The organism is Pedococcus sp. P1_H8, from assembly GCF_056405175.1.
In genome coordinates this window covers 1-55,457 of record NZ_JBFUCP010000010.1, presented here as the reverse complement: position 1 = coordinate 55,457, position 55,457 = coordinate 1, and the positions used below count along the sequence as shown (strand labels likewise).

Annotated in this window: 55 protein-coding genes (1 of these 55 running past the window's edge); 14 read left to right on the top strand and 41 right to left on the bottom strand. The window is 70.5% G+C overall.

The genetic code is table 11. The features are described 5' to 3' along the window. Window positions 1–572, bottom strand: the 5' portion of a protein-coding gene (pheA, locus tag AC1DYG_RS15355; RefSeq protein WP_477640738.1) for a prephenate dehydratase. 358 nt of this gene lie to the left of the window's left edge; only the first 572 of its 930 coding nucleotides appear in the window; it begins with the start codon at window positions 570–572; the stop codon falls past the left edge of the window. Between the two features lie 61 nt (window positions 573–633). Beyond that, on the bottom strand, window positions 634–1,050 hold the full coding sequence (locus tag AC1DYG_RS15350) for a DUF4446 family protein (protein WP_477640737.1): 417 nt from the start codon (window positions 1,048–1,050) through the stop codon (window positions 634–636). Window positions 1,051–1,092: 42 nt separating this feature from the next. Here AC1DYG_RS15350 and AC1DYG_RS15345 point away from each other — a divergent pair, with 42 nt between their 5' ends. Then, window positions 1,093–1,713: a TMEM165/GDT1 family protein gene (locus AC1DYG_RS15345; RefSeq protein ID WP_477640736.1), complete on the top strand. Its 621-nt coding sequence runs from the start codon at window positions 1,093–1,095 to the stop codon at window positions 1,711–1,713. 12 nt (window positions 1,714–1,725) lie between these two features. Here the strand turns inward: AC1DYG_RS15345 and AC1DYG_RS15340 are convergent, their stop codons facing one another. From AC1DYG_RS15340 to AC1DYG_RS15325, 4 genes are all read right to left on the bottom strand, one after another. Then, a complete protein-coding gene (locus tag AC1DYG_RS15340) occupies window positions 1,726–3,117 on the bottom strand; it encodes an ATP-binding protein (protein ID WP_477640735.1) in 1,392 nt (463 codons plus the stop codon). Between the two features lie 40 nt (window positions 3,118–3,157). Then, the gene (locus AC1DYG_RS15335; RefSeq protein ID WP_477640734.1) at window positions 3,158–4,825 is read right to left on the bottom strand and encodes an FAD-dependent oxidoreductase; all 1,668 of its coding nucleotides are present in this window, start codon (window positions 4,823–4,825) and stop codon (window positions 3,158–3,160) included. Window positions 4,826–4,958: 133 nt separating this feature from the next. Beyond that, on the bottom strand, window positions 4,959–5,909 hold the full coding sequence (locus AC1DYG_RS15330; RefSeq protein WP_477640732.1) for a D-2-hydroxyacid dehydrogenase family protein: 951 nt from the start codon (window positions 5,907–5,909) through the stop codon (window positions 4,959–4,961). Beyond that, window positions 5,906–7,231 carry a glycosyltransferase 87 family protein gene (locus tag AC1DYG_RS15325; RefSeq protein WP_477640731.1) on the bottom strand — a complete coding sequence of 442 codons (1,326 nt, stop codon included), beginning with the start codon at window positions 7,229–7,231 and terminating at the stop codon, window positions 5,906–5,908. The genes AC1DYG_RS15330 and AC1DYG_RS15325 overlap by 4 nt, the downstream gene beginning before the upstream one ends. 41 nt (window positions 7,232–7,272) lie before the next feature. On the opposite strand from AC1DYG_RS15325, the gene AC1DYG_RS15320 reads away from it, so the two are divergent. Then, window positions 7,273–9,465, top strand: coding sequence for a hypothetical protein (locus tag AC1DYG_RS15320; RefSeq protein ID WP_477640730.1), 2,193 nt, complete (start codon window positions 7,273–7,275; stop codon window positions 9,463–9,465). On the opposite strand, the gene AC1DYG_RS15315 is transcribed toward AC1DYG_RS15320, so the two are convergent. From AC1DYG_RS15315 to AC1DYG_RS15295, 5 genes are all read right to left on the bottom strand, one after another. Further along, entirely contained in the window at window positions 9,404–10,954 is a 1,551-nt protein-coding gene (locus tag AC1DYG_RS15315) for an MptA/MptB family glycosyltransferase (protein ID WP_477640729.1), read from the bottom strand. The genes AC1DYG_RS15320 and AC1DYG_RS15315 overlap by 62 nt on opposite strands. An 11-nt stretch (window positions 10,955–10,965) precedes the next feature. After that, the gene (locus AC1DYG_RS15310; RefSeq protein ID WP_477640728.1) at window positions 10,966–11,706 is read right to left on the bottom strand and encodes a glycosyltransferase; all 741 of its coding nucleotides are present in this window, start codon (window positions 11,704–11,706) and stop codon (window positions 10,966–10,968) included. Window positions 11,707–11,734: 28 nt separating this feature from the next. Next, window positions 11,735–12,625, bottom strand: coding sequence for a DUF5926 family protein (locus tag AC1DYG_RS15305; RefSeq protein ID WP_477640727.1), 891 nt, complete (start codon window positions 12,623–12,625; stop codon window positions 11,735–11,737). A 165-nt stretch (window positions 12,626–12,790) separates the two neighbouring features. Then, window positions 12,791–13,264 carry an ATP-binding protein gene (locus tag AC1DYG_RS15300; protein WP_477640726.1) on the bottom strand — a complete coding sequence of 158 codons (474 nt, stop codon included), beginning with the start codon at window positions 13,262–13,264 and terminating at the stop codon, window positions 12,791–12,793. Window positions 13,265–13,305: 41 nt separating this feature from the next. Beyond that, on the bottom strand, window positions 13,306–14,142 hold the full coding sequence (locus tag AC1DYG_RS15295; RefSeq protein ID WP_477640725.1) for a glycerophosphodiester phosphodiesterase: 837 nt from the start codon (window positions 14,140–14,142) through the stop codon (window positions 13,306–13,308). A gap of 180 nt (window positions 14,143–14,322) precedes the next feature. On the opposite strand from AC1DYG_RS15295, the gene AC1DYG_RS15290 reads away from it, so the two are divergent. From AC1DYG_RS15290 to AC1DYG_RS15280, 3 genes are read left to right on the top strand one after another with little or no spacing between them, the layout of a single operon-like run. Further along, window positions 14,323–14,817, top strand: coding sequence for an RNA polymerase sigma factor (locus tag AC1DYG_RS15290; RefSeq protein ID WP_477640724.1), 495 nt, complete (start codon window positions 14,323–14,325; stop codon window positions 14,815–14,817). Further along, entirely contained in the window at window positions 14,814–15,404 is a 591-nt protein-coding gene (locus AC1DYG_RS15285) for a methylated-DNA--[protein]-cysteine S-methyltransferase (RefSeq protein ID WP_477640723.1), read from the top strand. Before AC1DYG_RS15290 ends, AC1DYG_RS15285 begins: the two co-directional genes overlap by 4 nt. Window positions 15,405–15,430: 26 nt before the next feature. Further along, window positions 15,431–15,922: a nucleoside deaminase gene (locus AC1DYG_RS15280; protein WP_477640722.1), complete on the top strand. Its 492-nt coding sequence runs from the start codon at window positions 15,431–15,433 to the stop codon at window positions 15,920–15,922. Here AC1DYG_RS15280 and AC1DYG_RS15275 read toward each other — a convergent pair whose 3' ends face one another. From AC1DYG_RS15275 to AC1DYG_RS15210, 14 genes are all read right to left on the bottom strand, one after another. Next, entirely contained in the window at window positions 15,923–16,528 is a 606-nt protein-coding gene (locus AC1DYG_RS15275; protein WP_477640721.1) for a DUF421 domain-containing protein, read from the bottom strand. A 71-nt stretch (window positions 16,529–16,599) separates the two neighbouring features. Then, complete coding sequence (locus tag AC1DYG_RS15270; protein WP_477640720.1) at window positions 16,600–17,664, bottom strand: aldo/keto reductase; 1,065 nt, start codon at window positions 17,662–17,664, stop codon at window positions 16,600–16,602. 81 nt (window positions 17,665–17,745) lie between these two features. Continuing rightward, window positions 17,746–18,615, bottom strand: coding sequence for a fumarylacetoacetate hydrolase family protein (locus AC1DYG_RS15265; protein WP_477640719.1), 870 nt, complete (start codon window positions 18,613–18,615; stop codon window positions 17,746–17,748). A 41-nt stretch (window positions 18,616–18,656) separates the two neighbouring features. Next, a complete protein-coding gene (locus AC1DYG_RS15260; protein WP_477640718.1) occupies window positions 18,657–19,316 on the bottom strand; it encodes an SDR family NAD(P)-dependent oxidoreductase in 660 nt (219 codons plus the stop codon). A gap of 11 nt (window positions 19,317–19,327) precedes the next feature. Continuing rightward, on the bottom strand, window positions 19,328–20,104 hold the full coding sequence (locus AC1DYG_RS15255) for an SDR family NAD(P)-dependent oxidoreductase (protein WP_477640717.1): 777 nt from the start codon (window positions 20,102–20,104) through the stop codon (window positions 19,328–19,330). Next, window positions 20,101–21,015 (bottom strand): dihydrodipicolinate synthase family protein, encoded by a 915-nt coding sequence (locus AC1DYG_RS15250; RefSeq protein WP_477640716.1) that lies wholly within the window; start codon window positions 21,013–21,015, stop codon window positions 20,101–20,103. The genes AC1DYG_RS15255 and AC1DYG_RS15250 overlap by 4 nt, the downstream gene beginning before the upstream one ends. Continuing rightward, window positions 21,012–21,758, bottom strand: coding sequence for a TSUP family transporter (locus AC1DYG_RS15245; protein ID WP_477640715.1), 747 nt, complete (start codon window positions 21,756–21,758; stop codon window positions 21,012–21,014). The genes AC1DYG_RS15250 and AC1DYG_RS15245 overlap by 4 nt, the downstream gene beginning before the upstream one ends. Before the next feature lie 2 nt (window positions 21,759–21,760). Further along, window positions 21,761–22,651, bottom strand: a complete 891-nt coding sequence (locus tag AC1DYG_RS15240) for a carbohydrate ABC transporter permease (protein WP_477640714.1) — start codon at window positions 22,649–22,651, stop codon at window positions 21,761–21,763. Further along, the gene (locus AC1DYG_RS15235) at window positions 22,648–23,544 is read right to left on the bottom strand and encodes a carbohydrate ABC transporter permease (protein WP_477640713.1); all 897 of its coding nucleotides are present in this window, start codon (window positions 23,542–23,544) and stop codon (window positions 22,648–22,650) included. The genes AC1DYG_RS15240 and AC1DYG_RS15235 overlap by 4 nt, the downstream gene beginning before the upstream one ends. Before the next feature lie 61 nt (window positions 23,545–23,605). Beyond that, window positions 23,606–24,964 (bottom strand): ABC transporter substrate-binding protein, encoded by a 1,359-nt coding sequence (locus AC1DYG_RS15230; protein ID WP_477640712.1) that lies wholly within the window; start codon window positions 24,962–24,964, stop codon window positions 23,606–23,608. Between the two features lie 61 nt (window positions 24,965–25,025). Then, entirely contained in the window at window positions 25,026–25,493 is a 468-nt protein-coding gene (locus tag AC1DYG_RS15225) for a nuclear transport factor 2 family protein (RefSeq protein ID WP_477640711.1), read from the bottom strand. 63 nt (window positions 25,494–25,556) lie between these two features. Further along, window positions 25,557–26,450 (bottom strand): SMP-30/gluconolactonase/LRE family protein, encoded by an 894-nt coding sequence (locus AC1DYG_RS15220; RefSeq protein ID WP_477640710.1) that lies wholly within the window; start codon window positions 26,448–26,450, stop codon window positions 25,557–25,559. Beyond that, window positions 26,447–27,625, bottom strand: coding sequence for a mandelate racemase/muconate lactonizing enzyme family protein (locus AC1DYG_RS15215; RefSeq protein ID WP_477640709.1), 1,179 nt, complete (start codon window positions 27,623–27,625; stop codon window positions 26,447–26,449). Before AC1DYG_RS15215 ends, AC1DYG_RS15220 begins: the two co-directional genes overlap by 4 nt. 106 nt (window positions 27,626–27,731) lie before the next feature. Then, window positions 27,732–28,487, bottom strand: a complete 756-nt coding sequence (locus tag AC1DYG_RS15210; RefSeq protein WP_477640708.1) for a GntR family transcriptional regulator — start codon at window positions 28,485–28,487, stop codon at window positions 27,732–27,734. 179 nt (window positions 28,488–28,666) lie between these two features. Between AC1DYG_RS15210 and AC1DYG_RS15205 the strand changes: the two genes are divergently transcribed. Beyond that, window positions 28,667–30,775: a hypothetical protein gene (locus tag AC1DYG_RS15205; protein ID WP_477640707.1), complete on the top strand. Its 2,109-nt coding sequence runs from the start codon at window positions 28,667–28,669 to the stop codon at window positions 30,773–30,775. Window positions 30,776–30,930: 155 nt separating this feature from the next. Here AC1DYG_RS15205 and AC1DYG_RS15200 read toward each other — a convergent pair whose 3' ends face one another. After that, complete coding sequence (locus AC1DYG_RS15200; protein WP_477640706.1) at window positions 30,931–32,259, bottom strand: PP2C family protein-serine/threonine phosphatase; 1,329 nt, start codon at window positions 32,257–32,259, stop codon at window positions 30,931–30,933. Between the two features lie 84 nt (window positions 32,260–32,343). Beyond that, complete coding sequence (locus AC1DYG_RS15195; RefSeq protein ID WP_477640705.1) at window positions 32,344–33,105, bottom strand: MBL fold metallo-hydrolase; 762 nt, start codon at window positions 33,103–33,105, stop codon at window positions 32,344–32,346. A 104-nt stretch (window positions 33,106–33,209) separates the two neighbouring features. Here AC1DYG_RS15195 and AC1DYG_RS15190 point away from each other — a divergent pair, with 104 nt between their 5' ends. After that, window positions 33,210–33,650 (top strand): VOC family protein, encoded by a 441-nt coding sequence (locus AC1DYG_RS15190; protein ID WP_477640704.1) that lies wholly within the window; start codon window positions 33,210–33,212, stop codon window positions 33,648–33,650. 85 nt (window positions 33,651–33,735) lie between these two features. Here AC1DYG_RS15190 and AC1DYG_RS15185 read toward each other — a convergent pair whose 3' ends face one another. Both AC1DYG_RS15185 and AC1DYG_RS15180 read right to left on the bottom strand, forming a co-directional pair. Next, the gene (locus tag AC1DYG_RS15185) at window positions 33,736–36,372 is read right to left on the bottom strand and encodes a glucosidase family protein (RefSeq protein ID WP_477640703.1); all 2,637 of its coding nucleotides are present in this window, start codon (window positions 36,370–36,372) and stop codon (window positions 33,736–33,738) included. A 146-nt stretch (window positions 36,373–36,518) separates the two neighbouring features. Then, window positions 36,519–37,178, bottom strand: a complete 660-nt coding sequence (locus AC1DYG_RS15180; RefSeq protein ID WP_477640702.1) for a TetR/AcrR family transcriptional regulator — start codon at window positions 37,176–37,178, stop codon at window positions 36,519–36,521. 63 nt (window positions 37,179–37,241) lie between these two features. Between AC1DYG_RS15180 and AC1DYG_RS15175 the strand changes: the two genes are divergently transcribed. Further along, a complete protein-coding gene (locus AC1DYG_RS15175) occupies window positions 37,242–37,766 on the top strand; it encodes a cupin domain-containing protein (RefSeq protein WP_477640701.1) in 525 nt (174 codons plus the stop codon). Window positions 37,767–37,771: 5 nt separating this feature from the next. Here AC1DYG_RS15175 and AC1DYG_RS15170 read toward each other — a convergent pair whose 3' ends face one another. From AC1DYG_RS15170 to AC1DYG_RS15150, 5 genes are all read right to left on the bottom strand, one after another. Continuing rightward, a complete protein-coding gene (locus tag AC1DYG_RS15170; RefSeq protein ID WP_477640700.1) occupies window positions 37,772–38,740 on the bottom strand; it encodes a carbon-nitrogen hydrolase family protein in 969 nt (322 codons plus the stop codon). A 115-nt stretch (window positions 38,741–38,855) separates the two neighbouring features. Further along, window positions 38,856–40,067 carry an ATP-binding protein gene (locus AC1DYG_RS15165; protein ID WP_477640699.1) on the bottom strand — a complete coding sequence of 404 codons (1,212 nt, stop codon included), beginning with the start codon at window positions 40,065–40,067 and terminating at the stop codon, window positions 38,856–38,858. Window positions 40,068–40,088: 21 nt separating this feature from the next. Continuing rightward, complete coding sequence (locus tag AC1DYG_RS15160; RefSeq protein ID WP_477640698.1) at window positions 40,089–40,700, bottom strand: hypothetical protein; 612 nt, start codon at window positions 40,698–40,700, stop codon at window positions 40,089–40,091. 79 nt (window positions 40,701–40,779) lie between these two features. After that, window positions 40,780–41,295, bottom strand: a complete 516-nt coding sequence (locus tag AC1DYG_RS15155; protein ID WP_477640697.1) for a DUF3806 domain-containing protein — start codon at window positions 41,293–41,295, stop codon at window positions 40,780–40,782. Between the two features lie 9 nt (window positions 41,296–41,304). After that, window positions 41,305–41,631: a rhodanese-like domain-containing protein gene (locus AC1DYG_RS15150; protein WP_477640696.1), complete on the bottom strand. Its 327-nt coding sequence runs from the start codon at window positions 41,629–41,631 to the stop codon at window positions 41,305–41,307. A 79-nt stretch (window positions 41,632–41,710) separates the two neighbouring features. On the opposite strand from AC1DYG_RS15150, the gene AC1DYG_RS15145 reads away from it, so the two are divergent. The 4 genes from AC1DYG_RS15145 to AC1DYG_RS15130 all read left to right on the top strand — a co-directional run bounded on the left by AC1DYG_RS15145 (window position 41,711) and on the right by AC1DYG_RS15130 (window position 46,329). Then, complete coding sequence (locus tag AC1DYG_RS15145; RefSeq protein ID WP_477640695.1) at window positions 41,711–42,655, top strand: aminoglycoside phosphotransferase family protein; 945 nt, start codon at window positions 41,711–41,713, stop codon at window positions 42,653–42,655. 56 nt (window positions 42,656–42,711) lie between these two features. Then, a complete protein-coding gene (locus AC1DYG_RS15140; protein ID WP_477640694.1) occupies window positions 42,712–42,945 on the top strand; it encodes a YlcI/YnfO family protein in 234 nt (77 codons plus the stop codon). 4 nt (window positions 42,946–42,949) lie between these two features. Next, window positions 42,950–43,264, top strand: coding sequence for a type II toxin-antitoxin system PemK/MazF family toxin (locus AC1DYG_RS15135; protein WP_477640693.1), 315 nt, complete (start codon window positions 42,950–42,952; stop codon window positions 43,262–43,264). An 83-nt stretch (window positions 43,265–43,347) separates the two neighbouring features. Then, window positions 43,348–46,329, top strand: a complete 2,982-nt coding sequence (locus tag AC1DYG_RS15130; RefSeq protein WP_477640692.1) for a helix-turn-helix transcriptional regulator — start codon at window positions 43,348–43,350, stop codon at window positions 46,327–46,329. Window positions 46,330–46,555: 226 nt separating this feature from the next. Here AC1DYG_RS15130 and AC1DYG_RS15125 read toward each other — a convergent pair whose 3' ends face one another. Next, on the bottom strand, window positions 46,556–47,416 hold the full coding sequence (locus AC1DYG_RS15125) for an Fpg/Nei family DNA glycosylase (protein WP_477640834.1): 861 nt from the start codon (window positions 47,414–47,416) through the stop codon (window positions 46,556–46,558). A gap of 87 nt (window positions 47,417–47,503) precedes the next feature. Between AC1DYG_RS15125 and AC1DYG_RS15120 the strand changes: the two genes are divergently transcribed. Continuing rightward, entirely contained in the window at window positions 47,504–48,946 is a 1,443-nt protein-coding gene (locus AC1DYG_RS15120) for an MFS transporter (RefSeq protein ID WP_477640691.1), read from the top strand. A 27-nt stretch (window positions 48,947–48,973) separates the two neighbouring features. Here AC1DYG_RS15120 and AC1DYG_RS15115 read toward each other — a convergent pair whose 3' ends face one another. The 4 genes from AC1DYG_RS15115 to AC1DYG_RS15100 all read right to left on the bottom strand — a co-directional run bounded on the left by AC1DYG_RS15115 (window position 48,974) and on the right by AC1DYG_RS15100 (window position 52,983). Continuing rightward, a complete protein-coding gene (locus tag AC1DYG_RS15115; RefSeq protein WP_477640690.1) occupies window positions 48,974–50,035 on the bottom strand; it encodes an App1 family protein in 1,062 nt (353 codons plus the stop codon). A 9-nt stretch (window positions 50,036–50,044) separates the two neighbouring features. After that, entirely contained in the window at window positions 50,045–50,731 is a 687-nt protein-coding gene (locus AC1DYG_RS15110; RefSeq protein WP_477640689.1) for a DsbA family protein, read from the bottom strand. A gap of 117 nt (window positions 50,732–50,848) precedes the next feature. Next, window positions 50,849–51,739 carry a GAF and ANTAR domain-containing protein gene (locus AC1DYG_RS15105; RefSeq protein WP_477640688.1) on the bottom strand — a complete coding sequence of 297 codons (891 nt, stop codon included), beginning with the start codon at window positions 51,737–51,739 and terminating at the stop codon, window positions 50,849–50,851. 68 nt (window positions 51,740–51,807) lie between these two features. Continuing rightward, window positions 51,808–52,983 carry an endonuclease gene (locus tag AC1DYG_RS15100; protein WP_477640687.1) on the bottom strand — a complete coding sequence of 392 codons (1,176 nt, stop codon included), beginning with the start codon at window positions 52,981–52,983 and terminating at the stop codon, window positions 51,808–51,810. Between the two features lie 179 nt (window positions 52,984–53,162). Here AC1DYG_RS15100 and AC1DYG_RS15095 point away from each other — a divergent pair, with 179 nt between their 5' ends. Further along, a complete protein-coding gene (locus AC1DYG_RS15095; protein ID WP_477640686.1) occupies window positions 53,163–53,945 on the top strand; it encodes a fructosamine kinase family protein in 783 nt (260 codons plus the stop codon). Between the two features lie 26 nt (window positions 53,946–53,971). On the opposite strand, the gene AC1DYG_RS15090 is transcribed toward AC1DYG_RS15095, so the two are convergent. Further along, window positions 53,972–54,478: a mycothiol transferase gene (locus AC1DYG_RS15090; RefSeq protein ID WP_477640685.1), complete on the bottom strand. Its 507-nt coding sequence runs from the start codon at window positions 54,476–54,478 to the stop codon at window positions 53,972–53,974. A gap of 129 nt (window positions 54,479–54,607) precedes the next feature. Further along, window positions 54,608–55,393 (bottom strand): DUF7507 domain-containing protein, encoded by a 786-nt coding sequence (locus AC1DYG_RS15085; protein ID WP_477640684.1) that lies wholly within the window; start codon window positions 55,391–55,393, stop codon window positions 54,608–54,610. Window positions 55,394–55,457 lie beyond the last annotated feature (64 nt).

Sequence of the window (55,457 nt, the reverse complement as noted above, 5' to 3'; positions counted from 1 at the left end):
GGCAGCTGCCCGGGGCGGGCGACCGAGACGAACCGCGTCACCGCCGCGGCGTTGTCACCAATGTCCTCGGCCAGCACCTCGAGGCCGTGGTTGGCCGCGGCGATCGGGGCACACACCGCCGCCTGGTATGCCGCGCGCTCGCCGTCGCTGCCCGCCAGGCCGGCGGCGGCGGCTGCCGTCGACAACGTGGGGACGTAGACCGCGTCGGGAAGGGTGGATCCCATCCAGCCGCGTACCTGGGCCCAGGCGTGGCTGTGGGTGCCGACGGCGCGGACCTGGCCGAGCGGCATACCCGCGGGGGCGGCGAGCACGAAGGTGATGGGGACGAGGACCTCGCCCACCACCACCAGCGGGTCACCGCTGGCCAGGGCGTCGAGGGTGGCGCTCACGCCTCCCTCGACGGAGTTCTCGATCGGCACCATGGCGGCGTCGATGTCGCCGGCGCGCAGGGCACCCAGGGCGGCCTCGACCGATGGGAGGGCGACGTGTTCCTGGCCCGCCGCCGGAGCCCACGCGTTCAACGCCATCTGGGTGAAGGTGCCCGCGGGGCCGAAGTAGCCGTGTCTGGTCACTGGTGGGGTCCTGGTCTGGTCACTGGTGGGGTCCTGGTCTGGTCACGGAGGGTCACGGAGGTCAGGCTCCTGGGGATCCGGTGCGGGCGGCCGCGAGGGCCTGCTGCTCCTCGGGCGTCAGGGTCGCGTCGGAGCCGCCGCCGACGATGCCCTTGGCATAGGTGCGGGACTCGCCGCGGGCGTGGATCGAGGAGAAGACCAGCCCGTCACCCTGGTCGTCGATGACCGCGGCACTGAAGGACAGCCGACCACCCATGTCGCCGAACGCGTCGTAGCGGACCACGGCGACGTGTCGCAGCGCCTGGGCGATGTCGGCGCGCAGGGCGGCGAGGTCGCCGCTGCCGACGGGGCGCTGGCCCTCGATCACGCGCAGCCGGGCCCGCACCCTGCCCAGGCGGACCACGGCGACCAGTGCGACGACCACCGCGACGACGGCAGCCACGAGGGCTGCCGTGGCGAGGATCTGGGGGTCGGACACCCCGTCAGCGTATTGGGGGGGCGCGGATACAGTCGACGCGATATGGATTTCGACCTCGCCACCATGGCCATCGTGTTCGGCTCGATCTTTCTGGTCGAGCTGCCCGACAAGACCTTCATCGCGACGCTCGTGCTGGCCACCCGGTTCCGGCCGCTGTACGTCTGGATCGGGGTGTCCCTGGCGTTCCTCGTCCAGACCGCCGTGGCCGTCACCGTCGGGGGGCTGCTGGCCCAGCTGCCCAAGCGACCGGTCGAGATCTTCGCGGCAGTCATGTTCCTCGTCGGCGGCATCATCCTGATCCGGGGCGCGGCCAAGGCCGACGAGGAGGAGGCCGAGACCGAGGAGGAGTTCGCCCACAAGGGTGCGGCGACCGCGGTCGGCCTCAAGGCGATCGGGGTGTCCTTCGGGGTGCTGTTCCTCGCCGAGTGGGGCGACCTGTCACAGCTGCTGACGGCTTCGATGGTGTTGCAGTTCAAGGAACCCCTGTCGGTCTTCATCGGTGCGTTCCTCGCGCTGGCCGCGGTGTCCGGACTCGCAGCCGTCCTCGGACGAGCCCTGCTCGCCAGGGTCAGGCTCGCCACGATCCGGCGCATCGGTGGCGGGGTCTGCCTCCTGCTGGCGGCACTGACGGTGCTCCAGATCCTCGAGGTCATCACCGTCTGACCGCAGCAACCCTCAGCCCTCTGCCGGACGCAACGGCAGCCGCACCACGACGACCGCGCCACCGTCTCGCGACTCCAGGGAGATGTCGCCGCCGTGGCGCTCCACGACGATCCGACGGGAGATGTCGAGGCCGAGCCCGGTGCCCTTGCCGACTTCCTTGGTGGTGAAGAAGGGTTCGAACGCATGGTCGGCCACCTCATCGGGGATGCCGGGTCCGTCGTCGGCGATCTCCACGACGACCCCGTCCTCGATGCCCCGGACCGCGATCCGCAGGGTGCCACTGCCCTCCATGGCATCCACCGCGTTGTCGATCACGTTGGTCCAGACTTGGTTGAGCTCGCCGGGGATCGCCTCGACGACGGGGAGGTCGGCTGCGTAGTCGCGGACCACGGTGACCCCACCCCGCAGCTTGTGCCCGAGCATGACGAGGGTGCTCTCCAGGCCCTCGGTGACGTCGGTCGGCTGCACGAGCGCCCGGTCGAGCTGGGAGTAGGAGCGGACCGCCGCGACCAGCTCCGAGACGCGGTGGGTCGCCTCGCGGATCTCGCCCAGCAGCCCCACCACGGTGAGCGAGCTCGCGATCCACTCCAGGCCGGGTTCGAGCTGGCCGGGGTGCAGTCCCGCTGCGGCCAGCTCGAAGAGGTCGACGCCGGTTCCGGCCGCCGCGAACGGCGGGGCGATCACCCAGTCGCGCTCGACATCGTGGGCGACGAGCCATTCGGCCAGCTCCTCCTCGCGGTCGGCGACACCGAGGGCGTCGAGCTCCTGCGCTGCCGGGGCGATGCCTCGGCGCAGGGTGTCGAGCGCGACGAACTGCTCTGCGGTCATGGAGTTCTCACCCAGCCGTCGCAGCGAGGCCAGCAGCGCCTCGGTGGCCTGGTCGAGGGCGTCGACGGCACGGGTCGCGGCCGAAGCCGGGTTGTTGATCTCGTGGGCGAGCCCGGCAGCGAGCGTGCCCAGGGCGACCAACGACTCGCGCTGGCGAGCCTTGGCCTCGATGCTGCGCACCGTGTTGACCAGTCCCGAGATGAGGTGGACGCCGAACGGAAACCACTCCCGCGCGACGTCCCCGAGTGCCTCCGCCGGAACGCGCAGCAGCCGCCCGGGCACGACGCCGCGGGCGGTGGCCATGTAGACGCCGTGGGCGTCCCAGGCCTGGAAGCCACCAGCCCACTGGCCCGGCGAGCTCATCACCCCCAGCTCGGTCTCCTGCTGCCCGACCCGACGCACGAGGCTGAGCGACCCTTCGAGGAGCACCCACCAGAAGTCGGCCGGCGTCCCTTCGCGGAAGGGCACGTCACCGGTCTCGAAGGTCCACTCCCTGCCCGCGGTCCAGAGCCGCTCGAGCTGCTCGTCGTCGAGTCCGTCGAACAGCGCGAGGCCCCTCAGCTCACCGGCGCCCATCAGCCTCCGCTCCCCACGTCGTCCCCCCCATGTCGCCCACTCACGTCGTCGCCAGGAAGCGGTGGACGAGATAGACCGCCATGCCGCCCTCACCCACCGCGGAAGCCACCCGCTTCATCGAGTCGAGGCGCACGTCCCCCGCCGCGAACACGCCGGGGATGCTGGTCTCCAGGGCGTAGGGCGGACGGTCCGCCGACCAGGACGGACGGCCCGGACGGCCCTGACCCACCAGCAGGTCCTGGCCGGTCACGATGAACCCGTGGTCGTCGCGAACCACCTCGTCCCCCAACCAGTCGGTGCGTGGCATCGCTCCGATGAAGATGAACAGCGACGAGGTCTCGACCTCCTCGGTCGCCCCGGTCGCCCGGTCGCGCAGCGTCAGGGACTCCAGGTGCCCGTCGCCGGCCGCAGCCACCACCTCGCACCCCACCCGCACCTCGATGCTGGTGCAGGCCCGGATCCGCGCGACGAGGTACTGCGACATGGTGAGCTCGAGGCCGGCGCCGCGGACCAGCATCACCACCTTCTTGGCGTACCTCGCGAGGTTCAGTGCTGCCTGGCCCGCAGAGTTCGCGGCCCCGACGAGATAGACCTCCTCGCCCTCGCACTGGGCCGCCTCGCTGGCCGACGCCCCGTAGTGGACCCCGCGAGCACCCAGCCCCTCCAGGCCCGCCGCCTCGAGTCGGCGGTAGGACACGCCGGTCGCGATGACCACGGCCCGCGCCTCCAGCTCGTCGGCGCCGTCGATGACGACTGCGTGCACCGGACCCTTTGTCCGCAGTCCCACCGCCTCGCGTGCGACCACCATCTCGGCGCCGAACCTGGCCACCTGCGCCACGGCCCGGTGGGTCAGGTCCGCCCCCGACAGACCCTTGGGAAAGCCGAGGTAGTTCTCGATCGAGGCGCTCTGTCCCGCCTGCCCGCCAGGTGCGTCGCGCTCGACCACCACCGTGCGCAGTCCCTCGGACGACGCGTAGACGGCTGCAGCCAGTCCAGCCGGGCCGCCACCCACGATGCAGAGGTCGTAGAGGGGGGCATCGGCCAGCGTGTGCAGGCCCAGGGCGTCTGCGAGCTCCCGGTTGCTCGGGCTGCGCAGCGGCTCGCCGTCCGGGACGAGCACGAGGGGCAGGTCGGAGGCCTGGGCGCCGGCAAGCTCGGCCAGCTCACGGGCGCCGTCGTCTCTCTCGACGTCGAGCCAGCGGTACGGCACGTGGTTGTGCGCGAGGAAGGTCTTGACCTCTTGGCTGCGGTCGGACCAGCGGTGGCCCACCACCCGGACCTGGGCGGCGTCGTCACGGTGGGTGTCCCGCCAGTCCCCGAGCAGGTCCTCGACCACGGGGAAGAACTTGTCCTGCGGCGGGTCCCACGGCTTGAGCATGTAGTAGTCGAGCCCGATGTCGTTGATCGCCCGGATGGCGACGTCCGTGTCCGCATAGGCAGTCAGCAGCAGCAGCTTGGTGTCCGCACTCAGGCCGCGCACCTGCTCGAGGAGCTCGATCCCGGTCATCCGCGGCATTCGCTGGTCCGACACCACGAGCGCGATCGAACGCCCTCTCAACGTGAACTCGGTCAGCAGCTCCAGCGCGCCCGCCCCCGACGTGGCACCGACCACCCGGTAGTCGGCGCCGAAGCGGTCCCGCAGGTCGCGCGTGATGGCCTTGGACACGACGGGGTCGTCGTCGACGGCCAGGATCGTCGGTTTGGCCACGGGTCACTCCGTCCCGGGTCGCCCGGCCCGGCGCTGCACCCGGGGCGGCGGTCCGCTGCTCGGAGGCTACCTGTACCCGACGGAGCCGCGCCATGGTCCAGCACCCCTGCCGACCGCCCCGGCCGGAACGGAGTCAGACCACGACGTTGACGGGCGCGCCCGCCGCGAAGGCCAGCACCTGGTCGACCGCCGCGTCGTAGAGCCGCGAGAGCGCGTCCCACTCGACGTACCCGAGGTGCGGGGTCGCGGTCACGTTCGCGAGGGCCAGCAACGGATCGGCGGCGCCGAGCACCGGTTCGACCTCGAACACGTCGACGGCGGCCCGCCCGGGACGCCCAGCCTCCAACGCCGACACCAGCGCTCCGGGGGCGACGATCGAGGCCCGCGAGGTGTTCACGAACAGCGCGTCGGGCCTCATCAGGGCAAGATCCGCAGCCGTCACGATCCCGGTCGTCTCGGCGGTGAGCGGCAGGTGCACGCTCAGCACGTCGCACTCGGTGAAGAAGGCGGCGCGACTGGTCGCCGCGGCATACCCGGCGTGGCTCGCCCGGGAGAGCGAACCCTGACGTCCCCACACGAGCACGCGCATCCCGAAGGCGCGCCCGACCTCGGCCACGAGGCTGCCGATGCGCCCGAAGCCATAGACACCAAGGGTTTTCGCGTGCAGGCCCGTGCCCACCGAAGCCTGCCACTGCCCGGCGCGCAGCCGCTGCACCTCGTCGGGCAGGTGCCGCAGGGCAGCCAGGATGAGCGCCCAGGTCAGCTCTGCGGTCGCCTGGGGCCCTCCGGCCCCTCCCGCCGAGACCGTGATCCCACGCTCGGCGCAGGCAGCGACATCGAGGTGGCCGGTGTTGCGTCCCGTCTGGCTGAGCAGCCGCACCGTGGTGAGCCGCTCGACCACGGCGCGAGGAACGGCGGTCCGCTGCTGCAGCAGGATGACCGCGTCGAAACCGTCGAGCCGTTCGGCCAGCGCCTCCCCGGTCACCGAGTCGGGGAACGCCACCACCTCGTGGCCCTCGAGCCGCCGCGCCGCCTGCAGCCGCGCGAACGCCCCCGCGTAGTCGTCGAGGACCGCGACCCTCACGGCGCCGCCTCGGCGCGCTCCACGACCTCCGAGCCCTGGGTATGCCGCGTGGCCGGCTTGGTGTGGAGCGCCCACCACAGCAGGGCGAGGGCGAGCAGTGAGCCGACCGTGTCGGCGTTCTGCAGGACCCGGCCGAACCAGCGCGGCTGGTCCGGGTGGCTCAGCCAGGTGATGCCCCACCACGGCAACCGGCACAGGAAGAAGCCCGTCACCACCGCGGCGGCGAGGAGGCGGCGGCGGTCGCGCAGCGGGTCGGCACCCAGGACGGCGAAGATGACGACGACCATCCAGTGCAGGTGGTGGATCCACGCCACCGGCGACAGGAGCACGGCCATCAGCCCGATCGCGGCGACCTCGCTGATCGAGTCGCCCGCCAGGTAGGCGCGCCGCGCGAGCTGGAAGCCGATGAAGCCCACCACGCCGACCAGTAGCAGCCACAGGGCGTCGCCGGGCAGTCCGTGGGGCCCCAGCCGCAGCAGGAAGCCGCGGATGCTCTGGTTGGAGGTGCCGGCGTTGGGACCGAGGCGAGCGGGGTCCTGGAGCGCGCCGCCCCAGAACGCGAACGACGCCTCCGGCAGGAGCACCCACGACCCCAGCGTCACGACGACCGCGGTCACGACGGCCGTGATGGCTTCCTTCCACCGCCGGTTGACCAGGTAGTGCACGACGAAGACACCGGGCGTCAGCTTGATCGACATCGCCAGGCCGACGAGGACCCCGGCCGGGACGCGGCGCAGCAGCCCGGGACGCGGCGTGCGCAGGTCCATCAGGCAGGCCAGCACCATGAAGGCGTTCACCTGTCCGAACCGGATCCCGTCCGACACCGGGTGCAGCCACAGCATCGGGACGGTGAGCAGGGCGAGGGTCAGCGGCGCGAGGGCGCCGGTGCGGTGGATGAGGCGCCACCCGGCATACCAGACGATGGCAGCGGTAGCCGCGATCTGGGCCAGGGTCCACAGCCAGCCGATGGCACCGAAGGGCAACAACGCCAAGGGGACCGCGAGCACCGCCGCAAAGGGTGGGTAGGTGAAGGGCAGCAGCTGGGGGGCTTCGGTCATGGCCGAGTAGATGGGTCGCCCTGTGAGGATCGAGACACCCGCCTCGCGATAGACCTCGACGTCGACCTGCCACTGGTCCAGCGGCCAGAACACGAGGTAGCGGAGCACCGGTATGGACGCGCCGGCGAGGACGATCACGACCGCGAGCGTCCACCGGACGGCTGGCGACCACCCCGCCACTCGGGAGCCGACGGAGCGACCCAGGGCGCGGATCCGGTGTCCACGACGTCGGGCCACGGCGGCGGTGGGGGTCGCGGTGGTCACGCCCCCATTCTGTCCTGCACCGCGACCCGTAGCCTGTACGGGTGACCCGCCGCGCCCGACTCTCCCTCGCCGGCCTGTTTTCGATCCTCCTCGTGACCCTGCTCTCCGTGCTGTTGCCGGGCGCGACCGCCGCAGCTCAGCAGCCGTCGGCCGCCCCCGCAACCAACCCGATCATCCTGATCGGCACGGGCGGCCTCACCTGGAGCGACGTGAGTGCGAAGGGCACCCCGGCGCTCTGGTCGTTCCTGCGCGACGGGTCGACGGCGGCGCTGTCCGTGCGTTCGGTCTTCCCCAACACCTGTCCGATCGACGGCTGGCTGAGCCTGTCGGCCGGCAACCGCGCAGCCGCCCCGGGCACCGGCAAGAGCGGCGCCCGCAAGACCACCGACCCGTGCCCGCCCGTGCCCGAGGTGAGCAGCGGCGTCGTGCCCGACTGGAACAGCTACGTCAAGGCTGCCGACGCCCTCAAGTTCGACTCCACCCTCGGCACCCTCGGCGAGCAGCTCGCCTCCAACAAGCAGTGCGTGCAGGCCGTGGGGCCGGGTGCCGGGGTGGGCGCGGCCTACCTCTCCGGCGCCGTGCCGAGGTATGCCGCGTTGGAGCCCACGCAGCTGACCGGCCTGCTCTCGCGGTGCCGGGTCACACTCGTCGACGTGGGTTCGCTGCGTGACCCCACCGACCTGCCCGAGAACGAGATCGCCACCGAGGCGGGGACCCGGCAGGTGCAGGCCACCGCCATCGACAGGCGGATCGCCGAGGTGCTGGCAGCCGCACCCAGCGGGTCCGACCTGGTCGTCGCGAGCCTGTCCGACGCGGGCGCGAGCGAGCGACTGCGCCTCGTGGCGGCCAAGGGTCCGCGCTACGGCTCCGGCACCCTGTACTCCCCCTCCACCCGTCAGGACGGCCTGGTGCAGTCGGCCGACCTGACCGTGACCGCCCTGAGCGCGGCCGGGGTGCCGATCCCCGACCCCCTCGGTGGGTTCGCGCTGCGCAGGGGCCAGGAGGGCTCCAACTCCGAGGCCGCGGCGCGCGACCGGCTGCGGCACCTGCTGGACTTCGACCAGGCCAGCCACGAGGTCCACCCGCTCGTGCCTCCGTTCTTCAACGCGGTCGTGATTGCCCAGATCGCGATCTACCTGCTGACCGCGATCGTCTGGCGCCGGGACTTCGGCTCGACCGCGCTGCGGCTGCGACTGCTGCGCATCACCCGCCGGGTGGCGGTGGTCGCCGCCACCATCCCGGCCGCGACGTTCCTCGCCAACCTCCTCCCGTGGTGGCGGTTCCCAGTCCCGATGGTGGCGGCCGTCCTCAGCGTCGGCCTGTTCGTGGCCCTCATCTCGGCGGTCGCGCTGCTCGGACCGTGGGCCCGTCGCATCACCGGACCCCTGGTCGTGGTCGCCCTGGCCACCCTGCTCGTCCTCGGTGGCGACGTGATGTTCGGGTCACACCTGCAGATCTCCTCGCTGATGGGACTGCAACCCGTTGTCGGCGGCCGCTTCTACGGCATGGGCAACGTGACCTTCGCACTGTTCGGCACGGCCGCCCTGTTGCTCTGCATCGCGGTGTCCAGCCACTTCGTCCGCCGGGGGATGCCGCGGGCGGCGGCTGCCGCCGCGCTGGCCATCGGGCTGGCGGCCGTGGTCGTGGACGGCTACCCCGGGTGGGGTGCCGACGGCGGAGGTCCCCCAGCCCTCCTGCCCGGAGTGGTCTACCTCGTGCTCGCGATCCTCGGCATCAGGATGACCTGGCGCCGCGGCGCCATGCTCGCCGGCGGGACCATCGCGCTCTTCCTGCTCGTGGGCTTCCTCGACTCCCTGCGGGGCACCGAGAACCAGTCCCACCTGGGGCGGTTCTTCCAGTCGATCTTCAAGGGCACGGCAGGCGACATCATCGTGCGCAAGCTCCAGCAGAACATCGACATCCTGTTCGGCAACTACCCCCTCGCGCTGCTCGTCCCTATCGCGCTGGTGTTCGTCATCGTGATTCTGGCCCGACCGACCTCCTGGGGATCGCGGTCCCTGCAGCGCTCCTACGAGGCGGTCCCGACGCTGCGTCCTGGCCTGATCGCCCTGCTCATCACCCTGACCATCGGCTTCGCGATCAACGACTCGGGCGTGGCGATCCCGGCCAACGGCGCGATCATCGCGGTCCCGCTCATCATCGCCGTCAGCGTCAGGGTGCTGGAGGACGAGGCTCGGGGGTCGGCGACGACACGCGCCTCGCGGCGAGGGTGAGCCACCCCCACACGAGCAGCGCGGCATACGGCACCGGGGTGCGGCGCACCCACAAGGAGACGCGTTCGACGGTGGGCGTCATGCCGACCACGCGACCCGGCACGTAGGCGACCGCCATCGCGACCAGTCGCAGCAGCAGGATCACGTCCAGCACGCTGGCCGCGAGCACCGGCAGGGTCGCCCAGGTGAGCAGGTCGTACCACGGCAGCGAGTAGGGGGCCGCGACGGTGTACGCGGTGCTGAGCACGAGCGCCCAGCGCACCGCCGCACCCGTCGACGTCGCCGGCGCGAGGTGTCTGGTGAGCCGGGCGAAGACGACGACGAAGGCGAGGACTGCCAGGGTGGCCAGCCAGGTGACCACGGTGCGGGCGTGGCCGGAGGTGAGCGGGCCGCTCAGGGCTTCGTAGAGCAACCGCCACGGCGTCGCGAACGAGATCGACCGGCGAGCCCGGTCCAGCTGGTCGAACACGTGCGGGCCCGCCCACAGGTGCAGGGGGACGACGAGGACGAGGGCGGCGAGCGCGAACTGGACGGCCCGCCGGAGGAACCCGGCTCGCTCGTGGGCCCACCAGGCGAGCAGCACCGCGAGCGCCACCACGCCGTAGGTGACCTTGCAGGACACCGCGAGACCGGCGAAGGCGCCGGCGGCCCAAGGGCGACGCGCGGCCAGCACGAGGGCGGCCACGGCCAGCGCGGCGGCGACGAGGTCGACGTGGGCACCGAGCACGCCGATGCCGAAGACCAGGGGGTTGAGCGTCCACAGCGTGTCCACGCGGCGCGGGGTCGCGCCCGCGCGCAGGAGGAGGAACCGCACCGCCAGCCAGGCCAGCACGACGAGGACCTGCCAGCACCAGACCGTCTCGCGGACGTTCGCCCCGGCGACGTGGGAGGTCAGCGACTGGAGCAGGGTGGCGAACGGTCCGTAGACGCTGACCGTGTCGGTCCACGGGGGTTCGACCGCAGAGGTCACCGGGTCCAGGGCGGACCACCCGCTCGGCGGGGTGAGGTAGGGGTCTCCGCCGAGGGCGGCGATCCGGCCGTAGGCCGCGTAGTTGGTGTGGTCGGCGGAACCGAACGGACCCGTGAGCAGGGCCAGCACGGCCAGTCCGACAGGAAGCGCCCAGCCACCCTCGACGAGCCTGCGCCACCCCCCGGCGCTATCCCATGCAAAAGGCGAGTTAGCGCCGCGTCCCCCGGCGCTATCCCATGCAAAAGGCGAGTTAGCGTCGCCGCGCAGCCGCGCAGCGACTCCCAGGGCGCCGACGACGTAGGCGACCCACAGCAGGGCGGTCACCAGCGCCGGGCCGGGTGACCAGGGCAGGTCTCCGGGGGCCCAGCCGCGTGGACCCAAGGGGGGTTTCGCGGCGCTGGGCCCAGCCAGTCCCACCAGCAGGAGGAGTGCGAACGACAGGGTCAGGGCGGGCGTGGCCAGGGCGCGCATCGCCAACCGGCCCCGCAGGGACGTCGAGGCCCCACCCGCCGTCGTCATCGTCGCGCCGGTCAGCGCAGCCCGCGCCGCGCCCGGCGGCGCGCCAGGGCGAGGGCGACGTCGCGGTACTGCTTGGCCCGGTGCACCTGCCCGCGCCAGTCGGAGCCGCTGACGCGGTGGTGCAGCTCGCAGGGCACCTCCTCGACGCGAAGGCCCGCCATCAGCACGTCGACGGTCAGCCCGACCTCCACGCCCCAGCCTCGCGCGAGCGGGCTGGCCGCGTCGAACGCCTGCCGGGAGATGCACCGCATCCCCGAAAGAGGCTGGTGGGCAACGAAACCGGTCAGGTCCTCGATCCCCTTGCGGGCCAACCGGACCACGAAACCGTGCCCGCCGCCCGCCGTCTTCTGCGGAGGCAGGGTGGCGATCGTCATGTCGACGCGGCCCGCGAGGACCGGCGGCACGAGCACCGCGACGTTGGCCGCGGTGTCTTCCAGGTCACCGTCGACGAAGAGCAGCGGGCGCCGGCCGGCGGAACCACCCACGCGGCCCTCCACCCCTTCGTGACGGGTGACGTAGCCGGCACCCGTGGTCATCGCGGCAGCCTTGCCCCGGTTGCGGGCGTGCCGCACCACCTCGGCGCCGGCTTCGCGCGCGATCCGCGCCGTGTCGTCTGAGCTGCCGTCGTCGACGACGACGACCAGGTCCACCCCCGGTATGCCGCGGACGGCGCCAACCGTCGCAGCGATCCGGTCCGCTTCGTCCTTGGCCGGGATCACCGCGGCCACGGTCGGGGTGGTGGGCTCGGTCATGTCAGCACGGTCATGTCAGCGGGTCATCTCAGCGCAGGGTCACCTGGCGGCTGAGCAGTCCGGACCGGGCCCGACGCTCCTCCGCGGTGAGGGGCGAGTCGGCGGCCGAGGCCGCGGCATACCGGGTCATGAACTCCGCCAGGGGGGCCTCGTAGTCGGCGGACGTCTTGTCCGAGTCGAGGTCCCAGACGGGGACGAGCAGGCCGCCGGCGCGGAACGCGCCGAGCAGGCGGGTCGGGTCACCGAGCCCGCTGTCGCCGCTGGCGTGCAGTCGGGACAGGGCGTCGGTGGCGACGTCCTCGTCCTCGGGGAGCACGAGGCGGATGTGGGTGCGATCGCCGATGCGGCACCAGTAGGCCGACGGCGCGGCGGTCATCTTGACGGTGGGGATGACCGACTCGTTGGCGCGGTCGAGCGAGGCCTTGGCCTCGTCGTCGAGTTCGCTGTCACCGACCCAGAAGTCGAAGCCCTCGTGCACCGTCACCTCGAACGGCGCGGAGGTGTCGAGGAGGTCCTGCAGCCGGGGAGTGTCCGCCGTCGCGGCGGGGGTGCTGGTGATGGGCATGCCCTGCTCGGCCGAGGCAGCCGCCAGCAGCGAGGTCGCGAGGTCGCGCGACGCGTCACCGGAGATGGACCCCGACTGGGTGCCGACGAAGACCGCACCGTCGGCGCGGTGCAGGCCGGGCCACGCGAGCGGCAGCACCGTGGCAACGGTCACCTGGGTGGGCGCGCCCTCGGGGGCCTGGCCCTTCGCGAAGCTGACGGTCGCCGTGGCGGCCGGGAGGATCTCGCGCATCGCGACCCAGTCGGTCTCCCCGGGCAGACCCTCGAAGGGCCGTGCGACGAACGGTGCAGGATCGACGCGCGTCGTGGCGGTGCCGTGGTCTGCGCCCTTGCGGCGCCGTGATGCCTTGCCCATGCAGTAGACCCTATTGGACAGTTCGCCGACGACCTCCCGCACTGCGCCGCGACGAAGGAGTGGCGAAGGGGAGGAGGCGAATCAAAAGGATCAGTCAGTTCGCCGACGACCTCCCGCACTGCGCCCGACGAAGGAGTGGCGCAGGGGAGGAGGCGAACACAAAAACTATTGGCTGCGGCGGCGGGAGGGGCCGCCGAGGGAGGCCCACACCGTCGAACCGTTGCGGTCCTCGGTGACTCCCCACTCGTGGGCGAGGCTGCGGACGATGCGCAGGCCTCGACCGGACGGCGCCCAGATCGTCCGCGGCGCGGGGCGGGGAGTGCTCTCGCTGCCACCGTCGGTCACTTCGACCTCGACGACGCCGCCCTTGACCTTCCAGTGCACCCGCAGGTTGCCGTCGGCGAGGGGGCGGGCGTGCCGGACCGCGTTGGAGACGAGTTCGGACACCACGATCTCGGCCTCGTCGATGACGGCGGCGGGCACCTCACGTCCCTCGAGGTCGTCGACGAGCGCCTTGCGGATCTGGGCGACCGACGTCGCGCGCCACGGGACCCGGAGTGTCCGGGACGCGTCTCGGCTGCGCCCGCCCGACGACGGTTGCGAGCGGTGGGGGCGTTCCCCCAGTGGTGCTGCTGCCATGCCCAGTGCCCATGTCCGATCGTTGCGAGTTCGCTCGGAGACTACCGACTGACCTCCACAGCGTCGAGGACCGCGCGCGGACGGTTGCTGATGATGGCGTCGACGCCGAGGTCCAGACAGAGCTCGATGTCGGCCGGTTCGTCGACCGTCCAGGCATAGACCTCGTGGCCGTGGCGGTGCTGCCGAGCCACGGTCTGGGGGTAGCGGCGCAGGATCTTGATGTCGATCCCGACCGTGTGGATGCCCTTGGGCAGCGATCCGTCACGGAACCGCAGCGGCACCGAGTCCTCGATGAGGTAGACCGCAGGGACGCCCGGACAGAGCTGGCGCATCCGCTGGACCGCGAGCTGGGAGAACGACATCACGCGCACCCAGTGCTGGTCGGGACGCCGGGGATGGTCGAGGTCGAACTCGGCGAGCACCCGGGCCAGCTGACGCTCGACCAGCCCGGCATAGCGGGTGGGGTGCTTGGTCTCGATGGCCAGACCGATGGGGCGGTCGGACTCCAGGACTGTGGTGAGCAGGTTGCGCAGCGTGAGCAGCCGGTTGCGGTCGCGGTCGGGCAGCTCGAGGTCACCGGCGTGGTCCTGCTTCCACGAACCCCAGTCGAGGCCCTCCAGCTCCGCGAGCTCGAGGGTCGACACGATGCCGCGTCCGTTGGAGGTGCGGTTGACGCGGCGGTCATGGACGCAGACGAGGTGCGAGTCGGCAGTCAGCCGCACGTCGCACTCGAGGGCGTCCGCACCCTCTTCGATGGCTCGCATGTAGGCCCTCAGCGTGTGCTCCGGCTCGGCGAGGCTGGAACCTCGGTGGGCGATCACGAGCGGGGTGTGTCGCGCAGGGCCTCGGAAGGGCGCAGGGACGACGTCGTCGAGCACCAGACCATGCTTCCACACAGCGGCAGATCCCACCCGGCGCCTTGCCGGATCGCCGCAACGATGCGGCACGATGGCAGCCGGGCACGCGGCATACCGCAGCGGTTGGCTCAGCTGGCCCGCTCGGGCCCACACGGCTCACACAGCTCACACGGCTCACAGGACGGGGAGGTGCGGCGTTCCATGGGTGTGACACTGCCCGCCTTCCAGACCCTCGTCGACGCCCACTGGCGCGACGTCGCGCGCCTCGCCCACGCCCTCGCCGGCCCCGTCGACGGGGACGACGTGGCCCAGCAGGCATGGACCCAGGCGCTCGCGGCCTACCCGTCGCTGCGCTCGGCACGCAACCTGCGGGGCTGGCTGCTCACGATCACGCACCGGTGCGCGATGGACGTGCACCGCCAACGGGCCCGCCGGGCGGTGCCCCACGACGACCCGGCGTCGCTGGCAACGGGACCGGCAGGTCCGGCCGCTCCGGCCGCCGACGCGGCCCTGCCCGACGGCCCTCTCTGGGCCTCGGTCGCGGCGCTGCCACCACGACAACGCGAAGCGGTCGTCCTCAAGTACGTCGCCGACCTCGACCACCCCACCATCGCCACCGTGCTGGGCACCTCGCCCGCCATGAGCCGGCGCCTCGTGAGCGACGCGCTCTCGACCCTGCGTAAGGACGTGTCATGACTGACCCCGCTGCCCGCCTCGCGGCCTTCCAGCCGAGTCCTGCCCACCTGCACCCTCCGGTGCTCGCGCCGAGCGACGTCTCCTATGTCGTGGAGGACACTGCCATCGGCCGGATGTTGCTGGCCCGCAACGACTCTGGCGCGCTGGTCGCCTCTTCGTTCGTGGCGACGACCGAGGACGAGGACCACGTGCTGACGCGACTCAGCGAGCGCGTGTCGCCTCGAGTGCTCCGTCACCCGCGCGAGCTGGACGACGCCCGGAGCGAGCTCGAGGACTTCCTCGCCGGACGGACACGGGAGTTCACGCTGCGCACCGACCTGGCCCTCGCCTCGGACTTCCAGCGGGCCGTGCTGCCCCGCCTCGCGGCGACGGTCGGCTACGGCGACCGGGCGACCTACGGCGAGCTGGCCGCCCGCGTGGAGCGACCGAAGGCCGCCCGGGCCGTCGGCGCCGCCCTCGGGGCCAACCCGTTGTGCGTCGTGCTCCCGTGCCACCGCATCGTTGCCTCCAGCGGCGCGCTGACCGGGTATGCCGGTGGGCTGGCCGCCAAGCGCTACCTCCTCGAGCTGGAGGCCAGCCACCGCTGAGCGCGCGGTCTGCGAGCATCGGACGCATGTCCCTCTCCGACCTCGACCTCACCCACCTGCGCCAGTGCGTCGAGCTGGCCCGTGCAGGACTCGAGGCGGGGGACGAACCGTTCGGCTCGGTGCTCGTCGACGGCGCGGGCGCCGTCCGGTTCGCCGACCGCAACAGGGTCCAGGACGGCGACCAGACGCGTCACCCGGAGTTCGAGGCGGCGAAGTGGGCGGCCCAGCACCTCGCCGAGGACGAGCGCGCTGCCTGCACCGTCTACACCTCCGGCGAGCACTGCGCGATGTGCTCGGCCGCGCACGCGTGGGTCGGCCTCGGTCGCATCGTGTATGCCGTGTCCACCGAGCAGCTCGTCGGCTGGCTCCGCGAGTGGGGCGTGCCTCCGGGCCCGGTGATGCCGCTGCCGATCAAGGCCGTGGCGCCGGGACTCCAGGTGGACGGTCCGGCTCCCGAGCTCGAGCAGGAGGTGCGGGACCTGCACCGCCGGCTGCACGACGTCCCCGAAGGGCAGTGATCAGGCAGGAGGTGTCGCGCCTCCTTGCGCGTCGAGGCGGGCGGTGAGCGCGTCGACCGCGCGCCGCAGGTCGCCGATGGTGGCGCTGCGCGCATCGGGCCTCAGCTCGACGGTGATGGAACCACCCGGTTCGAGTGCGACGCGCTGCACCTCGCTGAGCGAGTCGGCTCCCTGGGTCTGGATCGCGTTGTGGAGCTCCTCGGGACTCATGCCCACGTGAGCAAGGGCTCGGTTGTCGAGCAGCCCGTCCTTGACGACCACGGTGGGCCGCCCGTCGAGCAGCCAGGCGACCCGGGGGCTGCGCAGTGACCAGCGGTCCAGTCCCGCGTTGACGACGACGAGGACTGCCGCGCCGAGCAGGCCGCCCACGAGCGAGTTGTCATTGCCGATGATGGCGTTCTGGACGACGTTGGACAGCAACAGCACGACGACGAGGTCCTGCGAATTCATCTGTGCCATCAGGCGTTTGCCCGCGACGCGGATTATCAGCAGGATGCCGAGATAGATCACGACGGTCCGGATGACCTTCTCGACCGGGGGCATGTCCAGGTGGAGGAGGTCGTCGACGACTCCCTGCGGTGCTGCGGCGACGAGCTGTACGAACACGGTGGCTCCCTCAGGCTGATGGCTCTGGGCGCCAACCTAACCCCGTGCCCGCCTCCTCGCTGGTAGCGCGGCTACTCCCGGCCGGACGAGATCCAGGCCGGGTCCGCGCTGAGGTTGCGACCACCCTCGGCGAGGTCGGCAGCGCCCTCCAGTCGAGCCAGCTGGTCGTCGTCGAGGCGGATCGCGAGGGCTCCGAGGTTCTCGTCCACCCGCTCGGGGCGACGGGTGCCGGGGATCGGCACGACCGGCATACCGAGGCGCTCACCTTGGGCGAACAGCCACGCCAGCGCGACCTGGGCCGGGGTCGCCCCCAGCTCGGCGGCGACAGCTGTGACGACCTCCACGACCCGCTGGTTGGCCTCGAAGCCGGCGTCGAAGCGAGGGTGACCCTTGAGCATCGACCCGGCCACCGCCTCCCTGGTCATCGCCCCGGTGAGGAAACCGCGCCCGAGCGGCGAGTAGGGCACGAAACCAGCCCCCACCTCGCGCGCCGCCGGGACGACGTGGTCCTCGACGTCGCGCGACCAGATGCTCCACTCGCTCTGCACCGCGGTGATGGGGTGGACCGCGGCGGCCGCACGCAGCTCGTCCGCGGTGACCTCGGACAGTCCGAGGTGACGCACCTTGCCGGCTGCGACGAGCTCGGCCATCGCGCCGACGGTCTCCTCGATGGGAACGGTCACGTCGCGGCGGTGCAGGTAGTAGAGGTCGATGACGTCGGTCCCGAGTCGTCGCAGGCTCGCCTCCGCCGCGCTGCGGACGTATGCCGCGTCGCCGCGGACGCCCGTGCCGCCCGGTCCGTGCGTGGGGACGCCGGTGATGCCGAACTTGGTCGCGAGCTGCACCTCGTCGCGGCGGGTTCGCAGCAGCTCGCCCACGAGCTCCTCGTTGGTGCCGGCAGGTCCGGACTCGCCCTCACGCGGACGGCCGTAGACGTCCGCCGTGTCGATGAAGCTCACGCCGGCGTCGACGGCGTGGTGGAGGGTTCGGAGCCCCTCGGAGGGGTCGGTCTCGCCGTAGACGTGCGTGATCGCCATGCCGCCGAAGCCGAGCCTGCTGACCTCGAGGCCATGGCCGAGGTCGACGCGGGGCGTGGCGTCGGCGCTCTGGTCGACGTGGTTGGTGGTCTCGCTCATGGGTGTCCTCCCTGTTCGGTCCACTCGTTCCCAACCCCCCGGCCCGAGGGATCCTTCCCGGGCCGAACCGGATGGACCGTCCTAGGCACCAGGGGGGAAGGCTCGGACCGTCTGGCGCTGGGTACCCAGACTCTGGATGCCGAGCTCCATGACATCGCCCGCGGAGAGAAAGGTCGGCGGATGCATACCCATCCCGACACCAGGCGGCGTCCCCGTGTTGATGACGTCTCCCGGCTCCAGCACGAAGAACTGGGACAGGTATTGGACGATCGTCACCGGGTCGAAGACCATCGTGGCGGTCGACCCCGTCTGTCGACGCACTCCGTTGACGTCCAGCCACATGGTCAGAGAGGTCGGGTCGTCGACTTCGTCCCTTGTCACGAGCCAGGGTCCCATCGGGTTGAACGTGGCAGCCGACTTTCCCTTGCACCACTGCCCGCCACGCTCGAGCTGGAACGCGCGCTCGCTCACATCGTTGCAGACCGCGTACCCGGCGATCGCGGCTTCGGCGGCTTCACGGTCGGGCAGATAGCTGCACCTTCGACCGATGACGATCGCGAGCTCGACCTCCCAGTCCGTCTTGGTCGAGCCCCTGGGCAGCAGCACGTCGTCATGGGGGCCGACGAGGGTGTTGGGGGACTTGGTGAAGACGATGGGCTCGTCGGGTACCGGCTGCCCCGTCTCGGCTGCATGGTCGCGGTAGTTCAGCCCGATGCACAAGATCTGATGCGGCCTCGCGACCGGGGCGCCGACCCGCAGACCCGCAAGGGTCGACACAACTCCTGTGGCGGCTCGCTCGTCGACGATGGCGCGCAGTCTGTGGACATCGCCGTTCTCGAAGAACTCTGCATCGAAGTCGCCCACGACGTCCGCGACGTCGACGTAGGTGGTGTCGGTCACCAGGACGGCGGGTCGCTCGGCACCCGCGGGTCCGACTCTCAGCAGTCGCATGCTGCCGACCTCCTCATGTGGGGCGCGGCGGCGCACCGCTGTCAGTACGTTGCACGGCCGCCGCTGATGTCGTAGACCGCGCCGGTGGAGAAGCTGCACTCGTCGGAGGTCAGCCACGCCACCAGCGCAGCGAGCTCCTCCGCCCGGCCCAGTCGCTGCATGGGGATCAACGAGACCAGGCGATCCAGCACGGCCGGAGCGGTCGTGGCGTTCATGGGCGTCTCGAAGACCGCCGGAGCAACGGCGTTGACCAAGACCCCGGTGGTGGCCAGCTCCTTGCCCAGCGACTTGGTCATCGCGATCACCGCCGCCTTGGAGGCGGAGTAGGCGCTGAGCCGGGGGTTGCCGTCCTTGCCGGCGATCGAGGCAATGTTGACGATCCGGCCCCACCCTCGTTCAACCATGCCCGGCACGAGGGCGTGGCACATCCGGAAAGCGCCCGTCACGTTCACGGAGAAGGTGTGTTCCCAGTCCGCCGTGGACACCTCCCACAGTGGCGCGTTGGGTCCGACGATGCCCGCGCTGTTGACCAGGACGTCGACCGGGCCGATGCGCGCGAGCGCGCCCTGCACGGCGTCCTCGTCAGTGACGTCGACCACCTCGTCCGCGCCGTGCGCGAGGTCGAGGCGCACCACCTCAAGCCCCTCTGCGGCAAGGCGGTTGGCACACGCGGCTCCGAGCCCGCTCATGCCCCCGGTCACGATCGCTCGTCTCACTGCTCTCCCTCCGGGCCGCCCGGCCACCGACTCGGTGACGCTGGGTCGATCAGGGACCGGAGATCGGGACGCGCCCATGCCCCTGTCTGCGCCACCGAGAGTCCGCCGTCCACCGGCACCACGGCCCCCGTGACGAAGGACGCGTCGGGAGAGGCGAGGAATCCCACGACAGCCGCCACCTCCTCAGGTGTGCCCGTGCGCGCCAACGGGTACCCCTCGGTGGCGTTCTCGAGGTCAGACCCTCCGATCAGTCCCGGGGCCACTGCGTTGACACGGACGCCCGCCGCGCCGTGCTCGAGCGCAAGCACCCGGACCAGCGCCTCCAGACCGCCCTTGGCAGCGGCGTATCCCGCGACGCCAGGTGAGACAAGGCGGGCCATGACCGACGACACGGCGATGACTGAACCGCCACGGGGTATGTGGGGCAGCGCCGCCCGCGCGCTGTAGAACGCGGTGTCCAGGGTGGCTCCGAGCGCAGTGCGCCACATGTCGTCGGTCTGCTCGACCACCCGGGCCCTGGGATTCAGGGCAGCCGCGGTCACCAGGACGTCGATGCGGCCCTCGAACCGCAGCAGGATCTCGGCGAACACCCGCCGGACCTCGACGGGGTCCGAGCAGTCGGCCACGAGGTGGTCGCACAGCCCTTCTGCAGGGGCCAGGCTCACGCCGACCACCCGGTCCGCGGACTGCAGGAACCGGGCCACGATGGCGAGCCCGATCGCCGAGCTCGATCCGACCACCACGACGTTGCGCCCGGTGTGCTCCGTTGTCACAGCCCGGCCCGTCGCATCATCCGCTGGAGGTCGGCAAGGTCGACGTCGTCGAGGCAGGGGCTGGCGATGCGCACCGTGACGTTGGCGATGACACCTCGCCGTCGCAGGACCTCCTTGTGGAACGCGACGTTGTAGAGCACCTCGCGGGTGAACAGCGAACCCATCGAGTCGATCTGCTCCTGGGCTGCGTCCGCACCGTCGGCCTCCCAGGCGCGGTAGGCTCCCACGACGCGGTCGACAAAGGCGGGTGACGGCATCGTCCCGATCGCTCCCCGCTCGAGCTCGTTGACGAGGTAGACACCCCCGATCCCGCCGAAGACCCCCTCGATCGAGTCGCCGAGGGCCTTGACGACCGCGGAGATGCCGTGGGTGGGCGGGTTGCTCTCCTCCTTGACGTAGCGCACTCCCGGCACCGCGGCCACGACCTCCGCAAGGGCCTGGGCACCGAGCGGAAAGCCGACGCGGGCGTTCTGCATGATCACCGGCACCCCCACCTCGGCCACCCGACGAGTGTGCTCACTGATGAACTGCGCGGAGGGACCGAAGAAGTGCTGCACGTACGGCACCATCGTCATCACCGCGTCGACCTCCAGCTCGGCCGCGTGCCGCGTGAACATCACCGCGCTCTCGGTGCTGGCTCCCGTGACACCGACCGCCACGGGAGCCCGTCCGCCGACCGCGTCCACCACGGTCTCGACGGCTGACCGACGCTCTTCGTCGGTCAGCGTGTAGAACTCGCTCACCACGCCCGGGTACAGAATCCCGTCCGCGCCGTGCCCGAGGCAGAACTCCACCTGCGATCGCAGTCCGCCGAGGTCCAGCGTCCCGTCGCGCTCAAAGGTCGTCACCGGGATGGGAACGACCCCCCGTAGCGACCTTCCGACGGCGGCATCCGCCTTCGTGTCAGTCATCCCCAAACTCCTCTCGTCAACGACACCACTGACCGTCCCACCGTCCAGATCCCCATCGACCCCAGCGCCATGAGGATGACCCGGTCGAGGGCCTCGTGCCTGCTCGATGCCCACCAGCGCCCCGCGACCGTCCCCAGTACCGCTGCCCCGGCAAGCCTGAGCACGGGTTGGAGGTCGTCGCCCGAGACCGCACCTCGCCACGCAAGGAGCCCGAGGCCCAGCGCGCTGATGGCGCCGACGTAGGCCGACATGGTGGCTGTCTGCCCCTGGGTCGACACCCGCCGCCCATGGACGTACATCGCCACCGCGGGGCCGCTGAGTCCCGTGCTCGTGGCGAGGATCCCGCCGAGGATCCCGCTGGGAGCGACCCAGTGCCGACGCAAGGCCACGGTGCCGGCACCTGTGAGCCCATACGCGGCATACCCCAGCAGGACCAGGCCCATCAGGCTGGTGACCCACAGGGGGTCGACGTGCTCGAACAGCAGGATGCCGACTGGAAGTCCCAGGACCGAGAATCCCGTCAGCGCACCGAAGGTGCCTGCGCGCACCTGTCCGCGGAGCCCCGGTGCCAGCAGCAGCACTGCACTGGTGAGCGGCACCAGGCACAACGCGATCACCACCACCTGGTGCGGCTCAAAGACCAGCAGCAGCAGGGGCACCGACAGGACACTGAAGCCGAAACCCGTCACGCCGGTGAGGATCCCGGCAAGAAAGACGATGACGGCCGGCAGCACGTAGCTCACGGTCACTTCTCCGAACCGGCCATGAAGCCCGACAGGAAGTACCGCACACCCGTCACGTAGAGCACGAACATCGGCAGCGCCGCGATGGTCAGCCCCGCCATGATCGCAGGGACGTTGCTCGAGAACTCGCCCTGATAGAGGGTGAGCCCGGCCATCAGGGTCCGCTTGTCGTTGCGCTGCAGGAAGATGATGGCGATCAACAGCTCGTTCCACACCCAGAGGGTGTTGACGATCGCGAGCGTGATGACGCCCGGTCGCGACAGCGGCAGGGCGATCTTGCGGAAGATCATCAGGTGGTTGGCGCCGTCGAGCTGGGCAGCCTCGAACAGTGCTGAGGGCAGCCTCCGGAAGAAGCCGGTGAGGAAGTAGGTCGTGTAGGGGATCATCAGGCCGACATAGGCCACGACCGCGCCCTGAAGGGTGTTGATGAGCTTGGTCTCGACCATCACCCGGAAGAGTGGGATCGCCACGGTGACGGCCGGCGCCCCGAGCAGGGCGACGAACACCATGAACACTGCCTGTCGGCCAGGGAAGTCCATGCACGCCAAGGCATAGGCAGCCAGCGCTGAGATGGTGATCCCGATGGTCACGGACAGCACCGTCAGCAGGAAGCTGTTGCGGATCCACGTGAGGAACATGGGGTTCCCGAGGATCTCCTGGTAGTTGGCGAGCGTGGGCGACGTCGGCAGCCTGAGCTGGCTGTCGGCGTACTGCACCTCGGTCTTGAACGACGTCGACACCATGAAGTAGATCGGGACGATGGCGGACAGGGTCACCAGCAGGACGGCTCCGTGCTTGGTGACGGCCCCGACCAGGACTGCCGGTGAGGTCGTCCAGGGCTTGGTCAGGGGCTGGCTGGCCGGCTCGGTCGCCGACTTCGTCGCGATGCTCACAGCGCCTCCCGGCGGTTGAGCCACGTCAGGAAGGTGACCATGAACGCGAGGATCGTGACGAGCATGAGCGTCGAGAGGGCGGCGGCGTTGCCGAAGTCCCCGTAGATGAAGGCGCGGCTGTAGATGTAGTACTCCATGACGTAGGTGCTCGTGCCCGGTCCACCCTTGGTCAGCACGAAGACGTAGTTGAAGACCCAGTTGAAGAGGGCAACGACGACAATGCCCGCGTAGAACGCGATGATCGTGGCCATCTGGGGCACCGTGACGTGGCGCAGGCGCTGCCACCAGTTCGCGCCGTCGACCTTGGCCGCGTCGTAGAGCTCTTCGGGCAGCTGGGTCATCCGAGCCAGGAAGAGGATCACGCCAAAAGCGAGCTCTCGCCACTCGATCACCCCGGCCAGCGACCACACCGCGGTCCTGGTGTCGCCCAGCCAGTTCTGCGCCAGCGCCCCCAGACCCACCGACCCGAGCAGGCTGTTGACCAGGCCACGGCTCTGCAGGATCTGGCCGAACACGAGGGCTGCGACCACGACAGGCACGACGTAGGGCATGAAGATGATGGCCCGGTAGACGCGCCAGCCGCGGATCTGGTCGTGCAGCACCTGGGCGATCACGATGGAGGTGAGGACCAGGACCGGAAGCACCACGAACAGCTTGAGGTTGTTGACCACTGCCGCATGGAAGATCGGGTCGGCGAACAACGCGCGGTAGTTGGCGAGTCCCGAGAACTCGTCGGTGAACGGGTCGAGGAAGCTGGTCCGCACCACTGATGCGATCGGGTAGAGGAAGACGAAGGCCAGGAACAGCGCCGCGGGCAGCAGGAACAGCGTGGCTGCCCGCGCGTCCCGACGCCGCGTCGTGCGCGGCGATCGGGGTGCGTGGATCGATGTCATGGGTCAGGCCACCTCGGGGTCGGTCGTGTGCAGTCCTGCCTGACGGCCGTCCGGCCCGTGATCAGCTGCCCGACCAGTCCTTGAAGTTCTTGAGCTCGTTCGCCGACGACTTGCGCCAGGCATCAAGCCGCTTCTCGACGTCTGCTGCTGCCTTCTGGGGGGCCGTTCCGGAGAACACGGCCTGGACAGCGAGGAAGCTGTTCTCCCGGTCCATCTTCGAGGGCCAGAAGTTCTGGTAGCCGATCGTCGACTGGTTGCTCTGCAACTCCCACAACCTCTTGTCCTGAGGAGAGTTCATGGTGCTGCTGTCGAAGCGGTCGTCAGCCGGGAAGAAGCCCGTGGCCTTGTACATGCCGTTGAGGGCCTCGGGACGGTGCAGGTAGGCGAGGAACTTCGCCGCGAGCTCCTTGTGCTCGGAGAAGGCCGTGATGAACAGCGGGTGCGAGTTGAAGTGCACCTTCCCGGCGAGTGAGCCGGTCCCCCGCTTGGGTGGCGCCATCACCCCGAGGTCGTCGCCGAGCGCTTTCTGGAACTTCGTCAGGCTGCTCGTGATGGCGAAAGCGCACTTGCCGGCCAAGAACATGTTCATGGCGTCGGAGTACTCCAGGGAGGTGACGTCGGGGTTGAACACCTTGGCGTCGATCATCTCCTTGACCCAACCGAGCCACTCGGAGAACCGTCCGTCGGTGTACTTCTCCTCGCCCAGGACGACCGGCAACAACTCACGCGGGTCGTTCAGGTTCTGGGTGTTGAACATGCCGGAGAAGTTGCCGATCCCGGTGAGGTTCTTGACGCCGTAGCCCCAGGGCGTGACCCCGACCTTCCGCAGCGCCGTGGCCGCAGTCATCATCTCGTCCATGGTCGCCGGCGCCTTCTCCGGGTCCAGACCAGCCTTGCGGAACAGCGCCTTGTTGTACATGAGCGGGATCGGGGCGTTGTACCAGGGCAGCGCCCACGTCTTGCCCTTGAACTTGTAGATGTCGAGGGCCTTGGGGGGGAGTACGTGCTTCATCTCCTCGGCGTCGAGGGCCCCGTCGAGCGGGACGACGCACTTCTCCCAGACGAACTGCATCGTGTAGGTGCCGGAGTACTCGTGCTGCAGGTCAGATCCGGACTTGGACTGGCAAGCCGTCCGGAAGTTGCTCGCCAGCTGCTCGGACGGCTGGGTCGTCGACTCGACCGTGGTGCCCTTGTTGGCGGCGGTGAACTGCTTGATCACCCCGTCCATCCAGGCCGTCATCGGGACCGCCGACTCGACGCTGGGGTTCCACCAGAAGGCCAGCTTCTGGGTGCCAGCGGTGGCACCGGAGCCGGCGTCGCCGCCACACCCCGTCAAGAGCGTGGGGACGGCAATCGTCGCCCCGACGAGCCCTGCTCCCTTGAAAAACGTCCTGCGGTCGAGACCAGCCTGTGCATCCACGAGTGCCTCCCAGCGCCGTTGCTGAAACTTAGGAGAGTTATATCTTATGCATAATGTGGTGTCAACGATCCGTTGGTCGTTTCCACCCGGTGTCGGAAGGGTCGGCAAAGACCACCCGCTGGGTCCTCGTCGCCATCAGCCAACGCCCGTCCACCCGTGCATACGTGTCGTCGTACGACGCGACGAGCGAGGGCGTGGTGACTGGCACGGGATCCGTCGTGCCGTCGACCCGCCAGCGCCGGAACAAGCACACGTTGACCCAGCCTCGCGCAGTCGTCCGGTCGCACACCTCGATGTCGATGTTGGTGCACAGGTGCAGGGTCTGCAGGTCCGCCAGGACCTCACGCTCCGCGAAGGTGCGGGCAATCTCGGCCCGACCACGTAGCGTCACGCCCGGCATGGCGAAGATGCCGTCCTCGGTGAACAGCTCGGCCAGCCTGGAGGCTTCGCCGAGGTCGGCGAAGCGGCAGTACCGGTACGTCAGACGTTCACAGTCCCGCTCCGCGACGAGCAGCTCGAGGGGGTCCATCCACAGTCCTTCCTGATGTCCTGATGTCCTGGTCTCCTGGTGTTCCTGGATCCGTCCTGTGGGTCAGCTCGTGAGGGTCGTGGCGTACAGGCGCCCCTCGCGCTGGGCATCCGGGGGCCGGCCTCCCCCTGCGCGGTGGGGCGGACCTGAGCGTGCCGTGGTCACCACGAGGTGCGGCACGAGGCCGAAGGGCACGACGGCGACGGCCGACGGACGGGCCACAGGCACTGCGAGAACCTGGCGCAGCCGTCCGGTGCTCGAGTAGCGGTGCAGCACCCCCGCGCCCCACACGGCCACCCAGATGTCGCCGTCCGGTCCGAGGGCGATCCCGTCGAGGACGCCAGGCCCCCGGTGGCGCACCAGCACCTGTCCCGCCTCCTGGCTCTCCAGGACGCTCCGGTTCCCGATGAGAGGGTGCAGTGAAAGGGTTCCCCGGGCCGTGTCCACGGCATACAACTCCTCTCCCTCCGGGGTCACAGCGAGCCCGTTGGAGGTGATGTAGCCCCGCAGCACCGGAGTGACCAGCCGTGTCCCCAGGTCGACCGCCACGACGCCCCCACGGGGCGAGACGCGGTCCTCGGTGAACAGCCCGACCAGGAGCCGGCCCGCGCGGTCGACGGTCATGTCGTTGGTCCGCACCGCCGGAAAGCGCTGGCACACCTCAACTGTCTGCGTCGTCGAGCCGTCCGGGGCGATGATGCGAACCGCCCCGTCGACGGCGACGGCAAGAGCACCGTCAGCGAGCGGCTGGGCGGCAGTGGGCGCCCGGCCCACCTGGCGGCGCTCGACATCGCTCCAGCGACCGTCGACCCAGTGCGCACTCGCCACCGTGCCGGCGAGGATGTCCACCCAGGAGAGGCGCTGCCGGGATACGTCCCATCGCGGACTCTCCGCCAGGAGGTGGTCTCCGAGCGGCAGCTCCTGCCAGTCCGGGCGAGCGGGATGGGGCGAAGTCACAGTCCGATCTCGACAACCGAGTCAGCCATCGCGCGAACGCGCCCTTCGTCGACGGTGACGCCGATCCCGGGCCCGGTCGGGACGTGCACGACCCCATCGGCGACGGTCAGCTCCTCCTCCACGAGATGGCCGAAGGTCTGGAGCATGACCGGCTGGATTTCCTGGACGAGGAAGTTCGGCAGGGCGGCCGCCACCTGCCACGAGGCAGCCATCCCGACCGAGGTCACGACTCCGGTGTGCAGCGCGACCGAGACGTGGTGCGCCGACGCCAAGGTGGCGATGGCGAGCGTCTCCCCCACGCCGTTGCGCATCAGGTCTGGCTGCGCCACGTCCATCGCCCGGGCGGCGAGCCAGGGCATGAACTGGTGGCGGGTGCGCAGCGGCTCACCGATCGCCACCGGGAGGTCCAGGCTGCGCACCAGCTCGCGATGCCCCAGGACGTCCTCCGGTGCGAGCGCCGACTCGAAGAACGCGACGCCGGCCTCGACCAGGACCCGCCCCAACGCCTTGGCCTCGGGGAGGGTGTAGCCCCACATCCCGTCGACGGCCAACCACGCATCCTGGCCCATGGCTTGCCGCAGTCCACGCACCTCGTCCGCGTCCTGGGGCCCCCCGAAGCCCAGGCAGGGTTTGACCCCGAAGCCCTGGCGCGCCCATTGCGCCGCCTCCTCGCACCGACCCTCCGGCGTCCTTTCACGCAGCCCCGTCACGTAGCAAGGCAGCGTGTCCCGCAGCCTGCCGCCGACGAGTTCGGCAAGCGACAACCCAGCTGCCCGGCCTCGCAGATCCCAGAGCGCGGTGTCGAGGGCCGCGATGGCGTCCTGCTGGAACCCGCCCACCTGACCGCGCACCCGCAACGTCTCGTACATGTCGACCGCACGCGCCGTCGTCGCGAGTGGGTCCAGGCCCAGGAGCGTGGGTCCGAGGACCTTCTCGACGACGGCCAGCACCACCTCGGGCCCGATCGGCGCCTGCGCCTCGCCCCAGCCGACGAGACCCTCGTCGGTGTCCACCCGCACGAGCGCGGCCTCCGAGCGGTCGGAGTAGAGCTGCCGGTGGGGCGCGAACCGTCGGTAGTCACTCCCGGGCAACCGCTCCCCCGGGCGCACCGCCCCGGACATCGCGTAGGCGTTCTCCGACTTCACCGCATAGGCGGTGATCTTCGTGATCCTCATCTGTGGGCCGACTCCTGCGTTGGGGTCCCGTCCGGCCCAGACTAACGACCCGAACCACGCGTCAGGGGGAAGTCACGGCATTTTCTGCATAATCCTTAGAGCGCACTCAGGCGGTCTGTGGCGCCACTGCCCCCCCGAGTCCTCCCAGCGGGGCGGCCTCTTCGAACGCCGACGAGGGATCTTCCTCCGGACCCACGGACCGAGCCCTGAGGAAGCCCATGACGTTCTCCTTGGCGGACACGATGTGCCGGCGCACCGCCTCTTGGGCAAGGTCTGGATCCCGCTTGCGCAGCGTCTCCACGATCTCTGCATGCTGATCCTGGGCGGTCCGCAGCCGACCCGGCACGGACGCGCGGACGCGAGCGGCCTGGATCCTGCGGTGGACCCGCTCAGCCTCGGCGGCGAGCTCGCGGTTGCCGCAGAGGTCGTTGATCGCCCGGTGGAACCGGACGTCGACCTCTGCGAAGGCTGCGTCACCCTCGTCGACCAGGCCCTCCAGCTCGCCCAGCAGGGTGTAGACCCGGCCCAGCTCCAGCTCCGCCTGGGTAGCGACCAGCCGCACCGCTTCGGCCTCGAGAACCAGGCGCAGGTCGTACAGGTCCGCCACCACCCCGTCCTGGAGGGCTGTGACCACCGCGCCGCGGCGGGGGTGCACCTGCACCAGCCCATCGCTCTCCAGCCGGCGCAGGGCCTCGCGCACGGGGGTCGTGGAGACGCCGAAGTGCTTGGACAGGGGGATCTCGCGCAACCGTTCCCCGGGATCCAGCCGACCGGACGTGATCGCGGCCTGGATCGACTCGCGCACCTGGTCGACGAGGCTGCCGCGGTCCGAGAGCGTCTGGAGCACTCCGAGGTCGGTCATGGCTCCAAGTATCTGGACGAGCCGCCGGCCGGCGCAACGGGTCGAGCGGTTCGAGACGTGATGCAGCGTCGACGGCGTCCGCGCGTCGCGGTGCGAGCTGCGGCCAAAGTTTTCATAGTATGCATAATGCCTTACCTCGCTGAATCCGTCTGTATCCGTCTCGCGCCGAGGAGCCCCGCATGACCCAGAGCGCGACCGAGTGGGTCGACGTCCGTGGCGGACGGGTCGGCGTGGACCTGGCGACCGGGGCCCTGGTTTGCGCACGACTGGACGCGGATGGCCGTGAGCTGATCGGTGGTGCGCCGGGAGCCGGACTGCTTCGGCTCGCCCTGCCCCTCCCGGGCTACGGCTCGCACTACCTCGAGACGGGAACCCACGGACGGCCGGAGGTCGTGCGGGAGCAGGGCGGCGGCCTCAGCCTCACCTACCCTCGGCTCGAGTCGGCTGATCACGTCGCCGCGATCCGGGTCGAGATCGAGCTGAGGCCGGCCCCGGAAGGTCTGGTCGTCCGGGCTCGCGTGCAGAACGACGGCGAGCTGCTCGTCCCCCAGGTCGCCTTTCCCCAGGTGCTCGGCCTCAGCGCAGGTGGGCAGGATCCCGATGCGCGCGTGTCCCTCCGCGCATCGGCTGCCGGACACCCGCCGCGGGTCGCCGTGACGGGCTCCGACGAGACACGGCTGCGCCTCAGCCGGGGCACCGTGTGGCCGCTGCGCCAGCTCGCCATGGGCCCGGACGACGCGTCGTTCCTGGAGACGCCTCTGCAGCGCTACTTCGGCTACGGCGCCTTCGAGTTCAGCATGAAGTGGCTCGACTACGGCGACTCACGCGGCGGCCTGACGCTCTACTCCCGCGACCCGAGGTATGCCGCGCAAGGGCTCCTGCTCGAACGCCCGGAGCGGGCGACCGACGAGTTCGCCCTGCGCTGGTTGCACTTCCCGACCATCGCGCCGGGCTCCAGCTGGGACAGTGGCGACTACGTGCTTCTCCTTCACGAGGGCGATTGGCACACCGGGGCCAGCGCCTTCCAGGAATTCGCCCACGCGGCATACCCCTATGACGCACCGCGTCACATCCGCGAAGCGCTCGGCATCCGGTCGGTGTGGCCGGCGATCCGGCACGCGCCGGTGAACTTCGCCATCGACCAGCTCCCCCGCTATGCCGAGGAGCTCGCCGACCCCGACCTGGGGTTGGCGGAGCTCTGCGTGTGGCACTGGTGGGAGAAGAACGGGCTGCCGGTCCTCATGAACCCCCGGCTGGGCACCGAGGACGACCTGCGGACCGCCCTGGCTCGGTGCCGCGAGACGGGCGTGCCGGTGTCCCTGTTCGTGAGCCACCACCTGCTGCGGGACACCGACGAGTCACCAGACGAGTGGAAGCATCACAACGCGGCAGGTCAGGTCGTCGGTGACGACTGGACCTACGGACTGGACTTCCTGCCTCGCTTTCGAGTCCCCTTCATGGGCACCCACGCGATGGTGCGCGGCTCGCTCCTCGCGTCGGGGATGCGCGAAGCAATCCTCGCCGAGCACGCGCGTCTGCTCGAGCTCGGCGCCACCTCGACCTGTTGGGATCAGTACTGGGCGTGGTTCGAGCCGAACTACAACCCCAGCGCCGACGGCGCGCCCGATGAAGAAGGCGACCGGCTGCTCGAGGTGGGCCGTGCCATTCACGACATGGTGCGACGCAACGACCCACGCGGCACGTTCTCCGGCGAGATGATCACCGAGCAGAAGGTGCCGATCCTCGACTACACGTGGGACTGGCGCAACGGCGCCGACCTCGAGGAGGACGCGCCGTTCCGGTACGTGTTTCCGCAGGTGCGACTCAACGCCAACGTCAACGAGCACCCGCGCGGCTCGCTGCTCGCCTTCGCGGACGGGGGCCTGATCAACGTCATGCCCGGACAGATGCACAGCTACCTGCTCGCGGACTGCCCGGAGCTCGTGGCGACCTTGCGAGGGCTGGCCGCGCTGCGCAGACGTTTCCTCCGGTTCTTCTGCGAGGGCCAGTACCACCACGTCGAGGGCCTCATCGCGACCGGTTCCCACGCCCGCCTCTACACGCACGGAGACGACGTCCTCGCAGTACTCGTCAATCCCACGGACGAGGATTCCCACGCGACCGCCAGCATCGACCCTTCCGCATGGGGTGGGGCATCGATGATCGGCGTGCCGGAGGTGGTGGCCCTCGACGGCACGCCCCAACCCGGCGCCGTCAAGGGCGGGTATGCCGGGACCATCGAGCCGGACGGGCTGCGCGTGCTGCTCTTCACGCACGAGGACAGCTGACCCCCCGGCTGACCAGCTGAGCGCGATGACGCGGAGGTTCTAGCCGGACGACTGTCGGGCCTGCTCCAGGTTCGACTGGTGGGGGCCGGAGAGCCAGTCGTTCCGCCCGTGGCCGAGGTCGACGCGGGGCGTGGCGTCCGGGCTGTTCGCCGGGGTCACCGCTGCACGCCAGCTTGTGCGGGGTGCAGCTTCTGGGAGCCGGAGGTGGTGTCCCGGTCGCGGCCGTGCGAACCGTGCCAGTCCAGGACCAGGAGGGTGGCGTCGTCGGCGAGGGCCCGGCCGGAGACCTGCAGGACCAGGTCGGTGAGCTGGCGGGTGGTCTCGCGGGCGTGCAGGTCCCGGGTCCGCGTGATCTCGGCGATCAGGTCCAGGGTGGCGGCGTCGCGCTCGAGCATGCCGTCGGTGACCAGGACGAGCCGGTCTCCCGGCTCGAGGGCGAGGTGGGTGCTGCGATAGACGGCGCTGGCGAACATCCCCAGCGGAACGTCCACCGGAAGCGGGACAGCCCGCGTGGCGCCTGCGCGGCACAAGTACGGCGCCACGTGTCCGGCGTTGACCAGGGCGAGGGTCCCCGTGCGAAGGTCGAGGCGCCCGAGCATGCCGGTGGAGAAGCTCTCCGAGCCGACGGCCGTGGCATGTTCGAACAGGGCCAGGTTCGCGGCCTGGGCCTGGGCGAGCAGTGAGGAGTCCTGACGTCGGCTGTTGCGCAGGCTGCCCACGCACAAGGTGGCGGTGAGGGCGCTTGCCACTCCGTGTCCCATCGCGTCCGTCAGCGACAGGTGCAGCACGTCGCGGCCCAGGCAGTAGTCGAACGTGTCGCCGCCCACGGACGCGGCGGGCTCCAGCCAGGCCGAGAGCGTGAACGCTCCCGCCTCGCACGTGAAGGCCGCGGGCAGCAACCGCCGCTGAATCTCGGCGGGCAGGGTGAAGGTGGTGCTGCGCTGACCCCACTCGAAGAGGTCTGTGTGGCGCCGGTTCGCAATCACCACGAACGACAGCACGTGCCCGATGCGGGAGATCTGGCCCAGGGTGTCGGCGTCGGGAGCCGTCGGCAGCGACAGCTGGAGCAGTCCGAGGACCTCACCCCGCTCGGTCACCGGCGCCAGAACGACCCATCGGGCCGGGCTCCCGCCTGCACCCGGGTCCGCGGCGGGTGGGATGACCTGGACGCTCTGGGTGCGCAGCGCCTGCTCGACCGGCCCACCGTCGAACGGCACCACGACGGCCTGCTCGTGGTCATCTACCCGAACGACACCTTCCTGGCCGCCCAGGCCCAGCTGCGCCAGTTCCTCGGATGAGGCCCCGTGCGAAAGGCGCACCAGTCCGCGCCCGGAGATGTCGGCAATCAGGAAGAACGCCGCAGACGCGCCAAGGGCATGCGCGAGAGCTTCGGTGACCGCCTCCACGGCTTGCAACGGAGAAGCGTTCTCCGCGGCGTCCAGCACTCCACCGAGGAGCTCCGTGGACCTTCCGGAGGTCGCCATGACGGGAACAGTACGCCCCTGACACCCGCTCGCGGCTCAGCCCAACGGGTTGAGCCGCTCGGCGCCGTCCGAACCCCGAAGAGTTCAGCTGGACGAGTGTCGCGCCTGCTCCAGGTTGGCCTGGTGCGGGCCGGAGAGCCAGTCGTGCTGCTCGAGACGCGCGTCGACCGGTTCGTCTCCTCGCCGGAGCGCGTCGATGTAGGCACGGTCGGCGGCCAGGCGGGCCGCCACCTCGGGACCCTCGGCAACAGCGCCGTGGCCGGGGACGATGACCTCGACCTGCCGGGCGGCCTCACCCAGCCGGTCGAGCGCCGCCTCGTAGGCACCCACCTGACCAGGGTGGCGAGCGTCGAGGAGCGGGATCAGGACGTCGGAGAGCATGTCGCCGGCGAGCAGGACGCCACGGTCCGCCAGAAGGATCGCGAGGTGGCCGGGGGCGTGCGCCTGGTGCTCGATGATCTCGCCCGGCACGGACGCCCCGTCCGAGGGCAGCGGGGTAAGGAGCGCGACCAGCTCGAGAGGAATGCCCGACGCGCTCTCCGCTGCCATCGCCTGCGCCCGCTCTCGGGCATCACCGGCAACCTGCGCACCGGTGGCGCTGGCGTAGCGCGGCACGTCACCGAACCGGGGATGCCAGAGCAGGTGGTCCCAGTGGGGATGGGTGGAGAACCCCGCGACCACGGGAATGCCGAGCCTGTCGACCTCGTCGGCGAGCGCGTCCAGATCGGAGCCGTCGATGCCGGGATCGACGAGGGTCAACCCGGTGTCCCCGCGCACCACGATGGCGTTGCTCCAGACCCACTCGCTCTGTCGGACCCAGACGCCGTCGGCCACCTCGTTCAGCATCGAATCACTCTGTCAGGTGTCTGAGTCCGGCGCGAGGTGCCCTACCGTTGCGAAGGCGCGCTCGGGTCGCGGGTGTGCGGTCGGTGCGACGAGAGGACGGGCCCATGTCACACGTACGGCGTTTCGACCACATCGGTGTCACGGTCGCAGATCTCGACCTCGTGACCGACTTCTTCGTGGCGTTGGGCCTGGAGGTCGAGGGCAGGACGTTCGTCGAGGGCGAGTTCCTCGACACGGTCTGCGGCATTCCCAACTCCCGCACCGAGATCGTGATGCTGAAGCCCCCCGGCGATGGCGCCCGGCTGGAACTCGCGCGCTTCGTGCGGCCCGACTCCGTGCCGGGCTCACCGGACGCCATGGCCAACGAGCTGGGCCTGCGCAACGTGGCCTTCGAGGTCGACGACGTGCAGCAGGCCGTCGACTGGGCTGCGACAGAGGGTTACGGGCTGGTCGGGGGCATCGGCGAGTACGAGGGCACGTGGCGGATGGCCTACGTCCGGGGGCCGGAGGGGATCATCGTCTCCTTGGCCCAGCGCCTCGGCTGAGGCTCACCACAGCCCAGCGCCTCGGCCGAGGCTCACCACGACCATGGCGACGCCGTTGCGCTGAACGGCGCCGCCAGGTCGTGGTTCAGGAAGTCGTCACCACCAGGGTGTGCGACCCGGCCTTGGTCGGGACGGTCACCTCGAGGCCACGGTTCGTCGTGCGGCTGGTCCAGTCGGACAGCACCTGACCGTCGAGCACGACCCGCGTCACGGTGCTGCCACGCGGGACGGTGTGCCCGATCCAGACCTTGTCGGCGCCGACGGCGCCATTGACTGCGAGCGTCGTCGTGTACCGCGTACCCGCGACCGAGGCCGACACATCGGCGAACCCGCCGCCGAGCCGGATGTGCTCACCGGAGGCCGACGGCTGCCCGGCCGGCACCTGCGGCACCACGACGAGCTGGCCGTTGCCGAGGTCCGGCTGGATGCCGAGCCACTGGTGCACGACCGCCCACGCGGTGCCGTAGTTGCCCCACGCCTGCATGAACATCGAACGGCAGGTCCAGCACCGGTCGATGTTGGCTCCCTGGTCGGGCGAGGGGAAGATCTCCGGCATCGCGCCCGGCTGCTCGTCCGGGGTCCCGGCCGTGGCGGGCTCGGCGAACATCGGGTCGGCCAGCGCGTGCGTGTAGCGCTGCTGCTGTCCCGCTCCGAGGCGGCCGTAGTTGCCCTCCCCGATCGACTGGATCGACGTGGTCAGGCCGAAGACGACCTTCTCGCCGGCGCCGGTCTGGCCGCCGCCGCAGCCCGTGTGGAACAGGCCGGTCGACAGGGGCGCCGTCCCGCTGTAGCAGGGGTCCTCGCGGCCGGCCAGCGCCGTGTTGCCGTGGGCGAACGGCGCGAGCCCGGGGACGGTTCGCCCGTTGACCTGCAGCTCAGCCTCCATCGGCGTCTGGCCGATCCAGTGCTTCTGGAACGACTGGACGTCGCCGGGGTCGGTGAGCGAGTCGGCGTACTGGGACGCCGCGGCATACCACCATGCGCCGTCGAAGCGGTCGCTGATCTCGCGCGCAAGGCTGTTGGCCCACGCGAAGGTGGTGCCGTCGCGCTTGGCCTTCGCCATGTCGGCCAGGTCGTAGAGCCCGCGGATGTAGTAGACGGTGTTGTCGAGCTTCTCAGTGCCCATACCGCCGCGCTCGACGTTGCCGAGGCCCTCGGGGAAGCCATCGTGGTCGGCGTCGAGGGTGCGCGTGACGTACCTGAGGTTGCGCACCGAGAAGTCGTACATCTCGTCGCGGAACCGGTTGTCGCCGGTCCAGCGCCACAGCAGCGCGACGGTGCTCGGGAACTTCACCGTCTCGTCGGTGTTGAAGTTGTATGCCGTGGTGCCGTCCGGGTTGGTGCTGCGCGAGTCCTGGCCGTACCAGATCGAGCCGTCCGAGATCACCTCGTGCGTCACGACGCCGGACCGGTTGTTGAGGATGTCGGACACCTCGCGCAGCGCTCGCAGGTGGTCCTTGATCGCCTCGAACTGCCCGACCGACACCGACGCGAACGCGGTGTACTCGGCGTCCGTGCCGAAGATCCACGGGTAGTCCGGGAAGCCGGCCCCGATCCAGGTCGCCTTGGCGACGGTCCCGGACGGTGCGGGGAACTGCTTGCCCTGGTTGGTCCAGCGGATCTGCAGGTCGGTCGCCGTCTGGGTGAGGTCGGCGATGTTCTGCTTGCCCCACTGCACCGCGTCGTGCACGAGCGGGTCGCCGGGCAGGGACAGCTGGGTCAGCTGCGACAGCGCCTGGCGTGAGGCCTTCTTGGCTGCAAGCGCAGCGTCGGGGTCGGCCAGTGCCTTGGCGAGCTCGTCGCGGGCGGAGTTCAGGCTTGCGGCCGAGGTCGACCCCTGGTCGGAGCCGGCGACGGCCAACCAGATGGTCTTCGAGCTGTCGGCAGCAAGGTCGAGGTTGTACGTCAGCCGGCCGCCGGTGCCTTTTCCGAACGGTCCGTCGTCACAGGCAGAGGGCTTGGGGTCGGCCGGGCCACCGGTCTCGGTGCCGGTGCAGCGGTGGCCCGGCTGGGCGCCGTAGAACTGGGTGCCGATCTGCCCGGTGGTCGGGGTGGCTGCGGTGCCGACGACGGCCGCGTAGTGGTGGACGGGCGCGCCAGGCAGCGCACCATCATCGGCGAAGACGAGGTTCTTGCCGTCGTAGGCACCGGTGTCCGGGAGGTTGTCGCTGGCGTTCGGGGTCACGCCGCCGAACCCCCACGGGTACTGGCCCATCAGCTCGGAGTGCGCGTCGACCGACAGCTTGGCCGTGCGGGCCGGGCCCGGGTTGGTCACGGTCAGGCCGAAGAGCGCTCCTCGGACGCCGTCGGGCACGAAGTCGGTCCGTGCGACCTTGAGGCCCGCGGTGTCCGGCAGGTCGTAGCGGCTGTAGCCCCACCCGCTGGTGAACTTCGTCGCGGGACCGACCCACTGGTCATCCAGGCCGAACCACACGCCGTCGACCATCTTCATCGGCGGCGTCCAGACCCCACCCATCTCACCGGTGATGTGCCAGCCGTTCGCGTAGAACCGGCCGTCCTCGAACCCGACCGAGTAGGCCCGCGTCCCGGCCGAGACCTCGCGCCGGTCGGCGAGGCGGGTGCTCACCGACAGCTCGTCGCCGGCAGCCGCGACCGCTGCGGTTCCTCCTCCCCCTGGCGTGGCAGTGGCTGGCACCTGTGCCGCCATGACGGCCGCTCCGAGCAACAGCGCTGTGGCACCGGCAACATGAGTTCGAGACATCGTCGTCCTCCGACCCAGAAGGGGGAGCGGCGCCGGCCGGCGTCGCCTGGGTGGTCTGGACGGTTCGCCCGAGGTTTTCGGACTACTTTGTCCGGACCTTGGGACGCTACACCCGGCCCTGCGGACCGGCAACGCAAGATCTCTGGCTAGGGGCCCGACGTGGAGACGGCCGCGCTGGAGCTTGTGGAGACGGCCGCCCTGGAGCTTGACGTCGCCCTCGTCAGCAGCGCTTGGGCCGACTCGCGCATCAGGTCGGCAGCCTCGTCCCGGGACAGTCCGGCCATGTCGGTGAGCCAGACGAGCGCCTCGATCCCGGTGGCGCTGCGGATGCCCAGCACGAGCCGGTGCAACGCGTGGTCGCTGAGCTGCCCGCGCAGCGGTTCGAGAGCCTCGGCGATCCAGCCGATCGCCCGACCCTGCCGCAGCGGAAGCGGCGAGTCGCCCGCGTCGCGGGCTTCGAGGGACAGCCGCAGCATGGTGCGCTGCTGGGCCTCGGTCTGCACGATCAACGTCGTGAAGGCGCGGATGACGATGTCGAGTCGCGCGGCAGGCTCGGCGGGAGGGTCGCTGCCGAGCAGCGACTGCGCGCCGGTCTCGGGATGTGCTGCCGCCAGGAGGGACCCGTGGTTGGGGAAATAGCGGTATGCCGTGGCGCGCGACACCGATGCCGCGACCGCGGCCTGGTCGACGGTCGGGATCTCACCCCTGGCCACCATGTCGCGCGCGGCGTCGACGAGCGCCCTGCGGGTGCGGCTCTTCTGCCCCGTCCGGCCGTGGGTCTCGTAGGGCATTGACACACCGTTCATGATACGTCAGTCTCATCATGAGACTCCAGTCTCACAACGGCGTGTCCGACGAAAGTGGGCGTCATGTCCAGCACCTCCACGGTTCCCACAACCAGCACGGTTCCCGCAGCCGTCATCAGGGCCGAGGGCGAAGGCGAGCGTCGCTGGTTCTTCGGCGGCGGGGTCCACACGTGGAAGGTGCGCGCCCACGAGAGCAACGGCGCCTTCCTGCTGTTCGAGGACTCCATGTCCGGCGGCAAGGCGACCCCGCTGCATACCCATCCGGACTCCGACGAGACCGCGGTGGTGCTGGAGGGCGAGATCCTGATGCACATCGACGGAGTCGACCACCACGTCGGCGCGGGCGGGGTCGCGGTCGCACCGCGGGGGGTTCCGCACGCCTTTCTGGTGCTGTCGGCGAGCGCGAAGATCCTGTTCCTGCACACGCCGGGTTGCTGCGAGGCCTTCTACTGGGGCGCGAGCGAGCCACAGTCAGCCGACAACGTCGACGGCGCAGAGGGCGTCGTGGACTTCGACCGGATCCGCGCCTCCGCGCAGGCGAACGGCGGGATCGTGCTGCTCGGCCCGCCACCCTTCGCCGCCGTCTGACGGGGTCACCCTCCTTGGGGGGCGGACTCCTCGGACAGGACGGTGACGGCGCGCTGACGCCGCGTGTCGACAGTCAGCTGGAAGACGTCCGGGCGGTGGTAGTGACCGACAGGGTCGAACATCCGTCGCCCCGACGCCACCGCGGCGAGGTCCATCTCGGCAGTGAGGATGCCCTCCTCGTGGCGCAGCGGACCCGCGACGATCTCGCCATTGGGGTTGCAGATCACGCTGTTGCCGGGCTCGACCCACTCGGCCTCGGGGCCCTCCTGCGCCCGCCACACCCGGTCGCGGTCCGGGAAGTCGGCCGGGATCTGGTCGACGCGCAGGCAGGGGTTCACCCCGAGCACCCACACCCGCCCCTCCCGGGCGATGTGCCGCATCGTCGCGATCCAGCCGTCACCCTGCGCCAGGGTGGGCGCGACCCAGATCTCGACACCTTGGGCGTACTGGTGGAAGCGCGCCAGCGGCATGTAGTTCTCCCAGCAGATGAGGCCACCCACCCGACCCAGGTCCGTGGGCACCACGTCGAGCATCGATCCGTCACCCATCCCCCACACCGTTCGCTCGGACCCCGTGGGCATCAGCTTGCGGTGCTTGTTGAGCAGTCGCCCATCCGGCCCGAAGTACAGGAGCGTGTTGTAGATCGTTGTCCCGTGCGGCTCCCGCTCGTCGACACCGACCACCACGTATGCCGCGGCCTCCCGAGCCGCTGCCCCGATCCGTTCCGTCGTCGGACCGGGGACCACGACGGCCTGGTCGACGAGGCGCGCGAACCAGGCTTCGTCGCCGTCCCAGATGGGGACCGAGTCGATCCAGATCGGCGTGCCGGGCACGAAGACCTCGGGAAACACGATCAGCTCGGCGCCCCGGGCGGCCGCCTCCGCGATGAGCTGGACGACCTTCTCGGTCGTCGCCTCGCGATCCATCAGCACGTACGCCGCCTGCACCGCAGCCGCCGTGAAGACTCTGCTCATCGAGGCCCCTCCACCCGACACATCGCTCAGCTCAGGCCCAGGACGGGCGAGCCCTGCCCATCACGGTAGACCGGTTGGCGTCGTGCTGACCCACGTCAGGTCGTGCCGACCCACCTCAGCCGGCGGAGCGCAGGTAGCGACCGAAGTGGGGGACGGTGAACGCGATCCGGCCTCGCTCGCCTGAGTAGATCAGGCCCTTCTTGAGCAGCGCATCCCTTGCGGGAGAGAGGGATTGGGGCTTGCGGTCCAGCACCTGCGCGACAGAAGCGGTCGGCACCGACTCGGTCTCGTCGACCTCCTCGCCGGCTTCGGCCAGCGACACCGCGGCGTCCGCCATGGCCCGGAGGTACTCACGCTCGGCGGGTGTCGCCCGCTCGAACCGCGACCCGAAGAACCCCACCGCCAGCTCGGCCTCTGCCTCGGGCGCGGCCACGGTGATGTCCTCGGCCGTGATCGGCGAGCGCGGGGCGACGTCCCAGGCGACCTTGCCGTAGGCCTGGACGAAGTAGGGGTAGCCGGCGGTCGCGGCATACATCGCGTCCAAGGCCTCGGGCGTGAACTCGGCCTCCTCGTCGGCGGCGGGCGCGACGAGCGCGAGGTCGGCCGCGGCGCGGTCGAGCCGGTCGATGCGTTGGTAGCGGAACAGGCGCTCGGAGTAGGACTTCGACGCCGACAGGACCGCGGGGAGGTGCGGCAGTCCGGCCCCCACGACGATGACCGGGAGGCCCGACTGGGAGATCTCGTGACAGGCCGCGCAGATCGCCGAGACGTCGTCGGCCGACAGGTCCTGCATCTCGTCGATGAAGATGGCGACGCCACGACCCACGTCGGCAGCCAGCCCACCGACGTCGGTGAGCAGCTCGACCAGGTCGATCTCGATGTCTCCGGAGTCCGCCCGGCCGGTGGCCACGGGAGCATCGATGCCCGGGTTCCACTTCTCCCGCAGCTTGGCGCCCGGAGCGGAGTCGCGCTGGGCAAAGGCCTTGATGACGCCGAGGACGTGATCCACCTCGTCGCCCGCGGGATGACCTAGCTCGCGGACCGCCACGTGCAGTGCCGCGGACAACGGCCGGCGCAGACCTTGGTCGGGACGGGCCTCGAGCTTGCCGGTCCCCCAGTGGGCGCGGACGGCGGCGGAGCGCAGGGCGTTGAGCAGCACCGTCTTGCCGACCCCGCGCAACCCGGTCAGCACGATGGACCGCTCGGGTCGACCGCGCGCGATGCGTTCGAGCACGACGTCGAAGGCGTGCAGCTGTTCGTCACGACCGGCGAGCTCGGGTGGGCGTTGGCCGGCTCCGGGCGCGTACGGGTTGCGTATCGGGTCCACGATCGCAGGGTATGGGGGTTTCTAGCGTTTCCCTGAGATTTCGCGATACGCGCCGATCGTGTCGCCCTCCCACGAGTTCAGGGACCAGTTCCGGTCGTGCTTGAAGTGGTACCTCAAGTCGTGCCTCAAGTCGTGGTTCAAGTCGAGCCCAAGTGCCGCCCAAGTGGCGCTGGCCACTGTTGCCTCACCCACAGCGCCGGACCTCCCGGCCAGACCACGGATCACTGGAGTCATCTCATGAACGTCCGCACCATCACCGCCGTCGCCAGCGCCACGTTCGCGCTGGTCGCGCTCGTCCCTGCCAGCGCTCACGCCGCCACCGTCGAGCGTCTCGACCGAAGCCTCTTCGACAGCACCCCGAGCGTATCCGCCTCGAGCTGGCACTTCGACGGGCTGACCGCAGGGCCACTCGGAGGCGCGCTCGACCTGGTCGTCACCGCCTCCGACGGCACCTTCCCGACCACCCCGGGTGCCTGCGAGCCGGTCGACGTCCAGGCCGTCCTGCAGGTCAGCCCCGGCGAAGAGCTGACCGTCAGCACCACCGGCGAGGCGTGCGCCCACATCATCGACGCCAGCCTCAGCGTCAACGCCTACTTCGACAAGGACGACGTCGTCTACACCGGAACCGACCACAAGAAGGCCGGCCCACCTTCGTGGGGTGAGCGCCCGCGGTGTGCGCCCCGGCCCAGGGCCCCGGGGTCAGCCCCCGCGCTCAGCGGCGGGTGCGGCGGCGGACGATGTGGCCCACCACCGCCGGGATCCAGCCGGTCTCGCCCCGCATCCAACGGCCCGCCACGAGGTTGTGCGGGACCACCACGAACGAACCCTTGAAACCCTCGGTCAGCGACAGGTCGGTGCCGAAGACATCGGTGACCACCTGCCAGTCGAGATCGGTGTGGCGGTCGATGTGCTCACCGATCCCCACGGCATAGCGCTCCACGATGGCGGCGTGGTCGGGACGGGCGTCCTCGGGCGCGGCCGACCACGCGGCATACTCCCGGTCGAGGCCGGCGCTGAGCGAGTCGAGGTCGTCGACGTCGACGCCGTCGGCGGTCAGCGACTCCAGCGCCGCGGTGATCCGGCTGCGCTCACCGTCGCCGAGCGGGTCCACCAACGGGCGCAGCGAGGCTCCCGGGTCGAGCGTGTCGCCGGCATCGGGGAGCGTGCGCTCCGGCGCCTCGGGCACCTCCGCGGCGGAGTCGTCGCGGCCACGACCGAACCACGCCATGGCCACGGCCTACTTGACCGTGGCGGAGCCCGAGTCGGCCACGAGCTGCTTGCCCGCGCCGTGCCATGCCTTCATGCCGCCGTCGAGGTTGGCGACGTCGAATCCCTGCTGGGACAGCCAGGCGACGGCCCTCGATGAACGTCCACCCCCGCGACACGTCACGGCGAGCGTGCCCGCATCGGTGTCGGGCAGCTCGTCGAGCCGGGACGGCAGCTCGCCCAACGGGATGTGCAGGGCACCCGGCGCGTGGCCGGCGTCCCATTCGTCCTGCTCCCGCACGTCGAGGAGGACGGCGTGGTCGTGGACGTCCGTGACGGGCACCTGGGGGATGGTCATGCCCCCAATGAAACACCCCCGCCCCGACCACGCGGAAATCCAGTGGGCAGACCGTCCTCCCGGGCGGCACAGTGTGGCCATGACGAGCAGCGCCGCGGCAATCGCCCGCGTGGTCGCCACCGCACGGGCGCAGGTGGGTGACCACCCCGCGCTCACCCCGGTGCTCGACGGCCTGCCCGAGCTGCTCGCCGAGCTCGTGGAACGCTGGTCGCTCACTCTCGGCGAGCTGTTCGCCGAAGGGCTGGGCGTCCCCGTCGTCGCGGTTGACGCCGCCGGAACTCCGGCCGTCCTCAAGATCGAGCAGGTGGGCCCGAGCTTCACCGCCCAGGTGGCCACTCTCGAGGCAGGACAAGGACGGGGGTATGCCGCGGTGCTGGCTTCCGACGCCGCCCGCGGCGCCGTGCTGCTGGAACGCCTGGGCCCGAGCCTCGCCTCCTCGCGGATGGCGGCGGCCAACCAGCTCGACCACCTGGCGGCCGCGCTGCGGCTGGCCTGGGAGGTGCCGGTGTCCCTGGCTCCGCAGGTGGCTGCCGGTGAGGACAAGGCCGCGGTGCTGGCTGGGATCGTGCGTCGGTTCCGCCAGGACGACGACGAGGAGCGTTGGGGCGCGGCACTGGATCGCGCCCACGAGCTGGCCCGGCACCTGTCGGCGACCCGCGACTCCGCGCGTGACGTCCTCTGCCACGGCGATCCCCACCCTGGAAATGCGTTGCAGGCCAATGGGATCCCGCGCTACAAGCTCGTCGACCCCGACGGCTTCCGCTGCGAACCGGAGTACGACGTCGGGGTGACCCTGCGCGACTTCAGCAGGGAGATCCTGGCCAGCCGTCACCACGCGTTGGCGCGTGAGCGGCACGAGGCCCTCTGCCTGCACGCCGCGGAGCTCACCGGCACGGACCCGGACCGGGTGGGGCAGTGGGCCTTCGTCGAGCGCGTGACGACCGGTCTCTACCTGCGGTGGTTCGACGACGACGAGGCTGCCGAGTGCTTCCTCGACGCAGCAACGGTGCTGCTGCCCGACTGAATCAGCGGCACCTCCCCGCATCCCATTTCGGGATTCACTGCGGTATGCTGTGTCGCATGAGTACGCAGATCGCGGTGCGCCTTCCCGACCAGATGGTCGCCTTCCTCGACAGCAGCGTCGCAGCCGGCAGGGCGCCCAGCAGGGCTGCGCTCGTCGCGTCCGCCCTGGAACGAGAGATGCGCCGCTTGGTCGCTGAACACGACGCCCAGATTCTTCGGGCCCATGGCTCGGCGGACGAGTTGGACATCCTCGTCGAATGGACCGGCGCCCACGCCGTGATCGAGGACTGATCGCGTGCGGGAAATCTGTCTGGCGCGCCTGGACAAGACGCGACCGGTGCTGGTCCTCACTCGAGAAGCTGCCCGAGGTGCAATGACGAAGGTGTCGGTGGCCCCGATCACCACGACGATCAAGGGTCTGTCGAGCGAAGTGGGCGTTGGACCCGCCAACGGCCTTGACGCCGACTGCGTGATCTCGCTGGACAACGTCCTCACTGTTCCGACGGGCACCCTCGGACGAACGGTCGGATACCTGAACCCCGAGCAGGAGCGGCAACTGGCCCGCGCCATCGTCCTGGCCTACGACCTCGACCTCCCCCTTCTCGACTGAGACGGGGGCCTTCCCGGGACGGCGGCGGGCCCTCCGCCGCGCTGCGGACGACGTCGCGACCGTCCCGGGTGGATGATCGGTGGATGGACCCCCCACGACCACTGGTGGGACGCTCTGCCGAGCAGGCGCAGCTGCTCCGCGCGCTCGACGGAGCCGTTGCCGGGAAACCCCGGGCAACGCTGCTCCACGGCGAACCCGGCATCGGCAAGACCACCCTCGTCCGCGACCTGGTCGAGCGGGCGCAGGCGCGCGGTTTTCACGTCCTGTTCGGCCAGTGCCTCCGGTTCGGGGCCGAGGTCACCACCCACCTGCCCTTCACCCAAGGGTTGGACCGCTGGGTGCGAGGCGTGAGCCCCGAGACCCTGGACCGGGTGTTTCCCCGGGCTGTTTCCAGCCGCGGCGTCCTGGGCTCCCTCGCCAACCCTTTCGGCCGCTCGCTCGGCCAGACTGCGGAAACCGGATCACAGGGACTGCTGTTCCGACTGGCTGGGGCCGTCGACCGGCTGGCCGATGACGCGCCCACCCTCGTGGTCGTCGACGACCTCCAGTGGGCTGACCCGAGCTCCCTCGATGTCCTTTCCTTCATCGTCGCCGGACTGCACCCTGGTCAGCACCTCGCCCTCGCCCTCACCTACCGGGACACCGAGCTCGGCGACGGCCACCCGCTGCACGGGTGGTTGGCGGACGTCCGACGCATCACGGTGGTCGACCGCCTCCCCCTCTCGCGACTCAGTGCCGGCGAGACCGAGCAGCTCGTGCGGGGGCTCCCAGGAGTGCGCACAGACCTGGCTCTGGCAGAGTCAGTGTTTGCCAGCTCCGAGGGAAATCCCTACCTCGCTGAGCTGATGGCGCAAGGAATCGGCGATGCCGATGGCGGGGGGAGCCGCCTCGCTGAAGCGCTCCTCGCGTCGTGGCACCGGCTCGGTCCCGCGGCGAGGGCGGTCACCCAGCTGATGGCGGTCGCCGGGCGCCCCGTGGCGTTCCGCGTGCTGCAGGACCTTGCTTCGCGTCGTGGGGTGGCCGGCGACGACGTCACTGCCGCCGTGAGCGAGGCGGTCGGCGAGGGCATCGTGATCCTGCAGGAACCCAACGACGTGTGGTTCCGCCACCCCCTGCTGGCCGAGGTGGTCGCCACGACGCTGCCCCCGTGGCAGCTCCCGGAGGTCCACCGCGCCTTCGCTGAGGCCTGGGAGGTCGCCGACGGCGTCACCGACGCCGACCGCGCCACCCACCTCGCCCTGCACTACGCCGCCGCCGAGGACCCTGAACCGGCCTTCCGGTGGGCACTTCTGGCGGCGGACGAAGCCCGCACGCTTCATGCAGTCAGCGAGGAGGCAACGCACCTCGCCACGGCGGCCGACCTGCTCGAACTGGTGTCGGCTGAATCGAGGCCGTCCACTCCCGAACTGCTCACGAGAGCCGGCCGGTGCCTGATCGCCGCCGGCAGACCGGCTCGGGCCCTGGAGTTCTACGAGCGGGCGCTCGCGGCCGTCGACCCGCAGGAGGAGCCCTTGGCCGCCTGCCGCGTCCTGATGGCGCTGAACTTCGCGAAAGGAACCAACGTCACGGGCAGCTCAACGGCGGTGGTCGCCGACTTCGAGCGTGCCGTCGCCCTGACCAGCCGCTTCCCGGACTCGAAGGAACGTGCCTTCGCACTGGCGCACCTGGCCAACTTCGAGGTCTTCGAGGGGATCGACGCCGGCGTGGAGCACGCCGCGGAGGCAGTTCGCCTCGCCGAGGCACTCGGTGCCGATGATGTCCTTGCCTGGGCTCTGGTGGTGCGCGCGCAGACGCTGTGGGGCACCCACGACGGCGTTGTCGACGCGGAGCGTGCCTGGGCCCTTGCCCGAGCGGTCGACGAGACCGAGCTGCTCATCAGGGTTTCGGTCAACGTCTGCAACAGCTACGAGTCCGTCGGACAGCTTGCCGCCTCGGCCTCGCTCTCGCGAGAGGTCTTCGCCCTCATGCGGGCACGCGGCAGCGCCCAGGGCATCTCGTGCACCGGTGCTCGCGCGGCCCTGACGCTGGTCCAGCTCGGCCAGTGGGACGTTGCGCGCTCCGTCATCCGCGAAACGCTGGCTCTGCGGCTGAGCACCCGCTGGGGCGCGGCCGCCCGCTGCGGTGCGGCCGTGCTCAGCGCGTTGGAGGGCGACGTTGCCGCGGCCGACGCGCATCTGGCGCGGGCCAGGGAGCTGATGCCTGTCAGCGGACTGGGCGACGAGTTCCTCCTGTCGGAGATGATCGTCGCCCTCGAGCTGGGACGACCTCGACGCACCCTCGAACTGGTCGATTCGTGGATGACCCAGGCCGTGGCCCTCGACCACTTCGTGGCAGACGAGCTCCTCCTGCTGGCGGCGCGGGCGGCAGCCGACCTGGCGGAGGGTGGCGCGGGCGCTTCCGACGAGCCGAGGCTCTCCGCGATCTCCTGGCTGGAGCGGATCGAGTCCCTGCGTGGCGGCTCGCCCCCGCCCTACCTGCCTTCTGGTCTCGAGGACGCAGTCCACCCGGCATGGGGTGCGCTCTACGCCGCCGACCGCGCCCGATGCCAAGGGGACGCCCCGACATCGCTCCCCCTCTGGCAGGCGGCGGCTGAGGCGACCGAGCGTGCGGGACTACGGTTCGACGAGGCCAGGTCGCTGTACTTCCTGGGTCGGTCGCTCCTGGCAGAGCCGAAGGGCCGCGACAGGGCGGCCGGCGCCCTGGGTCTGGCGGCCGCCATCGCGAAGGAGCTCGGAGCGTCCCCGCTGGCAGCGCTCGTCAACCAGCTTGCCCTCCAGGCGCACCTCTCCCTGACCGCCCCCGGAGACGACCATCCCGCCACCGACTCGGTCACCGGGCTGGCGGGCGTGACGTTGACCCCACGGGAGGCGGAGGTCCTGCAGCACATCGTCGCCGGCGAGACCTATGCCCAGGTGGCGCGCAGCCTGTTCATCAGCGAGAAGACGGTCAGCGTCCACGTCTCCAACCTGCTCCACAAGACCGGCACGTCGAGCCGCATCCAGCTCGCCGCCCTGGCCGTGCGATCGAGAGCCCGGTCGGACGGCAGCGACGACACCACTCCGTGAGCGGCGCACCCTGTCGGCGCGCTGCCAACGTCTCCGGTCAGGTGACCGGGCACCCTGGCCCGGCACGCTCCCAGGGGTGAGGTGCAAAATGCGTAACGCGCCTTCGCAAATGTGCAAGGCAGATTCGCATTTCGACCACGACCCTGAAGTGGCGCTCGTTGCCACGGCGTAGCCGCGCCACCCTTGCTGAGAGTCGCGGCGCCCACGGCGACCTACCACGGCACCGCTACTTGAGGAGGCGGGACATCCGTCGGTCGGCCAACGGCTTGCCACCGGTCTGGCAGGTCGCGCAGTACTGCAACGACGAGTCGGCGAACGACACCTCACGCACCACGTCTCCGCAGACCGGGCAGGGCTCCCCGGTGCGGCCGTGCACCCTCATCCCGGCGCGCTTGGCGTCCTTGAGCTCCTTGGCCGGCTTGCCGGAGGCGGTCGCGACGGCAGCGGACAGCGTTCCGCGCAACGCGGCATACAGCCGGTCCACGGCATCGTCGTCGAGGCTGGCGGCCATCGCGAACGGCGACATCCTGGCGACGTGCAGGATCTCGTCGGAGTAGGCGTTGCCGATGCCCGCGATGAACCCCTGGTCGCGCAACAGCCCCTTGATCTGTGAGCGTCGGCCGGACAGCAGCGCGCCGAACGCCTCACGGGTGAACTCCTCGGCCATCGGGTCGGGTCCGAGGGAGGCGATACCGGGGATGTCGTGCGGGTCACGGACGAGGTAGGCCGCCAGACGCTTCTTGGTGCCCGCCTCGGTGAGGTCGAAGCCGGACGCGTCGGAGAACCGGGTGCGCAGGGCGATCGGCGACTTGCCCGGACGCAGCACGGTGTTGGGCATCGCGTCGGACCAGCGCAACCAGCCCGCGCGCGCGAGGTGGAAGACGAGATGGACGCCGTCGCAGTCGATGTCGACGAACTTGCCGTGCCGCGACACCGCGTCGACGGGAGCTCCGGTGAGCGCCTGCGGCGGCGGGTCGAAGGTCTTCAGCACCGAGAACGACCCCAGCTCGACCCCGGTCACGGCCAGCCCGACGGTCCGCTCGGCGAGGAAGTCGACGAGCGCCTGGACCTCGGGCAGCTCCGGCACAAGGCCGAGTTTGTCAGACATCCGCCGCAAACCCGCGGGAATCCCCAGCACGCCGGAACCCTTGCGCGGCGGTGCGACGATGGAGCCATGACGACGACGGCCGCGCCCCATGAGCTGCTGCGGCTCAAGTCGCACACCGGACGACTGGCCCTCGCCACCACGGTCCTGGGGAGCGGGATCGCCTTGCTGGACAGCACCATCGTCAATGTCGCGCTCCCGACGATCGGACGCGACCTCGAGGCCGACCTCGCCGGGCTGCAGTGGGTGGTCAACGCCTACGCGCTGACGCTGGCCTCCTTCATCCTGCTCGGCGGCTCGCTGGGTGACCGGTTCGGGCGACGGGCGATGTATGCCGTGGGCGTGGGTGGATTCGGCATCGCCTCGGTGCTCTGCGCCCTGTCGCCGACGGTCGAGGTGCTCATTGCGGCGCGCGCCGTCCAGGGTCTGTGCGCTGCGCTACTGGTGCCGGGCAGCCTCGCGATCCTCCAGGCGTCGTTCCACCGGGACGACCGGATGGCGGCGATCGGCGCCTGGACCGGCCTGCTCGGCGTGGCCACGGCGTCGGGACCCGTGATCGGCGGCTGGCTCGTCGAGCGTGACTGGAGATGGGCCTTCTGGGTCAACGTTCCGCTCGCGGTGGTGGTCGTGGTGCTGAGTCTCAAGTTCGTGCCAGAGTCGCGAAATCCGTTGGCCAGCAAGCACATCGATGCGACCGGGGTCGCGCTGGCCGTGGTCGGACTGGCCGGACTGACCTATGGTCTGACGTCGCTGTCAGACGGCCTCAGCGTCTCTGCCCTGGCCATCGGCGGCATCGGGGTGATCGCGCTCGGCGGGTTCGTCCGGACGGAGATGCACACCCATGACCCGATGGTTCCGCCCTCGCTGTTCGCCAACCGGGTGTTCACCACCATCAACCTGGTCACGCTCCTCGTCTACGCGGGACTGTCGGCCGCGCTGCTGTTCCTCGTGCTCTTCCTCCAGACCGTGGCGGGGTGGTCCGCGCTCGCCGCGGGCGCTGCGACGCTGCCCCTCAGTGTCGTCATGCTGGTCCTCGCGGGCCGCTTCGGGAGGCTCGCGGCCAGGTCCAGCCCCCGCCCGTACATGATCGGTGGAACCCTCGTCGCAGCAACGGGATTCGTGCTGCTGGCCCTCTCACCGAGAGACGCCTCCTACGTCACCAACGTCTTTCCGGGGATCACGCTCGTCGGGCTCGGCCTGGCCATGACGGTCGCCCCCCTGACCGGCACCGTGCTCGCCGCCGCCCCTGACGAGCTCGCAGGCACGGCGAGTGGCGTCAACAACGCCGTGGCGCGCACTGCCGGACTGCTGGCGGTGGCAGCCCTTCCCCCGCTGGTCGGCCTGGGCGGCGCTGACTACGCGTCGGCTGACGCCCTCGCACCGGCCTACCGGCTCGCCATGCTGATCTGCGCCGGGCTGCTGGTCGGCGGCGCGGCCCTGACGGCGTTCGGGCTGGCCGAGCGCGAGACCCCTTGTGCCGACGCCCCACACCTCGACGTCACGGGCCGCTAGCTCTGCGGCTCAGGCGTCCGGTGCGGCCTAGAGGTCGAGGGCGAGGCGCAGCAGGCGCACCAACCCGTAGCCGTCGCCGGCGCGGCATACCGGCACCTCGCGCTCGTGGCGGCCACGAGGCGCGGCGAACTCCTCCAACGACACGGGTATGCCGTGCGACAGCACCTGCTCGCCCGGCGTCAGCTCGCGGATGGCGATGGCTGCGACGGTGTGGGGACGTTGTTCGGCGAAGTCGCCGTAGATCTTGGGATCGTGCTGCCCGTCGTCACCGACGAGCACCCAGCGGATGTGCGGGAACTCGTTGGCGAGCCGGTGCAGGCAGGCCTGCTTGTGCTCCTGCCCTGACCGGAACCACCCGGTGTTGGTCGGCCCCCAGTCGGTGAGCAGCAGGGGTCCCGGCGGGTAGCCGTGCCGCCGCAGGAACCGGGTCAGGGTGGGCGCGGTGTTCCACGCGCCGGTGGAGACGTAGACCATCGGCGCGTTCGGGTGTTGTTCGAGCAGCTCGCGGTACATCGTCGCCATACCGGGCACGACGTGGCGGGCGTTCTCGCTCTTCACGAAGGTGTTCCAAGCCGCGATCATCGGGCGGGGCAGGGAGGTCGAGATGACCGTGTCGTCGATGTCGCTGATCAGGCCGAAGGTCTCGTCGTCGCCCACGATCATGACCGCAGCAACGACGTCCTCGGCATCGACCGCGGTCACGGTCACCTCGTGCCAGCCGGGCTCGAGCCCGTGGCCCTTGATCTTGGTGTCGATGTAGCCGCTGCGGTCGCTGCGCGTGTGCACCGTCTTGGTGCCGACGGTGATCGTCACCGGGACGTTCATCGCCGGCGCGGTGAGGAACGCGCGCCAGCCACGGCGCTCGTCCTCGGCGGACCGCAGCTCCGCGGTCGAGGCACCGGCGTCGGCGCGCTCACCGGACTCGGGGCGCCGGGTCAGCAGCACCCTGCCGAGGACCCGGGCGAACTCCTGCGATCCGTAGCCCGTGTGCGCCACGATCCGGGTCTGCCATCCCCGGCGGCGCAGCGTCGAGTCGACCCGACGGTGCCAGGCGTCCTCGACGATGGAAGCGCGATGCGGTCTGGCCATGAACAGACCCTATGGCCTCGTGAGGACCGTCCTGAACTGGTCGACCAGTCGATCACTGGTCGCGCCGGGCCCGTCGAACTCGAAGATCTGCTCGCCACGGCTGGCGATCAGCAGGGGACCGCCGCCGAGGTCGAAGTCCCGGGCGAGCTCGAAGTCCTCCGCGGCCAGCTCACGGGCTCGCTGGCTGGCCGCGAACAGCTCGATCGCGGGACCGTCGAGGCCGAGACCCGCACAGATCGACTCGAGGACTCCAGGCGCGTCGAGCGGCCGTCCGTCGACGAAGTACGCGTGCTGCACTGCACCGAGGACCGTCGACACCGGCAGCTCGCCCGCCGCGAGCAGGGCGATGAGGCACGCGGCTGGTGCGTTGGCGGCATACCGGCCGGACTGCACGACCTCCACGTCGACGAGCGAGCAGGCGGCACTGAGCACGGCGCTGACCGAGGGCAGGTAGGCCCACGACGCGGGGTCGTAGATGTCCATGACGTAGACGAGCAGGGTCGACGAGTCGGCGGTCGACGGCAGCCCATGTCCTGTCCATCCGGTGGCGAACCGGCCTGGCATCCCGAGTCCGGGGGTTCGGCCCGGTTCGCGTCCACCGCGCAGGTGGCTGCAGCGCAGTCCCAGTCGGGTCGCCGGGTGGGGGGTGCCGCAGCAGGTGAAGCCGCCGCGGCAGGTGCAGGGGGCACCCTTCATCTCGCAAACCTCCTGGGGCCAAGACCACTGCCCGTGGATGCAGTCCCGGTCAAACAAAAAGCAACCGGGATGGCCGTGTGGCCAAACCCGGTTGCTTCAGGTGGAGCCGAGACTAGCTCACAGCGCCTCGGAACGCGAGGATCGTGCCTCACCGACGATCTGGGCGGCCAGCACGCGCAGCTTGAGGTTCTGCTCCTGGGACTGCCGTCGGAGCAGCTCGAAGGCCACGACCTCGCTGATCGAGTGACGGCCCATCAGGACGCCCTTGGCCTGCTCGATGACAGCACGGCTGGCCATCGCCTGCTCCATCTGGGCGGCCACCTGACGGGCCCCGGCAACCTGCACCGCAGCTGCCAGGGCATCGGCCGCGCGAGCGGCCGCCATCCGCACGAGCACCAGGTCGCTGTGGTCGAACGCGTGTCGCGCGTAGCCGTAGAGGTTCAGGGCTCCGAACCGCCGGCCCCCCGACTCCAGGGGCAGGGCGAGCAGGGACTGCACCTCTCCGGCCTCGCACCCCGCCATGAACGCGGGCCAGCGCTCCTCCCCGCCGGCGAAGTCGACGAGGTTCTCCCGCCCGTTGCGGAAGGCGTCCAGGCAGGGCCCGTCGCCGACGGCGTACTGCACGGCGTCGATCTCGAGCGTCCCCGCCGTCGTGTAGGCCGCCGTGCGCGGCCGGTCCTCCATGACCACCGTCACCCCCACCGCGTCGCAGCCGTCGATGTTGGCGTTGACCGCCGCCACCAGCCGGTCGAGGTAGGGAGCGAGGTCGTCGAGACCTTCGAGCGAGCCAGCGAGCTCGGACATCAACCGCTGAGCCGCGGCCAGGCTCCGGTCACCGGCGTCCTCGAGGAGCGCCTCGGCCTCCCGCGCGTCCTCCTGCGTGATCCGCGAGGAGGGCGGGGAGTCCGAGAAGTCCTCGGCGTTCGCCCCATCGACGCTGCTCGGGGTGCCCGGGGTGCTCGGGGTGTTGTCCGGAGTGAGGTCCGGGACGGAGGCCAGCTCGGCCATGGGCGCTCCTAGGCGACGTGGTGTTCACGCTCACCGTACCCGCCGCTCAGCCCTCTAGGGCCAGACCTCTAGGGCCAGATGGAGGTGATCCACTCCGGGTGGTCCACGAACGGGTTCCGGTTGTGCTGCCAGGTGTCGTAGATGACCTGGTTGCGCCGCACCTCGAACGCGTCCGGTGGGTCGCCGGCGCTCCATGCCTTGAGGACCGAGAGCCTGCCGATGGCGGGGGCGCTGCCATTCGCCACGGAGTCGTTCGGCTCGAGGTTCGGCCAGCCGTCGTCGCCCTCGTAACGGATCGCCATGTAGAGGATCATCCGCGCCACATCGCCCTTGACGGCATCGCGCGGCTCGAACGAGTCGCCGTCGCGCCAGCAGTCGGGACACTGGCTGACGGCCGAGCCCCCGTTGTCGAAGTCGAGGTTGCCGCGATCGGAGTTCACGGTGACGTCCTCGGGACGGAGGTGGTGGACGTCGGTCCCGGGTCCGTTCGCGGTGCCGAAGTCCCCGTGGCTCTTGGCCCAGACGTGCTCGCGGTTCCACTGGTCGCCGCCGCCGCCGTTGTCGGACTTGGCGATCGAGCGCCCCGAGTAGATCTCGATGACGTTGGCAGTGTTGTTCGGGTCCTGGTCGGTGTCCCTGAGGGCGTCCCAGACCTCGTCGTACGTGAGGACCGTCTGGGTCTTGATGATGGTGTGCAGCGAGGTGCGCAGCGCCGAGCCGGATTTCCCGATCGCGCTGGCGTAGTAGGTGCTGTCATACGGACCCGGTGCCGAGGTGGTCGAGGTCGGCGGCGGCGTGGTCGTGGGGTCCGGATCCGGGGTGGCACCGGTGATGGCCGTCGGGGACTTCTGGCCCGCGTGGGAGAAGTAGGCCGTCAGGCTTCCGGTGACGGTGATCTTCGTCCCGAGCTTCGAGGGGTTGGTCTTCAGCCCCCAGGCCGAGCGCCACTGCGTGGTGAGCTGGACGTACAGCATCTTCGAGGTGCCGGTCTCGCCGGACGAGTCGGCGAGTGCGATGGCGAGGTCGCCGGTGAAGTTGGACCGGTTCACCGTGGTGGTCGCCACCGGCTCCCCGACGACGTAGCCCGTCACGGTCTGGCTCGTGCCGTTCTGGGTGGCGATCGCCTGCGCGACGGTCAGCGGGGTGGCCGCCAGTGCCGTCCGTGCGGTGACGGCGAGGAAGGCGACGAGCAGGAGGGCGGCCAGGGCCGCGAGGCGCGGACGCACCCGGATCGTGAGCTGCATGCTGGCAAGGTGCCAGCCGCGCGGCATACAGCGGGTGGCCGGGCGGTCAGTGCTGGTGCCGGGCTTGGCAAATTTCCCGGTATGCCGCGTGGCGGGCCGGGTGCCCACGCGCGGTGAGATGTCGCAGCGCGGTTAGATGTCGGGATGGCAGGCGCGCGGCTCCGACCCGGGGGGCCCCGGTGAGCGAGCAGCCCCCGGCGGTCTTCCGCAAGGGCAGCCGGTCGGCGCCGGACGGCTACTTCCGCTGGGAGGCGGCCGGTCTGGCCTGGCTGGCCAGCGCCCCGGGCGGGGTGGACGTGGTCACGGTGCTCGACGTCGCCTCCGACCACCTCGACCTGGAGAAGCTCACCTTCGCCAACCCGGACCCGGCGATGGCCGAGGCGTTCGGCGCCGCACTGGCGCGAACGCACGATGCCGGCGCCGCCGCATACGGGAGCCCTCCGGCCGGGTGGGAGGGGGACGGCTTCCTCGGTCCGGCGACCGAGCTGCTGCCCCTTTCGCTACGGGCCAGCGAGACGTGGGGCGAGTTCTATGCCGAGCAGCGCCTGCTGCCCATGCTGTCGATGGGGGTCGATAGGGGTATCTACCACCGATCCGATATTGCGCTGTTCGAGCGAGTGATGCGTCGCGTCGCCCACGGCGAGTTCGACGACGGGGCGACCCCGGCGCGCATCCACGGCGACCTCTGGTCGGGCAACATCGCCTGGACGCCCAGCGGGGGAGTGCTGATCGATCCCGCGGCGCACGGGGGCCACCGGGAGACCGACCTGGCGATGCTCGCCTTGTTCGGGTGTCCGCACTGGGACTTCGTGATCGGCGGCTACCTGGAGCAGCACCGCCTCGACTCGCAGTGGCCACAGCGGGCGGCGCTGCACCAGCTGCACCCGCTGATGGTGCACGCCGTGCTCTTCGGTGCCGACTACCCCCACCGCGCCGTGGAGCTGGCTCGCCGCTACCGCTAGTTCGAATGTCGTGTGGCGGGTCGCTCTCAACCGTTCAGGAGACCGCGGAGAAAGGCGGCCTGGCCGACGTGCTGCTGGTCGTCGTTGACCACGCTGACCAGCCGCACCCCGAGCGTGACGGGCGGGTCCCAGCGTTCGTCGACCACCTGGCCGAGGTCGTCGGGCGTGAGCGGCCGGACGTAGTTCACCGTGACGGCGTGCACCGCGTCGAGGTAGCCGACCAGCTGGTCCGCATCGAGGCCTTGCACCTGGGCTACCTGGTCGGGGGTGTGGCCGTAGCCCGTGTCGGCCGGGTCGAACGGCAGCCCGAACCGCTCGTGCCAGCGCCCGCTCACCCACACCTGCTCGTGGTCGGCGACCTCCGCGATGTGGTCGTCCTGGATGCGGGTCAGGTGCCAGACCAGCCATCCGATCGAGTTGGCGTTGGGCGTCGGTCGCTGCGCGAGCTGCTCCGGCGACAAGCCGCGCACGGCCCCTTCGGCACCCTCGCGGATCCGGGTGAACGCATCGACGAGCAGGTCACCGAGGGTCATGTCCCGGATTTTAAGCAGTTCGTCCCTGGCCTGCCTCTCGGGAAACCCAGGTCCTGCCTCTCGGAGAACCCGAGAGGCAGGGCCAGGGTTTGCTGATCCCCGAGTGCGTCCTGCCCAACCGAAGGCCACTCAGGCGTTGGTCCGTCGCCGACGACTGGCCACGATCAGCAGGACGCCCAGCATCAGCACCACCAGAGCCGCGCCGACGAGGCGTCCGACGTCGGTGCCGGTGAAGGCGAGGACGTCGCCTCCTGGCGTCGTGTCGGTGAAGGGGAGCTCACCGTCGGTGAAGGGGAGCTCCCCGTCGGGATCGAGAGGGGTGTTCGTGTCGCTGGTGGGCGACTCGATCGGATCTCCCGTCGGGGTGATGCCCTTGCTGAGCCCGACGTTCGCGACATGTCCGGCGTCCACGTCAGCCCGAGTGATGGAGTACCCCTCACTCACGCACGTCATCGACTCGGTCGGCGCGAGGGTGCTCCGCGGGCACCTGACGGCTATGCCGGCAGTGGCGAGGAGTGCGTCATCGATGCCGACGTCATGGAGGGTGACGTCACCGGTGTTGGTGACCGCGAACGTCCACATGATCTCGTCACCGAGATCGATCACCTGGTTGCCGTTGGTGTCGCGGATCGACGACACCCTCTTCTTGAGGAGCAGACCCGGATCGCTCGGGGTCGAGGTGGTTGTGGCCGAGGGCGGGCTCGTGACCGGCGGACCGGTCGGCGGAGTCCCGGACGCGGTCGCCGTGTTCTTGACCGCACCAGCGTCGACATCGGCCTGGGTCACCACGTAGGGGCTCGAGGTGCAGGTCACGAAGTCACCCGGTGCCACGTCACCAGGCGGGCAGGTCACCGTGACCGCGGGACCGGCCGGCGCGACCAGCTGGTCCGCGACCGTGACCCCGCGCAGGGTCACCCGTGACCGCGGGACCGGCCGGCGCGACCAGCTGGTCCGCGACCGTGACCCCGCGCAGGGTCAC

What these genes read in the sequence shown, in the direction of transcription:
- AC1DYG_RS15345 (WP_477640736.1), top strand. Translation starts at nt 1,093, where the DNA reads ATGGATTTCGACCTCGCCACCATGGCCATCGTGTTCGGCTCGATCTTT.
- AC1DYG_RS15340 (WP_477640735.1), bottom strand. Translation starts at nt 3,117, where the DNA reads ATGGGCGCCGGTGAGCTGAGGGGCCTCGCGCTGTTCGACGGACTCGAC.
- AC1DYG_RS15315 (WP_477640729.1), bottom strand. Translation starts at nt 10,954, where the DNA reads ATGACGACGGCGGGTGGGGCCTCGACGTCCCTGCGGGGCCGGTTGGCG.
- AC1DYG_RS15310 (WP_477640728.1), bottom strand. Translation starts at nt 11,706, where the DNA reads ATGACCGAGCCCACCACCCCGACCGTGGCCGCGGTGATCCCGGCCAAG.
- AC1DYG_RS15305 (WP_477640727.1), bottom strand. Translation starts at nt 12,625, where the DNA reads ATGGGCAAGGCATCACGGCGCCGCAAGGGCGCAGACCACGGCACCGCC.
- AC1DYG_RS15300 (WP_477640726.1), bottom strand. Translation starts at nt 13,264, where the DNA reads ATGGCAGCAGCACCACTGGGGGAACGCCCCCACCGCTCGCAACCGTCG.
- AC1DYG_RS15290 (WP_477640724.1), top strand. Translation starts at nt 14,323, where the DNA reads ATGGGTGTGACACTGCCCGCCTTCCAGACCCTCGTCGACGCCCACTGG.
- AC1DYG_RS15285 (WP_477640723.1), top strand. Translation starts at nt 14,814, where the DNA reads ATGACTGACCCCGCTGCCCGCCTCGCGGCCTTCCAGCCGAGTCCTGCC.
- AC1DYG_RS15280 (WP_477640722.1), top strand. Translation starts at nt 15,431, where the DNA reads ATGTCCCTCTCCGACCTCGACCTCACCCACCTGCGCCAGTGCGTCGAG.
- AC1DYG_RS15270 (WP_477640720.1), bottom strand. Translation starts at nt 17,664, where the DNA reads ATGAGCGAGACCACCAACCACGTCGACCAGAGCGCCGACGCCACGCCC.
- AC1DYG_RS15265 (WP_477640719.1), bottom strand. Translation starts at nt 18,615, where the DNA reads ATGCGACTGCTGAGAGTCGGACCCGCGGGTGCCGAGCGACCCGCCGTC.
- AC1DYG_RS15250 (WP_477640716.1), bottom strand. Translation starts at nt 21,015, where the DNA reads ATGACTGACACGAAGGCGGATGCCGCCGTCGGAAGGTCGCTACGGGGG.
- AC1DYG_RS15235 (WP_477640713.1), bottom strand. Translation starts at nt 23,544, where the DNA reads ATGACATCGATCCACGCACCCCGATCGCCGCGCACGACGCGGCGTCGG.
- AC1DYG_RS15225 (WP_477640711.1), bottom strand. Translation starts at nt 25,493, where the DNA reads ATGGACCCCCTCGAGCTGCTCGTCGCGGAGCGGGACTGTGAACGTCTG.
- AC1DYG_RS15215 (WP_477640709.1), bottom strand. Translation starts at nt 27,625, where the DNA reads ATGAGGATCACGAAGATCACCGCCTATGCGGTGAAGTCGGAGAACGCC.
- AC1DYG_RS15210 (WP_477640708.1), bottom strand. Translation starts at nt 28,487, where the DNA reads ATGACCGACCTCGGAGTGCTCCAGACGCTCTCGGACCGCGGCAGCCTC.
- AC1DYG_RS15205 (WP_477640707.1), top strand. Translation starts at nt 28,667, where the DNA reads ATGACCCAGAGCGCGACCGAGTGGGTCGACGTCCGTGGCGGACGGGTC.
- AC1DYG_RS15200 (WP_477640706.1), bottom strand. Translation starts at nt 32,259, where the DNA reads ATGGCGACCTCCGGAAGGTCCACGGAGCTCCTCGGTGGAGTGCTGGAC.
- AC1DYG_RS15195 (WP_477640705.1), bottom strand. Translation starts at nt 33,105, where the DNA reads ATGCTGAACGAGGTGGCCGACGGCGTCTGGGTCCGACAGAGCGAGTGG.
- AC1DYG_RS15190 (WP_477640704.1), top strand. Translation starts at nt 33,210, where the DNA reads ATGTCACACGTACGGCGTTTCGACCACATCGGTGTCACGGTCGCAGAT.
- AC1DYG_RS15185 (WP_477640703.1), bottom strand. Translation starts at nt 36,372, where the DNA reads ATGTCTCGAACTCATGTTGCCGGTGCCACAGCGCTGTTGCTCGGAGCG.
- AC1DYG_RS15180 (WP_477640702.1), bottom strand. Translation starts at nt 37,178, where the DNA reads ATGAACGGTGTGTCAATGCCCTACGAGACCCACGGCCGGACGGGGCAG.
- AC1DYG_RS15175 (WP_477640701.1), top strand. Translation starts at nt 37,242, where the DNA reads ATGTCCAGCACCTCCACGGTTCCCACAACCAGCACGGTTCCCGCAGCC.
- AC1DYG_RS15170 (WP_477640700.1), bottom strand. Translation starts at nt 38,740, where the DNA reads ATGAGCAGAGTCTTCACGGCGGCTGCGGTGCAGGCGGCGTACGTGCTG.
- AC1DYG_RS15155 (WP_477640697.1), bottom strand. Translation starts at nt 41,295, where the DNA reads ATGGCGTGGTTCGGTCGTGGCCGCGACGACTCCGCCGCGGAGGTGCCC.
- AC1DYG_RS15150 (WP_477640696.1), bottom strand. Translation starts at nt 41,631, where the DNA reads ATGACCATCCCCCAGGTGCCCGTCACGGACGTCCACGACCACGCCGTC.
- AC1DYG_RS15145 (WP_477640695.1), top strand. Translation starts at nt 41,711, where the DNA reads ATGACGAGCAGCGCCGCGGCAATCGCCCGCGTGGTCGCCACCGCACGG.
- AC1DYG_RS15140 (WP_477640694.1), top strand. Translation starts at nt 42,712, where the DNA reads ATGAGTACGCAGATCGCGGTGCGCCTTCCCGACCAGATGGTCGCCTTC.
- AC1DYG_RS15130 (WP_477640692.1), top strand. Translation starts at nt 43,348, where the DNA reads ATGGACCCCCCACGACCACTGGTGGGACGCTCTGCCGAGCAGGCGCAG.
- AC1DYG_RS15120 (WP_477640691.1), top strand. Translation starts at nt 47,504, where the DNA reads ATGACGACGACGGCCGCGCCCCATGAGCTGCTGCGGCTCAAGTCGCAC.
- AC1DYG_RS15115 (WP_477640690.1), bottom strand. Translation starts at nt 50,035, where the DNA reads ATGGCCAGACCGCATCGCGCTTCCATCGTCGAGGACGCCTGGCACCGT.
- AC1DYG_RS15110 (WP_477640689.1), bottom strand. Translation starts at nt 50,731, where the DNA reads ATGAAGGGTGCCCCCTGCACCTGCCGCGGCGGCTTCACCTGCTGCGGC.
- AC1DYG_RS15105 (WP_477640688.1), bottom strand. Translation starts at nt 51,739, where the DNA reads ATGGCCGAGCTGGCCTCCGTCCCGGACCTCACTCCGGACAACACCCCG.
- AC1DYG_RS15100 (WP_477640687.1), bottom strand. Translation starts at nt 52,983, where the DNA reads ATGCAGCTCACGATCCGGGTGCGTCCGCGCCTCGCGGCCCTGGCCGCC.
- AC1DYG_RS15090 (WP_477640685.1), bottom strand. Translation starts at nt 54,478, where the DNA reads ATGACCCTCGGTGACCTGCTCGTCGATGCGTTCACCCGGATCCGCGAG.